The sequence below is a fragment of the Fischerella muscicola PCC 7414 genome (assembly GCF_000317205.1).
Taxonomy (GTDB): Bacteria; Cyanobacteriota; Cyanobacteriia; order Cyanobacteriales; family Nostocaceae; genus Fischerella; species Fischerella muscicola.
The window spans coordinates 1-57,671 of record NZ_AJLK01000156.1 but is presented as its reverse complement, the minus strand read 5'-3'; the positions used below and the strand labels follow the sequence as shown (position 1 = coordinate 57,671).

Genomic DNA, 57,671 nt, shown 5'->3' with positions numbered 1-57,671 from the left:
ATCGACCCGATATCAGCCATGAATGGCGATATTGTCATTCATGATGAACCAGAATCCTCACAAATTCCTGATCGCGATCGCAATATTGCTGGACAAATATTTCTGGAATCTGGTGATGTTGAACAAGGTTTTGCCGAAGCAGATTTAATCTTAGAAAATACCTATAATTTGCCAGCAGTACAACATGTACATTTAGAACCCCATACCACAATTACTTGGTTAGAAACAGATGGAACATTAGTTGTTCGTTCTAGTACTCAAGTACCGTTTCATTGCCAACGTTTGCTTTCCCAAATCTTCAATTTACCGCTAGATAAAATCCGCGTTTATAAAGCCCAAATCGGTGGTGGATTTGGTAACAAACAAGAGATTTTATCAGAAGATATTTGCGCTTTTGCCACTCTCCTCACAGGCAAACCTGTACAATGGGAATTTACCAGAAAAGAAGAATTTACTGCTACGAATAGTCGCCACGCGATGACAATTCGCATTAAAAGTGGAGTCAAAAAAGATGGCACGTTTGTAGCAAAGGTAGTGGTTTATCCAAAATCCACGTTGCGAGTGTGAAGTTATCGCTGTTAGCTGATGGCAAGTATGAGTTAAGAACAGGTGCAGTGGATGTGGGGACTGGTTCGGATACGACGCTGCGACAAATTGCGGCACAGGTGTTGGGTGTGGGTGTGAGTGAGATTAATATTATTTCTGGGGATACAAAACAGACGCCTTTTGATGCTGGTTCTTATGCGTCGGCGACGGTGTATATTTCTGGGCAAGCTGTGAAGTTGGCTGCCCAGAGGTTAAAGAATGAACCGCAGAGGCACGGAGGGCGCAGAGAGGAAAGGAGTGTAGAGGTGAGTTATGCGGCGGATGAATCGACTTTAACTTTTGCTGTGCAGGGTGTGGAGGTGGAGGTGGATGTGGAGACGGGGAAGATTGAGGTTTTGAGGTGTGTGCAGGCGATTGATTTGGGTAGGGCAATTAATCCTAGAATTTGTGAGGGACAGGCGACGGGTGGGATTGCGATGGGAATTGGTTATGCGTTGATGGAAGAGTTGCTGTTTGATCAAGAAGGTAGGATTGTGAATCCAACGCTACGGGATTATCGCATTCCCACTGCTGCTGATGTGCCACCTATGGAAATATTTTTAATTGAAAAAGCCGACCCCTACGGGCCTTTTGGTGCGAAGGGGGTGGGAGAAATTACTACTAACTGTACAGCAGCTGCGATCGCTAATGCTGTTGCTCATGCTACGGGTGTAAGGTTGCGCCAATTACCAATGCTACCCGAACGAGTTTGGCAAGCGATCGCTTCTCATTAGTTAATCTGGACTAACTGGATATCAAATATCAGTTCTTGTCCTGCTAGGGGGTGGTTAGCATCGAGAGTGATTTGAGAGTCTGAAACCTCTGTAACAACTACGGGTATGGCTTGACCATTACTCTGAGAAATTTGTAACATTTGACCCACCTCTACAGATACGTCTGTGGGGATGCGTTCTTTGTCAACTACCATGACTAATTCTGGGCGATAAGGACCGTAGGCTTCATCTGCTGGAATATTTGTCCTTTTGGATTCTCCTGGAGTCATACCAACTACAGCTTGTTCAAAGCCGGGAATAACTAATCCTTCACCAATCGAAAACTGCAAAGGTTCTCGCTCAACAGAAGTGTCAAATACTGTGCCATCATCTAGCTTACCTGTATAGTGAACTTTCACAGTATCACCTAGTTTGGCTTGTCCCATTTTCGTCTCCTTCAAAATTTTAGTTCACTACACCTACCCACCCTAGTACTTCTACGAGCAAATGTATCCCGATTTTGTTATTTATTAAGATTTCAATTTTGTGAGAGACAAGATCCCCGATTTCTCAAAGAAGTCGGGGATCTGAGCTTTGCGATTCTCACAAATCACTCAAAGCCCCTAGTCTAAGTTTTACTATTAGTATCAAGTTCGGATGATTACTTTGTATTCCCGCTGCGATCGTAACTAGTTAGGTAATATTCCAATTACCTATTACCAACACATGCGGTTAATAGAAGTCTTCAATCGAACAAGACATACAGTATTTACACTGCCATTTTCTCTACATAGTCAAAGATTGCGGATCAGTCTCAATCAACTTCGCTAAATCTTGCAAGAACGCCGCAGCATGAGCGCCATAGATAATCCGGTGGTCGCTGGTCATGTTTACCTGCATTTGTTGCTTGATGCCAAACATACCATCGGTGGTAGCAACGACTTGGGGGCGGGATGCACCGATCGCTAATATTGAACCTTGTCCGGGTGGTAAAATTGCATCAAATCTATCGACGCCAAACATCCCTAAGTTAGACAATGTAAATGTGCCGGTGCTGTATTCTTCTGGTTGCAGCTTTTTAACTCTTGCCCTTTCTACTAAAGACTTCCAAGTACGAGATAAAGAATAGATATCCATCTGATCAGCATTCTGCAACACTGGTGTAATCAATCCACCATCATCCATCGCTACGGCTACAGCTACATTGATGCTAGCAGGATAAACAATACCTTGATCTGAGTAATTGGCATTAATCAGTGGGTGTTTTTGCAGTGTCACCGCTACGGCTTTCGCTAGTAGGGCGGTCATGGTCACACCCTTAGATTTAATTTGTTTATATAATTTGTCCAAAGCATCAGTGGTGATTGTATAACCTACATGGATCACAGGCACTGATAAGCTAGCGACCATATTCCGCGCCACGGCACTTTGTAAGGTATTCAAAGGCACTACTTGACCGGGCACTGCGGTAACTGCTGGTGTGGGAGTTGGTGCTGGTTTTGTCGGTGCGGTTGCAACTGGAGTCACAACAGGTGGTGGAGTGATGGGGGCAGCACTAACGGGTGGCTGGCTAGTTTTGCCGATTGCTGCTTCCACATCTTCGGCAACAATACGACCGTAAGGGCCACTACCAGAGATGTTACTCAAATCAACTTTGAGTTCTTTAGCTAATTTGCGGGCACGGGGTGAAGCTACAACCCTTCCAGACCGGTGGTTCGAGCCATTTTGAGTCGCCAAGGCAGGTCTTGTAGATGTGGCTGTGTCTGCGGTTTTTGTGGGAGCAGCAGTAGCAGTAGTTTCCTGTTTTGCAGCACCAGCGCCTTGGGCTTGAGACTTGGCTGTTTCAATTTCGGCTTCAGTTTCTGCCAATAGGGCGATCGCAGCTCCCACTGGTGCAGTTTCACCAGCTTGCACAATGATGTGAGCAAGGTATCCTTCATAAAAGGATTCCACATCCATATCTGCCTTATCTGACTCGACAACCACCACAGTTTCGCCTTTTTCCACTTTATCCCCGGGCGATTTTACCCAGGAGACAATTTTTCCTTCAGTCATAGTGGAACTAAGTGCAGGCATGAATACTTCGTAAATGCTCATAAGGGGGTTTGGCGAATCGATAAATTTATAGACTTTAACAAAATTAATGCCAGATCGAATTGTATCTTGACGACCGACGCGAGGAACTATTCTATTACCCAGTGGTCTATTAATTTGTATTTCTTATCATGGTTGCTTACATCAGAATAATTACTCAAAAGTAAGAGGAACTTGAGTAATCTCTCAATCTACAATGCAAAAGTGATAAATAAACAGTTTGAAAGTGCTTTTTGAGTTTTTATGTCGGCAAAGTTGAAAATTTTGGTAATTCTGGTACTAAGTATCTTTGCCACTGCTCTTGCTGGAGTATATTTAACTAATCGCCAGCAATATGCTCTGACTGCCAATAGCACTAGATCACAGCAGCACTCTTCCGCGGTAGCCTCGGCTCAAGAGATTGTCACCAATCCGGAACGGGCTAACTATAAAACAGTACCTTTAGACAGTATTAAGTCTGTTCTCCAAGGTACCGATCCAGCTGCTTTGGCTCTTGATGCTTTTGACTCTCATCTAATAGAGCAAGGAACGCGTAAGGTAGAGGTATATTACCCACACCCCAATCAGGCGTTAGTCACAATCATCCAAACTAACCAAGGAAAGAATGTACCTAACGCCGTCAAATACCGAGTTGAATTGACAAGCTTTGGGCGATCGCTACTGGCGAGTTCACCCCCTCTGTGGCAAATTGTTTGGGCTGGTTCCCAAGAAAAATGTTTTTCCAACCAAGATCAGCAAAATTTGATCAAGGTCATTTGCCAGTAGATGCTTACAATTAAGACAGCAGGAACTCTCAACGAACAACAAACAGGAGCAAGCAGTAAGGAGAGACTAAGTGTGGTGTGAGGAGTTTACAGTTATCAGTTATCAATTACCAGTTGTCAGGTTTGTTTGTTTACTGTTGGCTGATCACTGTTAACTGAATTTAGATTGAGTTTATACATCGCCACGAATTTCTTCTACAACACCATCACGCAGCACAACTTCGACCTGCATTTTGCTAATTAAGTTATCCCCTGGTTCGACGCGGAAAAAACCTTCCATCTGAAATTGATTGACTTCTTGGTCTAACTCTAAAAGCTGCACTTGCTGGAGGTTTTGCAGACTTTGATTTTTTTGCTCTAGCAGTTCGCTTTTCTTTTGATTGACCTGGTATTGAATACTCTCAATTTGTTGGAGGGTTTGGGGACCAGGCGGTTGCAGATTTTGTTTTTGTACTTCTGCGATCGCCCGTTGTCCTTGGATGTCCAACTGTTGCAATTGCTGGTCAATTTGATTGATTTGCGCTTGCAGTTGCTGCTGCACTTCCTCTTTCCACAAGGGAGTGACAATGGCTTTAATGTTGACGACACGCTTTAAAAGCAGTTGAGGTTTGGAGACATCCATAAAAGAATTCACGTTTGTTGATAGTTTGCAGTGGACTTATGAGGCAAACATTCCGTTAATAATATCGTGATAGTGTTGCATCACGACATGCCGCTTGATTTTCAGTGTTTGAGTCATCATGCCATTTTCAATCGAAAATGGCTCGAGAATCAGCTTGAACGGGCCAATGCGGTCATCTGGTCGATAGCCAGGACGATTTTGCACTTCCCGATTCAGTTCTTGCCGAAATAAATCCTGGATTATTTTACTCTCCAGGTTAATTTTTTGACTGGTAGCCGCAGTAACATTTTCATCCTCTATACATAGTTGGAGATTCCCAGAAGTTGCCCATTTTTCTAAGGCTTCTAAATTCGGAACAATTAAAGCACCCAGAGATTTACGATCTTGCCCAACCAACATAATCTGATCTATGTAGGGCGATCGCAAACAAGCATCCTCTATCGGTTGTGGTTCGATATTTTCCCCATTCGTTAATACAATCGTATCTTTTGCTCGTCCGGTCAGAATTAAGTCATTTTGTGGTGTTACCCAACCCAAATCACCGCTATCAAACCAACCTTCTGAATCAATTGCTTTGGCTGTGGCTTCGGGATTTTGGTAATAACCTTGCATAATTTGCGGTCCCCGCAGCAAGACTAACCCCCGTTCTCCTGTTGGTAGCTCTTTTTTAGTCTCTGGATCAACTATTTTAGTTTCTGTACCCGGGATTGGTTGCCCAGCTGCACCGCGTAAATTCCGCCAGTAACGCCGTGCATGGGTGACAGGGGAAGTTTCTGTCAAGCCATAACCCACCAAAATCTCGACACCAAGAATTTCAAAAAAGTCATCTACATGCTTAGGCAGCGCACCACCGCCGCTAATCATCTGCTTGACTCTACCGCCAGTTGCTTCCCTGACTTTGCTGTAAACTAGTTTTTCTCCCAAGGCATACAGAGGTGATAAAGCGGCAACTTGTAAACTGGCTGTTAAGCGATCGCCCATACTCGGATTGAGATTTTGTAAATTCAAACCCGTCAAAGTCCGGCGCGCTTGAATATATTTCTCACCTATCTCGAAAAAGAAGTTAATCAAGCGTTGTCGAGAAGCTGGCTGTTCACGAAACTGTTTTTGCGCTCCTTCATAAATAGATTCTAAAAGGCGTGGTACGGCTACCATGTAATGAGGTTGATATTCTTTCAAATCTCGTTTGATAGAGCGGAGGTTGGTATAAACCTGAGTACAACCTTGAGAAAGTAGAAAATATTCACAACTACGTTCATAGCTGTGCCAGGTAGGGAGAATACTCAAAACTGTATCTCCAGGACGGGGTTGCACGACAACCGGGATAGCTACGATTTGGTGCATCAAATTGCGATGAGTCAGCATCACACCCTTCGGTTTACCCGTAGTCCCTGAGGTATAAATTAAAGTAGCCAAATCATTACGGTTGCGTTTGACTGGTTGTAAGGAATGCTTAGCACCCATTTCCATCAACTGGCTGAATGTATACAGCTTGAGGGTTTTCGCTTCCGGTAATGCTTCGTTGCTGAGTACAATCACAAATTGAATCGGCAAATCATTCAAGCTACCGCGTAGTTTATTGAGTGTTTTTAAATCTTCCACTACTAGCGCTGTGCTGCCACTGTTAGCCACAATGAAAAGTAATTCTTCTTTTTCAGCTTGGGAACTACGCACCGCATCCACCGCCCCCGCAGTCATAATTCCCTGATCAGCAATCAACCAACGCGGACTGTTGTCAGCAATTAGGGAAATGCGATCGCCTGCTTGTACACCCAAAGCCTGTAAGCCAGCGGCAAATCGTTGAATTTGTTGGCATAGCTCAGTATAAGTTAATACTACCTCGGGTTTAGCATGAGGATCGCGGAGGGCAACAATATCACCAAATCTTTGTGCCGCTAAAGGCCAAATTTCTGGTAGCGACTCCACGCCAGAATAATCTGCCGAATCCTTGATTGCTTCGCGTTCTTGGGCAGTGATATTAGCAAGAAAAGCATTTTCTACAAAAGTTTTTGACATAACACTATAGCCTAAGTAATCAACAGTTTATTTTTCCAGCTTATGCTGCAATCAGGATAAAATACCCAATCTGAATAGACACTATTTATTTTGTCTAAAAAATTTTTGAGGATTTGATTTACATATATATAAAAATCTATAGTATGATTAAAGAGTATAAACAAAAAGCAATACCAACTTTGGTTTTTAGTTGGTTGAAATGATTTGTTTGACTAACTAAAAACAGTAGACACCTATTATCAAGGTTGGGTGACGTGAAAACCTGATTTTTTAAAAGTGATGGATGAAATGGCACGCCACCCGGTGATGGGTAATGGGTAATCGGTAATTGGTAAGAACTTGTTCTAATTTTTCCAATTACCAATTGACTATTACCAATTACCAGAACAACCCCGCAATTAAATATTGGGCGAATACCCCTAATTTTATTCGGCGGTGTCCCCTCAACCAAAGCTAATGAAAAGAGAAAAGGTGATTACCTATGGATCGCATAGATGTTACATTGCTGACTTTAATTAGTACAATTGCTTGCCTGACATTTCCCAGGCTTTTAAGTATCATTACCGATCCAAAAATTAAACCTACCAGACTCTTGCATAAAGTTTCTACTCCAAGAAAAACTAACCAGGGAATTACTAGCTTTCCTTTTTGTACGTCTTATGCATTAACAGGTAGCCCATCATGTAAATTTAGTCCTCGTTTTTGTGGTAGATGTTCCCCAAATTAATGTTGCACTTGAGTATCAAAATAGATAATTTTTAGTAAATATTTCAGGGGCATATAATTCTTACTAAACTCACTAAAATAATAAAACTTGTTGGTTGTTATTTTAAAAACGAATTATTTAAAATCTATAGTAATCATCGAGATGAATCTATACCTGAACAGGTAGTTATATTATGTTTACTTAGATACTTATCATTAACGAATTACGCACCTTTAAACTATTAAACCAGACCTTTCAAGGTGACTCGAAAAATCTCTTTTTTCTCTGGTGCGACCTCTGCGTCTGGAGTGGTTTAAAAGTAATTAAATTAACCGCAGAGGAACAGAGAAAACAGAGGTAAGAAGTTAAAGAGAGATTTTTGACTATTTTTTTGACTAAAATTTTTATCCACCTTGAAAGGGTTTGCCTATTAAACTTTAAATGTTGCTTTTTTTTGAAGTTCGTGAAATACTAAAAACAACGGCCGCTTCAAATTTACACTATTTTATTGGCTTTTACAATCCCCCTAGATAGAGACAGTATCTAAACAAAACTTAAAATTAAAAAGAGCTTATACAAACTAGAAGAAATTCTAAACTATCTGCTCTATCAATTTTAGAAATTTAGTTTCAAAATAGAGTACATAGATACAGATAAAAAAAGGGGGGATTCTCTATGGGTTTGATAGATGGTTTATTCCTGACTTTGATTAGTACTGTGATTTGTCTTGTCTTCCCCAAAGTTTTATCTATGGTTTTAGCAGTAAAGAACAAACCTACTGCATCATCGCCAACGGTTACAAGGACACAGGAGATTCACACAGAAGTGGCGAGTTCTTTGTAATTAACTTCAGATAAACGCAGAGTGTGCAGAGTCTTGGTATAGATATTGAACTACCAAATTATCCCAAGTCCGGCTAATTGCTTACGAGATGACGCTAAGTCATTGGGGAACTCGGATTCCCCTGGTGGGGATTAGGGGCAGAGGTTTTTCCTATTACCAATTACCGACCCCAATTTGTATCTTTGTGGTTAATTATCTCTATTGGGCTAGTTTTTATGACTCTTTTTGCGCCACTGACTTCTAACTAAACGAATCTCTTCAAAGCTATAAGTATCGCCAAGATATTCTTTAATGGGGGTAAGGGCAATATCTCCAAGAATTTCTAATACTTGTAAAATTTTTTGCTGCTTTTCTGGTGGTACTAAGTGATTTATGTCTATAGGTTGATTTTTCTCAATTAAATCGCAGAGGTGACTAAAAATTGTTGTTGGACGTAGGTTGCGTTTTTCAGCTATTTCTGAAACGCTTAGACCTTGTTGATATAACAGCAAAGTTTGCAATGCTGTTGCAGAAACTGAAGTGAGAGAAGATGTAGGATTGAGTTTTTGTTCTTGAGAATTATGTTCTTGGCAATAGGCGCGGATTTCGGCGATAAATTTATCGCCGTATTGACTGAGTTTATGGCTACCTACCCCGGAAAGTTGGCTAAATGCGTCCTTGGTTTGGGGTTTAACTTGAGCCATTAATTTAAGAGTAGAATCGGCGAAGATGACATAAGGTGGAACAGATTGTTCATCTGCAAGTTGTTTGCGTAGCGATCGCAACCTCTGCAATAGCATTTCTGCTTCTACAGTTTTAGCGTTATCCTCATTCCAAGTCAGCTTTTGGGTGACGGTGACAGGAATAGAAACGGTACGCTGTCGCCGCATAACTTCCCAACTCAGGGCGTTAAGTTTTAAAACGGCGTAACCATCAGTGCTTTGTTCTAGTAAACCTTGATGTAACAAGGAACGTCCCAGCATCCGCCATTCTTCCACACTTTTATCTTTACCGATACCGTAGGTGGATAGTTTTTCGTGTTCGTATTGGGCAATTTTTTGAGTTTTTGCTCCCCGTAGAACATCTATAATATGGCCCATGCCAAATTTTTCTTTGCAACGGGCGACACAAGATAAAAATTTCATTGCTTCCAGTGTCCAATCTTGCACTGGTTTAGGATAGCGACAGTTATCACAATTATCACAATTCCCCAGAAAACGTTCGCCAAAATAACTGAGTTGAATTGTGCGGCGACAGTCTGTACCTTCGGCGTAATCTATCATCTGTCGCAATTGTTGTTTGGCTATTAACTGTTCTTGTGCTTCGCTTTTTTGATTGATGAGAAATTCGATGATTTTGACATCAGCGTAGCTGAAAAAAAGTGTACAACGTGAAGCTTCTCCATCTCTACCTGCCCTACCTGATTCTTGATAGTAACTTTCTAAGTTACGAGGTATATCAAAGTGAATCACAAATCGCACATCTGGTTTATTGATACCCATACCAAAGGCGATTGTGGCTACCATAACTCGCACATCATCACGAATAAAGCGAGTTTGATTTTGAGTCCGTTCTTCGTCTGTTAAACCAGCATGATAGGGTAGGGCAGATATTTTATCATGTTGGAGTTTAAAGGTGATTTCGTCAACTTTTTTGCGAGTTAAACAGTAAACAATTCCTGAACCTTCAGAATCGCGGATTAGTTCTAAAAGTTCAGCGTAAGCATTCTTTTTTTTTGGACGAACTTCGTAGTAAAGATTTTGGCGGTTGAAGCTGGCGATGTGGATGCTGGGGTCTTTTAATCCCAATTGTTGAATAATATCATTACGGACACGATCAGTAGCGGTAGCTGTAAATGCCCAAGTTGGAACGTCGGTGTAACGTTTTCGCAGTAAGATTAGCTGGCGATATTCTGGGCGAAAGTCGTGTCCCCACTCAGACACGCAGTGCGCTTCATCAATAGCAAACGCAGAAATACCAACTTGATGATGAATTAAATCTAGAAATGGTAGAAATCTATCACTGATTAGGCGTTCTGGTGCAACGTAGAGTAATTTAACTTTACCTTGGAGAATGTATTGTTCACGCGATCGCGTTTGGTAAGAGTTCAGACTGCTATTAAGGAATGTGGCTGCTACACCGTTTTTTCGTAGTGCTTCCACTTGATCTTGCATCAAGGCAATTAATGGTGATACTACTACTGTCACACCTTTTTTAATCAGTGCCGGTAGTTGAAAGCACAGCGACTTACCGCCTCCAGTGGGCATAATAATCAATAAATCCCGATTAGAAAGCGCGTTTTCGATAATTTCTCGTTGTCCAGGGCGAAAATTCTCGTAACCGAAGTGATATTTCAGCGCTTTTTCTAATTGAGAGTACTGAGACATGGCGATTGCTTTTTTAGGCTTTCTGCGTAGGTAGTGATTGAAGTTATCAGAATTTTAACAATCCCCTGGCTGAAAGTCGCGATGATCATGGCAAACAGTAGCCATACAAAAGTTTCTAGTTCATCTACTTGGGTTATTGCCGGAATCGGGGATCTCCCAGTCCATCAAAATTAATTTGGTAAAACACTAGTACTCGACCACATAAGTTTTGAGGAGTTGCGAGGGGTTAGATCCCCGACTTTTTTAAAAAGTCGGGGATCTGGCCAACCTATCAAAATCAATGTGGTGAAATACTAGTAGTCCCTCATCCTGAAAAAGTATTGCTATAGACAACTTTTATGCTATGATAAGAAGCTGATGCGGATGTGGCGGAATTGGCAGACGCGCTAGATTTAGGTTCTAGTGCCGTAAGGCGTGAAGGTTCAAGTCCTTTCATCCGCACTTTATAAATAATCAATAAGAGTGCAACATTATTCTGTAGCCTCATCTGTGGGAAAACAACAAAGCTAAACAAAGCTGTCAGTGAAGTTAGTAAAGAATTCTAGAGCTAGGGTATCCCAATCCTAGCTCATCTTTAAATAACTGCTCACCAGAATCTTGTTCAGATGTAGCTTATAATTAGACATTGCATTTATTTTTATTGCATAACCTATAGTTACGGATATGTCCAAATGCTAGTGCTGTTGCTCCTAACACCGTAGCAACACGTTCACCCTCTTCGCTGAGAAGGCTGTGACCAGCAATCGCAGTTGTGGTCAGAAGCACCAATCCTAAGACACCAGCTGTAAGTACTATTCGATCCTTGTGGCGACGACATCCTTGTGTTAAAGCCAACACGCTGACGGGAAAGGCAAACCACAGCAGAAGTCGGTGAAAACTTTCGCTACCAACAGAAGTAGTTGCCAGTGCAGGAAGCGCAACCAGCAAAATCGGCAAAAATAGACAATGGATTGCACAAGTGGTGGAAAGTGCGATCGCAGCCTTATCCATCAACATCTGCATTCTTCTGCTACGCACAAGTGCTACTCCTTTATTTTTGTTTATTAAATGATTTACAAAATTGGCTAAAATTTTGTATTTCACTCAATATGAATATTCTCATAAAACCGACTCAATTTAAAATAATTTTTGACAAAACAAAAAATTTAACCTCGCAGATTTTTTGGTTAAATAGTGTTATTTTTAATACTTTGTTTTCAAGCAGTCTATAAAATTTTGGATAACTTAACTCAGAGACAATATCCCCGACTTCGCAGGAATTATCGGCAATCTTGGCTTTGCAAAAACAGTTCAGCAATAGAGTCTGCTAATTATTACTATTACTATAAGACAACTGATTGATACGAACAATAAATTTTAAAGAACTTAGACAGCATTCATTTTATCCAAATAAGTATTATTTACATACTTATTTGTAAAATTTATATCCATATAAAAAATATTGTTTGGAATATCATAGAAGTGTAGGAAAGGTCTATTTTCATCATTGTTGATAGTAATTCAATCACATGGGTATTCTTACATGCATATTCAGAAACCCCGCACTAATCCTTGCCTTTAGTAAGTGAGGAAGTCAAATTTATTTAGTCTTCCTCTATCAAATATCTTGCTAAAGTTACTTTTGTAATAGGCGGGGAAGGAACAAACAATCCCTTTGACTTTTCCCCCTGCACCTTTACCCGACTTCTACATAAAAGTCTATTGTAGACACGCTTTAGCTTACTTCCTGAGACTAAGAGGGGTTTTTCAACTATGCGTGCAGGAGGTCTACTTTATGATGCACAGCCACAAACAGATTGACACTGAGTACAGACTTCACCGCTTTGATGGCTATTTGCACAAGCTTCACAGCAGTAAGGTTTGCCATCTTTCATAATGGCATCCTCAATGGAAACGACACATAGGCAAGAACCACAGGCACATTTTACTTGGCTTACAGTTGCCATAGCTTTAGCTTCTCCTTTTTTTCATGAGATCATTAAATAATTGGCAAATAGCGCGATCGCACTATACTTTGCTCAATCACAATTAAATATCAGTTATCACTGATATGTACTAATAATAAAGCTTTTTGGGACATTTTAATGATTGCTAAAACTAAAATGACTAGAACTCAAGTAAGTGATCTAAAAGTCAAACTGTTTCGGGGATTTTCTGACCACTCGCGTATGTCTATCCTGAATGCATTGCGTTCTGGACCACTGACTGTTAACGAAATTGTTGAGGCTACGGGACTCAGCCAGTCTAATGTATCGAATCACCTTGGATGCTTGCGCTGTTGTGATTTGGTTATTCGTCAACAGCAAGGGCGCTTTGTATATTACCAACTCAGTGATGAACGCATAGCCAAGCTTCTTGATCTCGCAGATGAATTACTGGCTGATGTGGCTTTAGGTGTAAATAGATGCAACACTTACGATTAAAGGCATACCGATTTTGAGGAAAACTTATTCTTTAAGTACCTGAATTTAGTTATTACTGTAGCTATGGTGAAACTAAACTCCTAATTTGCATTAGTAGCTATATAACCATATTATGAAATTGATAAATTACTTGTGAAAATAAATGATTTTATAGTTGTATGGTGAGTAATGCCGCCCTACAAATTTTCATAAGTTAAATATAATTGCTATTAATATAGTAAAAAATATTACTGATCAATTCGAGTTAAGTTGTTTTACTAAAAGTAAAGTATTCAGTTTTTATACCATTTAAGACTTTTAGATATTCAATTGTGAAAAAACTTGATATACAAGCTTTATAAGCTATCTATTTCATAAAATTATTTTTGAATTGGTATTAATAGTATACTCAAATACACAATAAAATTTACATTAACTTTAAGTAAAATCACCCTTTTGATAATATATAGAACTACTTTAATATTTTTGCAGCAGGAAAATCAGGGTTAATTTGTGATGTGTGTATTCCGTTTAAACAGAAATTTTGCAAATATTCATGCTCTACATTTAAATATTTACCTACCTATCTCCGCTACGAAAATAGGTACTTAGCAACACTTGAGTTACTGGAGCAGTTGATTTTGTCTTGACTAGTAGTTCTCAATACTTTTTGATTGATATTATTAATTTTCTTTTAAATAAGTTTTTCTGAGTCTTCAATAAGCTTGTACTTGCAAACTTGTTGCTAGTTAAGTTGCATATCTAGTTAATTATTTATACAACCATTTAGTTCTATCAAAATTTTAAGAAGATGAAAACTGAAAAATTTGCTATGTCAATTTTACAGTCATGAAACCTTGAGAAACTAGCCAAACTATTCGTAATCAATGTTGTTATTCAGTTTATGTTCCCAAGAACAAGCCTTGAGTCAGAAAAACTTCGATGCTAATTTCGTACAACTTGAATACTCCTGAATTTACGAAATTAGCCTCTATTAAACTTTTTCTCTTTGCTGGCTAGAGCAAAAAACTTTGATTGCAAAAAGTAAATATATTAGGTGATTTCCAATGCCAACACAATTACAACAGTTGCGTGGAAAGTACGATCGCGCTCAAGCAGACAACCTGAACAGTCAATGCGTTCATCAGTTAATCGAGTTGCAAGCAAAAAGCTCACCAGGTCGCATTGCTGTTATTTTTGCAGACGCGCAGAGCCAAACTTGTCATAGAGTGGAACAACAAATCACATATGACGAACTCAACTGCAAAGCCAATCAATTAGCTCATTATTTGCAAAGCTTGCAAGTGAAACCTGAGATGTTGGTTGGAATTTGCATGAAGCGATCGCCCTTATTACTGATTGGACTGCTAGCCATCCTCAAAGCTGGTGCAGCGTATGTACCTCTCGATCCCGCCTATCCCCAAGAGCGCTTGGCGTTTATGCTAGCAGATTCTCAATTGTCGGTGCTGCTTACAGAACAAAGTCAGCTAGAACATTTGCCAGCGCATCAAGCTCAGGTAGTTTGCTTGGATACTGATTGGGAGAGAATTGCTCAGTACAGTCAAGATAACCCAACTAGCCAAGTTACTCCCAACAACTTGGCCTACACCATTTATACATCTGGTTCAACAGGTAAACCAAAAGGAGTGCAAATTCTTCATCGAGGAGTCGTGAATTTCCTCAAATCTATGAGGCAAATTCCTGGACTCAGCCATGAAGATACCTTAGTTGCTGTTACCACCATCTGTTTTGATATTGCTGTATTGGAACTCTACTTACCACTAATAGTTGGTGCTTGCATCGTACTGGTAAGTAAAGAAGTCGCCTCAAATGCCGAAAGATTATTGCAGGTTTTGCAGCAATCTGATGCAACAGTTATGCAAGCCACACCGGCAACTTGGCGAATGCTCTTAGCCGCAGGCTGGGAAGGTAATCCCAAATTAAAAATTCTCTGCGGTGGCGAGGCTATGTCCCGTGATTTAGCTAATCAGCTCCTCAAAAGAAGTGCCTCTGTGTGGAATATGTACGGTCCCACAGAGACTACTGTTTGGTCAGCAGTACATCAGGTAGAGGCTGGGGAAAATCCTGTTCCTATTGGTAAGGCGATCGCAAATACGCAAATATATCTCGCAGAACCCCATCAGAATTTTCAAAGCGGTTCAATCAAGTTAGTCCCAGCAGGTGAACCAGGAGAGTTACTTATAGGTGGAGCGGGTTTAGCACGAGGTTATTTGAATCGGGCGGAACTCACACAAACAAAATTTATTCCTGATCCCTTTAGCGATGAGCCAGAAGCTCGTTTATATCGCACCGGAGATCTAGCACGTTACCTAAATGATGGCAGTATCGAGTACATTGGCAGGATTGACCATCAAGTCAAAATTCGTGGTTTTCGCATTGAATTAGGAGAAATTGAGGCTAATTTATGCCAACATCCTCTTGTGAGAGAAGCTGTGGTAGTTGTTCGAGAAGATGTTCCTGGGCATAAACGTTTAGTTGCCTACATAGTCCCAGAATACGGGATAGAACAATTACAGTGTGAAAGCATAGACATTTTGCAACTACGCACTTTTTTAAACAAGCAGCTACCAGAATACATGGTTCCTACTGCTTTTGTGGCAATTGCAGCTCTACCTTTAACACCGAATGGCAAGGTAGATCGTCGGGCGCTACCAGCTATTTCTCAACAAAAAAGACCCGATATAAGCACAGAGTTTGTTACTCCTCGCACTCCACTGGAAGAAAAATTAGCTCAGATATGGATACGTATTTTGGACATTGAGCAAGTGGGTGTGTATGATGACTTTTTTGAACTGGGAGGAAATTCTCTGCTTTACACCCAACTGCTGTCCCAAATTGGCACAGAATTCCAGTTAAAATTGCCTTTACTATCTTTGTTTCAGGTTCCAACAATAGCTGGACTTGCTGGGGCGATCGCAGACACTGGGAATCTCGACTCTAGCAATTTGACAGATGATCTTGCTGATGCAAAAGGGCTTTCTGATGGTTATGCCCAAAGTAAATGGGTTGCGGAAAAATTGGTGAAAACAGCTATTGCCAGAGGTATTCCAGCTTTGTAGGTGCTGTCATCTCAGGTGACTTCTATGGTTGGAACTATGGACTAATAGCGGGTGGTTTTTGGGGTTTAACTATTGCCACTTTTCTAATGGCGATCATGTATATATGCATGGTTTATAGTCTGGCAGAATTGTCAGTAGCGCTACCCCACGCAGGTGGTTTGTACTCTTTCACTCGTAATGCCTTTGGCCCTTTTTGGGGTTATATTTGCGGTGTAGCCGTTGCTATTGAATATGTATTTGCTACTGCTGCGCTTGTCTATAGCATGAGTAATTACCTCAAGCCTTTGATTACCAATTTGTTCCCCCTACCAAGTTACTTTATTTGGCTAATTCTCTACGCTATTTTTGTGGCAATTTGCATTCAGAGTATGGAACTGAGCCTGTACGTGAGTTTTTGGCTGACTCTGATAGCAATTATGGTTCTGGGCATATTTTATGTAAGTATGCTGGCAGCGGATTTTTTTAAGCTGGAACTGCTCTTCAATGTTTCTGCCGATTATGGACAATCTGCAACTTGGCTACCTAAAGGTTGGCAAGGTGTTTTTGCAGCGATCCCGTATGCCATCTGGTTCTACTTAGCCATAGAAATACTACCATTAGCAAGCGAAGAAACTCTGGACGTATCTAAGAATATGCCCAGAGGACTAATGTCAGCAATGTTTACCTTGATTGTTCTTTCAGTTTTAACCTTGGTACTAAACTCTGGTGTAGGGGGTGGTGCTTTTGCAATTGGCCAATCAAGTGTGCCGTTGTCAGCAGGGTTAGACGCTTACTTTGGTAAGGGTGCTACTAGTAATTTCATCACAGCGATCGCACTCACTCTTGGTTTGGGAGCTAGCTTACCAACTCAAATTTACGGCTATGGGCGTATAATCTTTTCCCTTTCTCGTGCCGGATATTTACCACGTCAGTTTTCTGTGACTGGCAAGAACAAGACACCTTACAGAGCATTAATTCTAGGAACCGCAGTGGGACTTATCTGTGTAATGCTTGTTGACATAGGCAGTGAGCAAGTGGATGCATTGATTTTGAATATGGCTGTTTTTGCAGCATTGATATCTTATATTCTGGTCATGCTCAGTTACATCAAGCTCAAGTTTAGTCGTGCTGAACTCAAAAGAGCCTACGCAAGTCCATTAGGTATTCCAGGAGCGGCTATTGGGACTACTCTGGCTCTTTTTGCTTTAATAGCCTGTTTATCTGTACCTACTTACCAAGTTGGTATTTGGGGCGTTGTAACTGTTATGGTTTTAGCAACTCTCTACTTTTTCTTTAGTAGAAATCGATTAGTTGCTCAGGCCCCAGAAGAAGCAGCAGCCTTAAAAAAGTAAAAATTCGCGCCCATCACTTCAGGGCTTAAACAAGCTGAAAATTTCCTAGCTCGGCTTTCTCCATTTGGCGAAAATACGATACAAAAGTTAAAACCTTTATTCCTTTTAGATGTCATCATCAGTCACTGGTTAAAACTTTTGCCAAATAAAACACCTTGCATTTTTTGATTGACATAAAGTCGAGCTAGTACTCCACCACACAAGTTTTGACAGCTTGCGAGGCGTCAGATCCCCGACTTTTTTAAAAAAGTCGGGGATCTGGCCGACCTATCAAAATCAATTTGGTGAACTACTAGGAACCCAGTGGATTACTTTAAGATATAGTTACATTGAATACACACAACTATCTCTCTTATTTCTACCAAGAGAGTGATAGATGTCTTTAGTGGCGCAAAAATAATTTAGGCGATCGCATTTTACTAGAAACTTAAGCTTTTTAACAAATTGTATTAAATAATACTTTAATCCCTGTAAATGATAATACTAATATATAACCTAAACTAACTAATTCATTGTAAAAATCACTAAAAATAGGATCTACTGTAGGCTAAAAAATATTGTTAAAATTTGACCAGCTAAGTATATTCACTTAAATTAAATCAAATTTACTGAGGGAATGATGCTTGAGTCACAGCACTGAAAAGAGCAAGTCTGAGTTTGTAATTTCGGTCACTAATGTGACAGTATCAATTACATAATATTTACTTAAGGGTAAATCGTTTAATCTAGTCTTCACATTTTTTTTGCTTTTTGCCGGAGAATGTTTGTTAATCTCAGTATAAGTAAGTAAAATAACTCTTACTTATAACTTGATGGTGATTTTATTACCAAAATATCAAGTTACTTACTTTAAATTTAGTTACAAACACAACCGACTATATCTGTGTTTTTTAATACAGGAAATTAAGTTTTATGCAATTCTATTGTCCAAACCCTCTGATAAATATAGCTTAGACCCATCTAATTGAGCAACAAGTAGAATCAAAATGAGCACAAGTCCTATAAGTAGCTACAGATTTTTTCAGAAACTACATCCCCTGTCTCTATTAGCACAGTTAACTAGTAGACGTGCTACGGGTTGCTTGCGAGTATATACTGATACAAACTCTTGGACCATTTATTTAGAAGAAGGAAAACTGACCTACGCCTCCTCTGCCGACAAATTGTTTGAGCGGTTGGATCATCAATTGCGACGTTTAAGCCAACAAATTCCGAATTTATTAGGTGCAAATCGTGTGCAAATGCGGTTAATGTTTGACACCAAGAACGACAATCAATCGATGCCACACGCAGATTATCAAGCTATTTGCTGGCTGGTAAATCAAGACTACATTACTCCTCCGCAAGCAGCTATTTTGATAGATGAATTAGCCAAAGAAGTGCTGGAGTCATTCTTGATATTAAAACAAGGTAGCTATGAGTTTTATCGTGAAACTCCTTTAGATGAACTACCAAAGTTTTGCCGATTAGATTTACGATTATTAGTAGAACACTGTCAAAAGCAGTTACGAAATAAGCAAGAGCAATATTCAACAGTTAATACCGAAGAAAGTTCCCAAAGTTTGCTGAAAACACCATCTCAAAGGAGGGTGCAACCTCAAGCTCAGCCTGAGCAACAACCAACAAAAGACAATCATAATTTGGAAACTTCAGATAGTATCCTGCATAGCCAGATTCCCTTACAGCCTGCTAACAGGAGTTTATACACAGTAGCTTGTATTGATGATAGTCAAACAGTTTTAAATTCCATCAGGAATTTTTTGGATGAAAATACCTTTTCAGTTGTAATGATTAACGATCCGGTGAAAGCTTTAATGCAAATTCTTCGTAGCAAACCTGATCTAATTTTACTAGATGTGGAAATGCCAAATTTAGATGGCTACGAACTATGTTCTTTGTTGCGTAGGCATTCAGCTTTTAAAAATACACCTATAATCATGGTGACTGGCAGAACAGGATTTATAGACAGAGCCAAGGCAAAAATGGTAAGGTCATCGGGCTATTTAACTAAGCCATTTACACAATCAGACCTATTAAAAATGGTGTTTAAACACCTTGATTAATTTTGTGACATCACAAAGAATCTAGTAAAAATTTGACTGATAATTCTTTATTTGTAAAATCAATCCAAAATCCGAAATCTAAAATCTAAAATCGAAAGACAGTTTAGGAGATATAGGAGTGAGTCTAACTTTGCTTGGGACTATTTTGATTGTGGAGGATTCTCCCAGTGAATTGGAACTAATGAGCCATTACCTCAGAGAAAGTGGCTACAACGTTATTAAGACAAGTGGTGCAAAAGAAGCATTAGAACAAGCTATTTCACAACAACCAGATGTAATTGTCACAGATGTCGTGATGCCAGGAATGAGTGGATTTGAGTTATGCCGTTCTCTCAAAAAAAATCCTGTTACTCAAAAAGTGCCAATTGTTATTTGCAGTTCCAAAAATCAAGAAATAGATAGATTGTGGGCAATGAGGCAAGGCGCAGATGCTTATTTAACCAAACCTTACACCCGCGAACAGCTTTTGCGTGCAATTAAATCAGTGGCGATTTGAATCAAATGAATAATTCAAAAATTACACTGGCTGCAAAACCAACTGATCAGAATCTGGGAGACGGCTATCTCAGGTTTCAACTCAATAAACTAGCCCCAGCAGTTTTACCAATGAGGTATACACAAGAGGCAATTGTTGTACCTGTGGAAAGTATCACCTCTATGCCAAACATGCCCTCCTGCATACTTGGGTTGATGAATTGGCGGAGTCACATAGTTTGGGTAGTTGATCTGCCAAGGATGTTCAATTTAGAATCTTTAGACCATAGATTCCACCAGTTCAACATTATTATTATTCGAGTAGAATCACTGCTTCTTGGCTTAGTTGTACAAGAGATCAAAGGTACAACTAAATTTATGCCTGATGAAATTCGCTCTCCTGTTGGACAAGTCGCCTCTAGTTTAGTTCCGTATCTGCGTGGGTGCGTTGTGCAACAGAAGGAAGTATTGCTGGTATTAGATGCACAGGCTATAGTCCAATCTTCTATTTTGCATGGTAACTAGGGTGTACTACTATAACGACCCTGTTTTTAGGGTTATTCTCCACCTATTCTGGGAAACTATTTTATGTTTAATAAAACGGACGCGACTAAGACTAGTGATCTTGAAAATCGAAAATCAATGCTTCCTTCTCAAAAACTTACGGATAGTGTAGTACAACTTCCGAATTTGCCCAATAACGAGCAAACAGAAAAAATTTCTCCCTTGAATCGTGTTTTTGCTAGTTTTAAGCGGTTGAGTTTGGCTACAAAAGCAACAGTACTGGCGATCGCTATTGGTACACTACCAGTATTGGGGATCGGAGTATTAGCCTATCAAATTACCAAGAACTCTGTTCAAAATAAAGCTTCCCAGTTGCAGCAATCTCAAGCTGAAGACTTGGCAGACAAAGTCAACCGTTTTATGGTTGAGCGGTATGGAGATATTCAGTTTATATCCAATCTGCCAATGCTCGTAGATCCCCAAATTCGAGCGAACACTTCCCCTCAAGATAAACAAGCAATCCTGGACAGAATCATAGAGACCAAAACTGTAGATGGAAGCAGAATTTATGAAAGCATTGCTGTCTATGATTTAAAGGGTGAATTGATTTTGAAATCGCAGGCAGACTCAATTGCGAATGTCAAAAATCGTGACTTTTTTAAGGCAGTACAGCAAAGCGATCGCCCCTATATCAGTCAACCAGAAGTATCACCAACTACAAAGAAAAATAGTATTTTTATTGCCGCACCTGTGAAAGAGAATGGCACAGGCAATACAATTGCTATAGCCAGAGTACGTATGCCTGTAGAACCATTAGAAGATTTGGCAAGAAGTTATACAAGAACAGTAGAAGAGTATCTCTTTCTTGATAACTCTGGAAACATTTTCATAGCCTCAGAACCAGACCACGTAAATAGCAACATCAAAAAAGATTACCCAGATGTATACAAATCGCTACAAAAATTTAGAGAGCAGACTGTCGTCGGATTAGATCCAGTTCACGGTGATCGCTGGCAATTGTTGAGCTACGTACCTGTGAAACCACTTAAAGGTTTGCCAGATTTGCAATGGGAAATACTGCTCGCAACTAATACATCCACAGCATTTGCAGCTCAACAAGAATTATTACTGACTTTTGCCATCGGTACAGGGTTAACAGCAATCATCGTCGCAGCGATCGCTGCTTGGATAGCCAAACGAGCCACAGAACCAATTTTGGAAGCAACAGCAACAGTAGAAAAACTGGGACGGGGCGAACTCAACACCCGTCTGTATTTCCAAGGAGAAGACGAACTCGGAGTTTTAGTTGCCAACATTAACCAAATGGCAGCACAACTAGAAGCTTCACTCAAAGAACAAGAGCAAGATGCAGAGCGAGCCAAATTGCTTACAGATATTACTTTACGGTTACGCAGAAGCCTTCAAGAAAACGACATTTACAAAACAACAGTTAGAGAAGTCCGGCAAGCACTGAAAACAGATAGGGTAATAGTTTATAAATTTCATACCGATACGTGGGATGGGAATGTCGTTGCTGAGGCAGTGAGTAGTAGTTTCCCGAAAATGTTAGGAGTACAAATAGATGATCCTTGTTTTCGAGAACGTCATGTCAATGCTTACAAAGATGGTCGAGTGCGGGCAATTACAAATATTTATCAAGACCCCAATTTGAGTAACCCTGACTGCTATATCAAAATGCTGGAAAGATTTGCAGTCAAAGCGAATTTGATCGCACCAATTGTTCATCAAGAAGAACTAGTGGCTTTATTGATTGCTCATCATTGCGACAGTCCGCGAATTTGGCAACAAACAGAAATTGATTTATTTAAACAGATCGCAACCCAAGTCGGTTACGCACTAGAGCAAGCCAAGTTGCTACAAGAACTAGAAAGCGCCAAGGTAATTGCCGAAAAATCTACCATAGATGAACGCCAACAAAAAGAAGCTTTGCAAATGCAGCTGTTGGAACTACTCAGCAATGTTGAAGGTGCAGCTAGTGGTGACTTGACAGTACGTGCTGATGTCACTGCTGGTGAAATAGGCACTGTTGCTGACTTTTTCAACTCCATCGTTGAAAGCTTGCGGGATATCGTCACCCAAGTTAAAGTTGCTGCTAGCCAAGTAAACCAGGCAATTGGCACCAACTCCGGCGCAATTCACCAACTTGCAGAAGAAGCTTTGGCCCAGGCTGCTGAGATTGACCACACCTTGAATGCAGTTGATCAAATGACAGCATCTATTCAAGCAGTAGCAGACAGCGCTCAACAAGCTGCGATCGTTGCTCAAAATGCTTCAACTACTGCCGCTAAAAGTAGTCAAGCAATGGATATGACAGTGCAAAATATTCTCCACCTCCGAGAAACTGTGGGCGAAACCGCCAAAAAAGTCAAGCGTTTAGGAGAATCTACCCAACAGATTTCCCGCGTCGTGGCATTGATTAACCAGATTTCCATGCAAACCAACTTACTGGCAATCAACGCTGGTATTGAAGCAGCAAGAGCAGGTGAAGAAGGACAAGGATTTGCCGTCGTTGCTGAAGAAGTAGGAGAACTCGCAGCGCGATCGGCAGCCGCAACTAAAGAAATTGAACAAATCGTTGAGAACATCCAACGGGAAACTAGCGAAGTAGTGCAAGCGATGGAAGTAGGAACAGCTCAGGTAGTGGAAGGTACGCGCATTGTTGAAGAAGCAAAAGGCAGTCTCAGTCAAATTTTGGAAGTTTCACGCCAAATTGACGCCCTAGTACAATCAATTTCTACCACCACAGCTTCTGGAGTTGAAACATCACAAATAGTTAGCGAATTGATGAAACAAATCGCGATCATTTCCAAACGCACCAGTGACTCTTCCTTACAAGTTTCTGAATCTCTGCAACAGACTGTGAAGATTTCTCAAAAGTTACAAGAAACTGTGGGTACGTTCAAGGTCAATTAATTTTGTCATTAGTTATTTGTCCGTGGTTATTTGCCCATGACAAATGACAAATGACAAATGATCGATGACTATTGACTATTAAGCGATAATTCCAAGCAGATTAGAAAAAAGCGGATTTATCCGTGGGGTCAATCCAAAATCCAAAATCCAAAATCTAAAATCGGATGACCAAGGACAACAACTATGTCACAGGACAAAGAATTAGAAATTCAGATGCAGTTTCTGGAGGAAGCAACAGATTATCTGAATACACTGGAGGGAATATTATTAGAAATTGAGACAAATCACCGCATAGCTCCAGACAAGATCAATGCTGCCCTCCGAGCTGCCCATTCCATCAAAGGTGGTGCAGGGATGATGGGGTTTCGCTCTCTTTCGGATCTCGCGCACCGTTTAGAAGATTCTTTTAAAGTATTAAAAACTCGAAAAAATTCTTTAGAAATTGATACTGAACTGCAAAGTTTATTATTATCTGGAGTTGATTGGCTGCGGCAGATAGTCGAATTGCATTCAGAAGGAAATACCGTAGACGAGCAGTGGTTAAGTACTTTTTGTTACCCTGTTTTTGACGAACTGCATCAGATTTTGGGCGAGCCGACCCCAGAAGACGCTTCAACCATCCTCTCACCGGAAGATGACGGGCAAAATATTATACCCTTACTCTTTGAAACCGAGGTAGAAGGATGCTTGCAACGCTTAGAATCTGTCTTGGCAGATCATCAACAACCTTGCCTGAAAGAAGAAGTTGCCATCATGGCAGCAGAGTTGGGTGGCTTGGGCGAAATGCTCCAGCTAGAAGCTTTTACTCAGTTGTGTGAATCAATAGCCCACCACCTAGATACTGCACAAGCAGACGAAATTGAAGAAATTGCCCGCGCCTCCTTAACAGCATGGCGGCGATCGCAAGCCTTAGTATTGACAAATCAACTAGATAGCTTACCAACAGAGCTTGATCTAGAACAAACTTTCATCCAACTATCAACCCAGCCATCTACAACACAAGAATTAACTCCACAGTTTCAACAAACAGCAAGCACAGCAGAAGAGGATGAGATTCTGCAAGCAGAAATTACCGCAGAAACTTGGCTGGATGAAGAAATCATCGCCGCAGACTTTGAAGCCTTAGAAGCAGCCTTTGCTGACGAAAGCAACTCTGTTGCTGATGAGCTAGGTGAGCCTACTCCGATTAATGCCAGGGAAATTCCCGTAACAGATTACAAATTTGTTGAACCCAAACGGGAAGCGATCGCAGCCAACAAAGAGCGCGAAACTCAAGAAAATACTGTCCGAGTCCCTAGCAAGCAGCTAGAGCAAATAAACGACTTGTTCGGAGAATTAATCATCCAACGCAACGGTCTAAACTTACAGCTAGAAAGACTACGTAAATTAATTCGCAATCTGAGTCAGCGCGTTCAAAGTCTGGAAAGAGAAAATCAAGAACTACGCACAGCCTATGACAGAATTGCTACTCAAGCTGTGATCTCAGCAGAAATATCATCTTTGCCATTACTAGGGGGAAGTGGCGATCAGCTTACATTTGACTATGCTTACCAGACACAAGACATAGAAAGCAAGTTTGATGCTTTAGAAATGGATCGTTACAACGACTTAAACCTGCTGTCGCAAGAAGTAATGGAAACAATCGTGCAGGTGCAAGAAGTCACTGCTGACATCCAACTCAGTGTCGATGATACCGATCAAATCGCTAGGAAGCTCAACAAAACCTCCAAGCAGTTACAGAGAAAGCTCACCCAAGTAAGGATGCGCCCTCTATCCGATATTGTCGATCGCTTTCCCCGAGCATTGCGCGACTTATCCGTGGAGTTTGGCAAAAATGTACAGTTAAAAATAGAAGGTGCTAGCACCCTAATTGAACGCAGTATCCTCGAGGCTTTAAATGAGCCATTAATGCACCTAATGCGAAATGCCTTTGATCACGGCATAGAAGATGCTGCCACACGGCGCGCCTCTGGTAAACCAGAACAAGGAACCATCGAAATTAAAGCCACTCATCAAGGTAATCGCACCATCATTACCATTAAAGATGATGGGCGGGGCATTTCCCTAGACAAAATTCGCGCCCGTGCCTTAACTATGGGTTTAGATGCAACTCTATTAGCCCAAGCCACCGATGAAGAACTACTTTCCCTGATCTTTGAGCCAGGATTTAGTACTAGCGAGCAAGTTACAACTTTATCTGGCCGGGGTGTGGGTATGGATGTAGTTCGCAGTAATCTTAAACATGTACGGGGCGATGTCAAGGTCGATACTGTGCCTGGGGTGGGAACTACTTTTACTTTATTAGTGCCATTTACTCTTTCTGTAGCTCGTGTGTTGCTAGTAGAAAGTAATCGTATGCTATTGGCATTTCCCACAGATGCAGTCTCAGAAATATTCCTTCTGCAAAATGAACATGTTTTCCCAATGGCAGGTAGTGAAGTCATCAACTGGCAAGGAACCATGCTACCGTTGATTCGCCTCAGTCGCTACTTAGAATTTAATTGCTATCGCTATGACAACCCGAACCTAGAAACACCTCCAGCAATTAACGCTGCTAGCGTATTAATTATTGAAGGTAACAATCAACCAATCGCTATCCAAATCGACCGTTGCTGGGGCGAACAAGAAGTTGCTATCCGCCGTGTCGAAGGAAATATTCCTCTACCTGCTGGCTTTAGCAACTGTACAATTCTTGGTGATGGTCGAGTCGTGGCATTAGTCAATGTCAACGAATTGCTGTATTGGATTGCTGCTAATGATCGTACACCCAGAACTAATCAACTACCATCAGCAAGGTTAAAGACTGTGTTCCTCACTCCGTCTGAGGAAAAAACTCTAGAATTATCAAAAGACCAGAAAGGAACAATCTTAATTGTTGATGATTCAATTAATGTCCGGCGCTTTTTGGCTTTAACTTTGGAAAAAGGAGGATATTTAGTAGAACAAGCCAAAGACGGTCAAGATGCTTTAGAAAAATTGCAAAGTGGCTTAAAAGTTCAGGCTGTAATTTGTGATATTGAAATGCCACGTATTGATGGCTATGGGTTTTTAGGTCGGGTCAAATCAAACAATGAATTTAAAAATATACCAGTTGCCATGCTCACTTCTCGTAGTAGCGACAAGCATCGACAGCTAGCAATGCAATTAGGTGCGAGGGCTTACTTCTCAAAACCTTACAATGAGCAAGAGTTATTGAGAACACTGGAAGAAATTATTTTTCCTTTGGCAGGAGCAAATAAAAACTAAGTTCAGTTAGTGCGAGTAAATATAATTTCGCCTTACAACTGGCTGAATAGATAGAAGAAACTTTAAAATCTACATTTTTACACTAGACCTCTTGCATCAATTCTCAAAACCCCCCTTGTATTCCCCCGTTTCGGGTTACAGTGTACACACAAGTCTGAAATAGCTTATAAATCCTGGTTTTACCACCCTCACCCTCCTTCACCAAGGGGAGGGGACTGGAGGAGTTGTTTTCCTCGATATCGCCATTCTATTTGAGTTATAAACAATTACATCGCCGAGATCCCCAACTTTTCTCAAAAGTTGGGGATCTTGTTTTGCACTTCAATCACCCGCTGATTGTGGCTCCTACAACAATAATTCCAATGTTTTCTATTCTTTGGCACACAATTATACCAATTCAATTAATGATTGCAACACATCCTTTGGATAAAGACGCGATGAATCGCGTCTCTACAAGATGGCCTATCTGTCGCATTCTTTTGGCGAATTGGTATTACCCTCAAACTAGAATTTGTATAATATCGCCCTAATTAATATTTACAACATATTGTTATAATATTGTGTCTGCTTTACTACCAGTAATAACCTCAAGAATATTCTGCAAACAGAGTATTTTATGGGGTTTTTGTCTATTGCCTAAAATCTAAAAAATGATATAAATTATACTCAAAGCTAAGCGTTACTAGTATCTAAGTACACAAGGCTTTTATCTGGATTATTCTCTAAAGTTGATCAGTAGAAAGCAAAATAGACAGCCATACTGTAAGCAAACAGGGGAGTCCATCTAAAAGTTTTATATTTAAATGTGTCTACTAATTATTGATTTGAATTAATAATCCAGAAAATTACTTATGAGTTATCCATTTAATACTACTAACAAAAGTAAAAATCCCAATTCATCATTTCCTCTATCTCCATCTCAGCTAATGATTGATAGTTCTAGAGTTTCAAAATCAAGCAAATTAAATATTACTAACTCTCTGCAAAACTATAAATATTTATTTAAATGGTTTTTTAATCTGACTCTTAATCGTAAACATTTAATTGCTTTAATTAGCTGTGAACTTGTTTCGGTTTTAGGTATAGCTTTTGGTACAAAATTATTTATTAATCAAAGTTTGCAGACTCAATTAATTGAACAAACTAAATCAGAGTTAGCAGTTAGTGATTTGAATTATCATGTCAAATTTAATCAAATGAGTTCTGGCTTACGCAGCCAATCAGAAAATGTAGCTATAATTACAGCACTTAATTTATATAATTCTGGTGAAAGCTTAGATCAAAAATTGCAAACAGTAATTAAACAAATTTTGAAAAACAAAACTCAGGTTCTCAATGTAGAGTATGCAACTTTAGTTGGTAAAGATTTGAAGATTATTGCTAATGCTAACGCTAATCGTCGAGGAGAAGATTTTCACCTCAGCAATTTAGTGAAAGAGGTTTTAAAAAATTCTCAATCAATCAAAGCTACTAGAATGATTAGTGGGTCAGAATTAAGTCGAGAATATCCACTTATATCAAATAAATTTGGTAAAAAAGATGCTTTGATTCGCTATTTGATAACGCCTGTAAAAGACCCCAAATCAAAAACAGTAATCGGCGCTTTGGTGATTGGTGATATCATGAATGAACAAGATGCGATCGCTAAAGAAACTCTACAAGCATTTCCAGCAGGTTATCATGGGATTTATCTACATAAATCCCATGGAGAATTTAGCCTTGTAGGTTCCCAACTACAAGAAGAATCAAATAATTTGCATCAAAGTAAAACTCAAATAGAATTACCTCCAGAAAGTATATCTTTATTATCTGAAGCAGTTGCGATTAATACAGGAACAATCGTCACTAAACATATGGTTTTGGGTAATAAAACCTATATTATGGCAGCTAAGGCTTTACCTAATACAATTGTTGGAGAAGGTGATAGGGCTAAAGTTGTTGATAATACACAACCACTAGCTATTTTAGTACGGGGAACTTCTGAGGCATCTCTGAATAACTTATTAACACAAAGTTGGTTACTACAAACGGTATTAGTTTTTGTAACTTTCGTTTTAATTGGTATTTGGGCATTAATCTTGAGACATTCCATCACCAAACCAGTTTACGATTTGCAGCAAACCACTCAAAAATTTACCGCAGGCGATCGCCATATCCGTGCTCAAGTTTTCGCTAATGATGAAATTGGTCAACTAGCTGCTAGTTTCAATCAAATGGTAGATATTATCACAGAAGAATTGCGTAATCAAGAAAACGATACAAAATTCACACAGCAACTCCAGCAAATCACTACCCATATACGAAGGGTACTCAGTAGTGAAAAAATTCTCAATACCGCAGTATCAGAGCTACGAGATTTCCTGCAAAGCGATCGCGTACTTTTTTATAGTTTAAATGGACATTGGCAAGGTAATATCATTGCTGAATCAGTTGCTGATTCTTGGTCGAAAGTTTTAGAAGAAAATATTGCTATTCCCTATTTTGGAGAAGAGTATTCTGATGAGTTAGAAATAGGTTCTGTGAAAATAGTCGATGATATATACGAAAACAATTTCAGTCAATCATACCTCCAACAACTAGAATCCCAAGCAGTCAAAGCATATCTACTCACACCTGTTTTTATTAATAGAAAACTATATGGTCTTTTGGTAGCTCATCAGTGTTCCCATAAACGCCATTGGCAAGATCGAGAAATTAATTTATTTAAACAAGTTGCTATTCAAATTGGTTATGCTCTAGAACAGGCAGAACTAATTCAACAAATCGAACAAAGTCATCAAACCGCACAAATATCTTCTTGGGAAGAACAGCAACATAAACACGCTCTACAAAAGCAAATTTTAGAATTACTTGAAGATGTTGAAGGCGTAGTTCGAGGTGACTTGACGATACGTGTTGATGTGAATGAAGGCGAAATAGGCACAGTTGCCGACTTTTTTAACTCTATTATTGAAAGTTTACGGGATATTATCATCAAAATAAAAGTTTCAATCATGCAATTAGATGAGGTGATTGGTAGCAATCAAACAACAATCCGCCATCTGACACAACAAGCACTGACACAAACTACCGAAATTAGCCGCATTTTAGATGCTGTCGCTCAAATGACTGTGGCGATGCAAGCAGTAGCGTCTAGCGCCCAGCAAGCTGCACAAGTTGTCAATACCGCCGCTAACACCGCTACCACAACAGGAAAAGCGATGGATACAACAGTGGAAAACATCTTGAATTTGCGGGAAATCGTGGGCAAAACAGCTAAGAAAGTTAAGCATTTGGGGCAATCTACCCAAGAAATATCGCGTGTCGTGGCATTAATTAATGAGATTTCCATGCAAACCAACTTATTAGCTATCAATGCAGGTATTGAAGCAGCGCGCATGGGTGAAGAAAGTCAAGGTTTTCTAGTGGTAGCCGAAGAAGTTAGCGAACTAGCAGCGCGTTCAGCACAAGCAACCAAAGAAATAGCAGAAATTGTTGAAAATATCCAACAGGAAACGAACGAAGTAGTAGAAGCCATGCAAGAAGGAGTGACTCACGTTGCTAAGGGAACACAGATAGTTGAAAATGCCAAACATAATTTGAATCAAATCTTAGATGTTTCACGGCAAATAGATGCTTTAGTACAGTCAATTTCCACCGCCACAGTCTACGGAGTCCAGACATCGCAAACAGTCAGCGAATTGATGAAACAAGTTGCTAATACTTCAAAATCAACTAGTGAATCATCTGTACAAGTTTCTGAGTATATACAAAAAACAGCGAGAATTTCCCAAAAATTACAGGAAACAGTAGGTAGTTTGAAGGTGAATTGAATTTTTGAAAATAGGCAATAGGCAACAGGGATGATTTTATAGCGCTTTTCATTTGGATTAAGTGCAGCTTAATCGGTGTGCATCTGTGTTCATCTGCGAAAAGTTTGTAGACACGAAGTGGCTTCCCGTCAGGGTGTGGAGGTTTCCTCCGATCAAAGCTTTTCAAGACAGTGTTCGTTTTTATATGAAATCTGTCATAAAAATGGGTGTAGGGGTGTAGGAGGAGTTAAATTTTCATTTTGCAAAAGTCTAATGAACCCCCCTCAGTCTCCTGGTTCACGGGAAAAGAAATCTTATTCAGATTCCTAATCCAGCTTGAAAAATTTGCTCCGCAGTCAGATTTAACCAAGGAAAGGTTGAGGATTGAATGCGATCGCCATTCCTAAACTGGCTAATTTGATATTCATCATCTACCAAAGAATAAATCGTGTGTGAAATATTATCACCAAGCGCGATTGCACTTCATTTTGGTAGTCAGGGCTTTAGTTCTGAATCTTGATCTTAACTAAGCTTTATTGCCAATTTCCCACCAAAACGTAAGAAGCCCAAAAATAAGGATGAGGTGGTAAAGACTTCAATTGCTTGAATAAAGGTTGACTGCGAATAGACTCAAGTTGTGATAATTGGGCTGTTCTCAAAGCACTTAATTTTTGCACTCCTGGTTTTTTCAACTCTTGATAAAATTCACCCATGAGTTGAGCGGTGGAAGCATCACTCACAGGCCAGAGAGTAGCAAGAGTACTGCGTGCGCCCGAACGAACAGCTGTTCCTGCTAAACCTAACATAGCTCTTTCATCACCAGTGGCAGTTTCACAAGCACTTAACACCAGTAATTCTAAATTGTTCTCTTGTTCTTTTAATAAAGTACTCAACTCATTAATACTGATACTTTTACCATCTCCGGTAATAATAAAATTCCTTTCAGGATTAGAACTAAATAACCCGTGAGTTGCGAGGTGAACAACAGGAAAATTAGATTTGAGTTCATTTTGAATTGTTGTAGCGGTAAATTCTTGATTGAGAAGTTTTTGAGAAGCTGGAAAAGCTTGTTTGATTTCATCTAATTCTTTTGGTACATTTACCAGTGCCGGGAAAATTTCTCCTTGGATTTGAATTTGTTTGCTCACTCCAGCAGCTAAAACTTTAAGATTTTGTCGCTTGAGTAATTTGGTGTCAATTAGTTGTAAACTGGGAACCAGAGCAATCCCATATTTCTCAAGTAGATATTGTTGATTGTTATAGAGGGCTGCCATTGGCACTCTTTGCAATCTGCCATTTAACACAAAGACTAAATTTTTAATTTGATTCGCATTTAACTGTGTTTCAATGGGTTGAATTAACCAGTTATAAAGCTGTCCTAATATTGGTAAAATTGCTTGGATATTTTCTTTTAATTCTTCAGGATCTGGGTTAGCAGTGGCTAGAATGTTGCGAGCAGAGTTATTAATGGTGACATTATCTAAGTAGTCATAAAGTTGATCAAGGGCGTTATTAATTTTTTCTTCACTGATAGGAATGGTAGCTTGCTGTAAAGTTTTTCCTGGTAAAGAAAGAATAATTTCTAAGCGGTCTTTAAAAATAATCGGATAGATAACGGCTGCTTGGGAGTCGATATCATCAATCTGAACTGCCACATCTGTTTCCTGAGAACAGGGGTCTTGAAAGAAGTTATCAAGTTCTGCTAATTGCCAAGACTCTATCACCCGGCGGGCAAATTCTAAGCGATTTTTTGGCTGGTTTTGCTCATATTTTGCTTGGTTAATATTTGGATTTGCAACTACTAGAGAATTAAGTTCACGTTCACTCAGTTTTGATTTTAGTAATAAATCTGCTAGTTCCAAATAAACAGGTTTAACCTCTTGAACAAAATTAAACTGCACATCTCGATTGTTGGCATTTAAATCGCTACGCAGGGATTGGAGAGTATTATAAGCTGCGGTGTAAGCTGCGATCGCTCCTTTGTTTTCTCCCTTTTCTCGCAATAACCTGCCTAATTGAGATTGCCAAAGGTACGTAATTTCGCGACTATCACCTGTAGAATTTTGTGATTGCGATAACAGCAAGGCTTGCTGAGTGAGTGCGATCGCCTCACTTAAGTTGCTTTGTTGGTCATAAAATTTCCCCAGATAGCCTAATACATAAGTTTCTGCACGCTGGTCTTTTAAAGTACGTGCTTGTTGCAGTGCTGTATCCAGAACAGGTTTAGCTTTATTTGCTTGTTCATTTTTGAGCAGAATATCAGCAAAGTGAATCTGAGCGTAAATAGTTGCACGGGATGGAGGAACTTTAACTAAAGATGATTCAATTTGACTTTGCAAAGTTTGCACATCCTGACTCAGCTTTAGTTCCAAGCCAGACAAAAAATCTTTGGCGCGTGCGATTAACTTAGATTCACCAAATCTCGACCAAGAAGCAATACGTCGATTGGTTTGTTCTCGCCACCAACTTTGATTTTCCAGTAGAAGCTTGTAGTGATTGAGTTGGGCTTGAATTTTGACGATTGCTGGTGCTGATGTTGTGGCTGCTTGTTTGTAGTATTGGAAAGCTTGCCGTAATGGTGCTAAAGCAGCGTCCTGAGACTTTTGATCAATAATTGCTGTGATCTGTTCATAATCCCAGCGATCGCGGATTTGATTGCCTAAAGTCCGTTCGGTGTTACCCAAACTTAACAACACAGCACCAGACTGAGGTGATTTCTCCAGTACTGTTAAACTTAATTGCAAAACTTTTTGGGATGCTTCTATTAACCCTTGTTTACGGAGAACTTCACCAAGACTACGTAAACCAGTAGCTTGGGTAAGTGAAAGGGAATTTCGTTGTTGGGAAATAGTTGTGAGGAATTTGTCTATTTGGGCTGGGTTACATGTGGGGTTATTAACAGCAAATACTTGGAGTAGAGTTTTACAAGCTTTGGGATATAATCCTAATTCTTGCAAAGCTTGGGATTGATTGATTAAGCTCTTTGTCATCCCTTCTTTATCACCCATTTGCTGATAAGCTTTAGCAGCTGCTTGCCAAAGCTGGATTGCTTGATCAAAGTTACCGGCGTTGTAACTTTTTTGACCTTGCTGTGCAAGTTGTAGCGCTTGATTTGATTGGGAATTCGACCAAGCTGGCAGGCTTAAGCTGGAAAGTAGTCCAAATAGGGCTGAAATCAGTAAGATTATGAGACGACGGTATTTACTGGTAATCATAAGCTTTTAAATTTCAATCGGGTTATAAAAATCGAACACCGATGCACACAGATGGATTATCTGTATGCATTAATTTCACCCTTCATAATTCATCATTCATAATTCATAATTCAAAATGGTTTGTATTCTAATTGAAAATACACGCCGTTTTCTTGCCAGGTGTCTCCCCGCGAATTTGGAATATCGATTAAGGGAATACCCCAGTCCAAACGAGCGGAAAATTTTTCTCCCATCTGCCAGAGTAAACCAAATCCTAAACCCACCAAGGTATTTGAATCTGGAGTGTCTCTACCTGTGTTCCAACCGATGCCAAAATCAATAAATGGTGCGATTTGTAAAGTTCCCTTGGCTTCTGGTAGCTGGAAGACGGGTATACGTGCTTCTACGGAGGCAAGAATGCCATTATCTGTAACTAAAGCATCTTGACGGTAGCCTCGTACGGTTGTGGGGCCGCCGATACTAAACTGCTCAATGGGAACTAGAGAATCGCTGGCTAATTGCACGCTGGAACGCACCAGCAGGGTAGGACTGATTGGTGATGGGGGTGTTGCTTGTGCCAGGCGGCGCAAGTATAGCATTTGTCCGCGCCAGACTAAAAATTGGCTATCCGGCTCGTCGTCATCAACAGTGGCATTAAAAGCACCGATACCCAAGCTAATTTCTGAATTGGCAGCAAGGACGGCTTGATTGCCACGTTGCAACCATTCTTGAGTGAAGGATAATTCTGAAATGCGGGTTTCTCCTTCGTTGTCTGCGCCTGGGAAGACAGGAAAGTCTACTCCAAGAATCGAGGAGTTGGTTTCCCGTCTGGCAAACCCAAAACCAAGGGCAAGTTCTTGACTGAGTTTGGGGGTTGCTTTTTGAATAACTGGTTGACGAAAGGTGAATTCGTACTCGCGAGAGTTGACTTTAATATCCAATTCATCAAAAGGTGCTTCGATGATTTTGTTGTTGGTGATGCGGTAGTTGAAACCGACAGTGCCATTACGGGGATTGACTGGGAAAGTATAACTACCCTCAAACCTGTTGCTCCCATCGGTGTTGCGATAACCAAAAGTAAATTCATCTCCCAATCCCAAAAGACTAGCTTCTGAGATGTCTATACCACGCTCAAAAGTGCCGATGCTGGGATTGCGATGATTATCTAGAATCAGACGGGTGTTAAAGGTGTCTGCACTGACAACTGTTACTTCTAGTGAATTAGTACCGGGTTTAGTGCCAGCAGTCAGTTCGGCATTTAATCTTTCAATCCGGGGATTGAGTTGTAACAATTGCAGTGCTTCTTGCAGGCGATTAATATTTAGTGGTTTATAACCAGCAACAGCAATGCGATCGCGGACGTAATTGGGATGCAACCGCCCTTTGACAATGTTGACTTTGATGTCTTCTACACTACCTTCCAATACCTGAATTTTGACGATTCCCGATTGGATCTCTTGGCTGGGAATGTAGGCTCCAGAGGTGATGTACCCTTGTTGAAGATAAAGTTGCGTGACTTGGTTCGCAGCTTGCAATAGTTCTGCAAAAGTGATCGGCTTACCGACAAAATCAGCCGTCGCCTGCTCTAACTCTTGTTGACTAAAAACTGTACTACCAATAAACTCAAACTTTTGCACAACAATTGTCCCTGGTACATTCTGAATTTCCTCAGGGGTTGGTGGTGTTGTCGGTGGAACCTGGAGTGGTTTTTCTAAAGGAGGTAGGGGAGTAGGACTAGGTTGTTCTGGTGTTGGTGTCACCGGATTAATTGGTTGTCCCCAGGCGGAAGATGTATTGGAGAGTAGGGGGATTAGAGGTAATAGGGGAAGTAGGGAAAGTAGGGGAAGAGTGGTAGATGAAGAGAGTTTTTGTCCCTGTATTTTTGTGTCTTTGCGTTCCCGTATCCCCAGTGACTTCTTTCTAATTAGCATGACGATGAACTTAATCCAGAACCATAGGGGGTAGGTGTGGGGGTAGCTGCTGTAAGAATGACTGCACCTTTGGAGTTAACATACCAACCTCTAGCAATTGGTGGTAACTGTTGGGTTTGGTTGGGGTTGGTAGTGATTTCTGCACCAGAAAACTTTGCTGCTTGGTTAGGGGAAGACTCAAAACTCAGTACTGCTTCACTGCTGAGTGGTTCGCTTGGCCGGGGTGGTAAACCTCCGCGCCCGGTAATGATAAACTCGCTCTGTCCCTGTTTTCTTTCTGCTGGACAGACTTGTGCTACCACTTCTTCAGGTTTCGCAATTTCTTGCGGTAAGTCAAGAACTTCTTGATTTGTACTAGTATCCGGTGTAAATATTTCTACTTCACCATCTACTCCCAACTGAGAACTAGCAGTAATCTGGCATTCTGGACAAACAAACAGAGCTTGTGTATTAATACTGATATTTCCTCCTCTACCCTGAAATGCGTTAGCAGTAATTTTGCTACCTTCTAGCAGTACAACATAATCAGTAGGACTGAAGCCAGTAATCGTTATGTTACCGCCGTTACCACTGCCGCCTGCTTCCGCAGATATCTGGCTACCATGGAGCATTTCTAAGGACTCTGTTTGCAAGAAAATGTTACCACCCTCACCAGATGTGGTTGCGGCTGTGATGCTACCTCCCTGATCCAAAAAAGTAGAACGAGCATTAATCTTCACACTGCCCGCATTACCTGTTCCCTCATTCTTAGCTGTCACTTCTCCATTGTTTGTGACTTTTAACTGGGGTGTATTAATTATCAAGTCTCCCGAGGAGCCACTAGGTACAGGAGGTAGTCTAAAAATTTGTCGAGCAATTTCACTTTCAATATTTGCACCAGCACTGATCAAACTGGAAACACCATCTACCTCTACAAATTCAGAGGCATTAATTGTCACACTCCCCGCTGAACCACTGGCAACAGTGGAAGAATCAACTCTGCCTCCATCTTGAACGATCAGTTTTGGTGTGTTGATAGTTAAGTTGCCACCGTTACCACTATTCAGAGTCGAAACACCAATTAAGCTACCTACTGATTGGCTTGGTTCTTTGCCGATGACTTCTACTGATTGTGTAGCATTAATGGTCATATCTCCGCTAGAACCAGTTCCAAAAGTACCAGCACCTATCCTAGCCCCATTGAGAACCCTTAACTGCCCAGTGTAAATGTTGACATTTCCTGAGCGTCCAGAACCAAACGCAGAACTACCGAGGAAACTCAGCGCCCTCGGATTGAAAGCTGCAAACCCGTCTACTTGCATTAAGCCTGAGACATCCATATTGACATTACCACCTGCTGCATTCGTAAAGCTAGCAGTGGAAATACCAGCCCCTCCTTGAAGAATTAACTGCTGGGCTGAAATATCAATATCTCCGCCCATATCACCTCCGACAGTGAAAGGAGATAATAAAGTAGGCTGTCCTCCTCTGGTGGTTCCTCCTAATTCTGATGTAATGCCACCGCCACGATCAAGAAAAACAGACTGAGCATTAATTTTGATGCTGCCGGATATTCCTGATCCTTGATTGCTTGCTGTCACAAGAGCGCCATCCGTAACACTTAATTTGCCTGTGTTAATTGTTACGTTACCAGAGGCTCCAGAAGGTATGGGAGGCAGTCGTAATAGAAGCTGCAAGGCAGGATCAACGATGTTTGCCGAGGAGATAATCAGACTGGGATTGACAGAACCTGGTACTGTACCACTAAGTTCTACAGAATCCTTGGCGTTGATTGTAATACTTCCGGCAGGGCCACTAGCCAAGGTAGAAGCATCTACTCTACCTCCATCTTTGACAACCAAGCGCTGAGTATTAATTGTGACGTTACCTGCTGGCCCTGGGCCTCCTGTTCCAGCCGTGATTTGACTGGGTGCAAAGACTAACGGTGCTACTCCGATTAGTTCCACCAATTCAGATGCATTCACAACTACATTTCCACCAGAACCAGTTCCGGCTGTGATGGATGCGATGTTTCCTCCATCTGTTGCTGTGAGGCGTTTGGTTGAGACTGTGAGTGTTCCCGCATTTCCAGTACCGTAGGTTGCAGCAGAAATAGTACTAAAACGATTTGGGTTTACAGGTGAGTACCCAACTACTTCTACAAATTCAGGAGCATTTACAGTGACATTACCACTTGGTGCAGAAGTGTAGGTAGCAGCAGATATAACAGCTCCATCTCGAACAACTAAGCGTGGGGTGGTTATGTTAATATTCCCACTTTTGCCGCCCCCAATTGTTTCGGCGAATATGTTAGTAGAAATCTGCCCATCTGGTGTGGTGCCAATCAGTTGCAAAGACTCGGATGCATTGATGTCGATGTTTCCTGCTGATTCTGTTCCCTGAGTTTGAATTAATACGGCTGATCCATCTTGAAGCGTGATGTTTTTGCCTTGTAATTGGATTGAACCGCTACCAGTACCACTCGTATCTAAGATTGCGCGCGATCGCATTTCAATATCTTTAAAACTAGGCACTCCTTGATAGCCCAAACTCCAAGTCTGACCAGGATTAGCAACAAGACTAACTAAAGAATTCCCGCCCACACTGCCTAACTCTATCCGTCCTCCTTCGGCTGTGAGAACACCGCTATCTAAGGTGATATCCCCCCCTACCAACGCTAAAGTTTGACCAGGCTGTACTTCCAAACCAGCAGTCTCCCCCCTCGTAAAAGGTGAGAAAATTTGACTTTCAACAGATAAATTATGACCCTGACCTTGGACGTTGATTGCTGCTGGATTTTGTCCAAATTGCAAACCGACTGGAACACTAATTGTTAATAAGGGAGAATTTTGAATATCTGTAGCACTAAATTCTGTACCATCTGCAAACTTAAGGCTACTAGCCGTACTTCCTAAAAAAGAGCCGCCTATACTCAATTGAGCATTAGGTCCAAAATTAATCCCACTCGGATTAATCAAAATTAAATTTGCACCGTAATTTTCTTTAATTAATCCATCAATATTAGAAACTGAGCCACCAGTGACGCGATTGATAATATTGACAATATTTATGTTCCCAATATTGTTAAAAAAAGCTTCACTGCCATTAGGAACAGAAAATTGTCTAAAGCTATGGAATAAATTACTACCGGCTTGTGTTCCTCCAGTAATTTCAAAGACATTATTAATTTGATTTACATTTGTTGGCAGCGTTCCATCCGGAGAAATTTGTGCCTGACTAATACTGCTTGCAAAAATACAGCAAATAACAGTACTGCTAATAACAAAAATTTGCTGAGCAATCTGTTTCATCTTGAAAAATAAATAAAATTAACAGATGAACTTTATTGAAACTTACTTAAGTTCTCTTTTTATGTAAAGCTTAAGTAAATTTAACTAAAAAATAGTATATTAAGACTTAAAATTTGGTCAACAAAGGAAGTAACTTTATGAACAAAACCCTACGTTGGGTCACTATGCTAGGGATGGCTTCTGTCTTTGCATCTCCAGTTCTAGAAGCTGTTGCTCAACCTAATCAAGTCACATCTACCACAAATATCACTTGCCAAGCAAATACTGGTGTACCAACAGTCATTGTTAATTTTGCTGATCAAGAAAATGCAAGAGATTTGACAATTCTAAGTTTTCCGTCTCAGTATTTCTCATCCCAAGAAGCTTTAAAAAACTGTGAAAATGCGGCTAAAACTTTGCAAAAACTTTACACAGGTGGACGTGCCAATTACTTAACCAATGACAAATTAAATGCTCAACCTGTAATTTGTGCTGTGGAGCGCAGGGGTATTGGTTGCAGTCATTACAGCGCTCAAGTATTATTTTCTCTCAATCAAAAGGTTAATGCTTCCCAAGCTTTGTACGAAATGCTTGGTAGTGATTTTAAACAACCCAATCCTCCCGATTCTAGAACTGTAAGTCGAATCTATTCTGATATCAAGTTGTCGAAGAAGAAGAAATTGATTCCGTTTTTACCATTTTAAAATTGCCACATATTTAGAACTAGCTCTTTAAAAGTGGATATAAAACGAATTATGATCTCAGTTAAGAAGCTAGGTTTTATCTGAGTGTCTTAGTGTTGACCTTGCTGGTAGTGCTGGCGGGGCACAAAGAGGGCAGAAGGACTGATAAATGACCATAGCCTACAAACATTTTGTTAGTATGAGTCCTCCTTGTCTGCTTTGTCCTCCTTGTCCCCCTTCCCAATTTTGAATTTTGAATTTTGAATTGATATGTCCCCCTTCACTCCCTTTCCTTTGATCATCTACTACATCTAACTTTTGCTTCTTCTGCTGCTTGGTAGTCTGGTTTAAGTTTGAGGGCTGCTTCTAAAGCAACAATTCCGTCTGAAAATTGGGACAAATGACAATGAGTCTGTCCCATGTAATACAAAGTTTCTGCTTTTTGAGTATCTGTCAAAGAAGATTCATTTAGCATCTGCTGAAATTGAGCGATCGCTTGTTCATATTGCTTTAAACCTTGAAGTGCTAAACCTCGACCCCGCAAAGCAGTAAAATATTGTGGATCGTTGATTAAAGCCTGATCAAAAGCTGCAAGAGCTTCTGTATATTGTTTTTTTTGCCATAGCACCTTACCTTTGTGGCTAAAAGCAATTGTTAATTCTCTAGTAATATTTTGTTGCGGATTAGCTTTTTGCATTTTTTGCAAAAGGTTGATCGCTTCATCAATAGTGATCAGTGCTGTATCAATTTGTTTTAATACTAATAATGATTCGGTTTTATTAATCCAAAATATCGGGTCTTTTGTGTCAAGAGCGATCGCTGTATCAAAAGCAGAGATAGCCTCATAGTATTGCTGGAGATTATAAAGCGCTTCTCCTTGACAATTCCAAGCATACACAGCTTTTGGTTCTATAATCGTAGCTGTCGAGCAGGACTCTAACATCTTGTTATATTCTTGCAAACCAGCGAGTGCATAACCTCGGTTAGTCCAAGCTTGATAGTAATTGCTATCGATGTTGAGAAGTTTGTCGAATTTAGCGATCGCCTTTTTATATTCTCCTTGATTGAAGAGTTTATTCCCTTCTTGAAAAAGAATGTTTACTTCTATATTTTTATAAAAACTCCAGCAAAGGGCGCTGAATCCAAGTATTGCTAGTAAAATCCAAATGCCTCTAAATATTAAAACTCTTGGTTGAAAAATTAAATTTTTGGCCTTAAGTATAGATCCTGGAAATAAGTTGTCAGAAGTCATTCTAGATCTGCTTGGGGGTGTAATTTCCAGCATGTTTGCTAATTGTTGGTCAACCCAGCTTAAATTAAAAACAGATTTGTAGATGTGGTTCGATGTCTTTAATTTATTTTCTTGCTCAACAACTAAGCCTAAATTTAATAACTCTGTTTGAATTGGACTGTCCTGTACTGGTAATTCTCCTTGTTGCAAAATTCGTTGATACAACCTCAACAGCCATATTGAGTCACATCTGGGATTCGCAATCAAACCATCGTGAATTATCTGTAAATGTTCAGCAGCTATCTGAGTTTGCCAATTTGCAATCAAGTGATTTTGTACCAACTGTTCAACTACAACTGCTTCTTCACCAGCACCAATAAAACTTTCATACTCACACAGTAATTGACAAACTTTTTGAGTCAGGAAAGGTTGAGCGCCTGTCCACGACAGCACCTGTTGCATTAATATTTCTGGGCAACTAGCTTTTTCATTTAGCTGAAAAACTTTAATTGAATTTTGAATTAAAGGTTGTAACCGTTCTAGTTGTTGATTTACCCAATCCAAATTAAACACATATTGGTAAATGCGGTTGGCTACTTTTAATTTATCTTCTTGTTTAACTACTAATCCTATATTTAATAATTCTGTTTCAACTGGATAGTTTTGAATTGGTAACTCTGGATATTGTAATATTTGCTGATACAATTTAAGCAGTTGAATAGGATCGCAGAATTGATTTTTGACTAAACTTTCCTGAATTACTTGCAAATGTTCAGCAGCTATCTGAGTTTGCCAACTTGCAATCAAGTGATTTTGTACTAACTGCTCAACTACGATTGCTTCTTCACCGGTGGCAATAAAACTTTCATGTTCACAAAGCAATTGACAAACCTTTTGGGTTAGGAAAGGTTGAGCGTTTGTCCACAACAATACTTGTTCCAGTACAATATCTGGATGAGTTGCTTTTTCATCTAGTTCAAATAATTTGGTGGTGTTGTAAATAATAGGTCGCAAACGCCCTAATTCATGTTCAACCCAATTCAAATTAAAAACAGATTCGTAGATGCGGTTCGATATCCTTAATTTATTTTCTTGTTTAGCTACTAATCCTAAATTCAATAACTCTGTTTGAATTGGACTGTCCTGTACTGGTAATTCTCCTTGTTGCAAAATTTGCTGATACAACCTTAACAGCCATATCGAGTCACATCTGGAATTAGCAATCAAACCATCTTGAATTGTCTGTAAATGCTCAGCAGCTACCTGAGTTTGCCAATTTGCAATCAAGTGATTTTGTACTAATTGCTCAACTACGATTGCTTCTTCACCAGCAACAATAAAACTTTCATACTCACAAAGCAATTGACAAACCTTTTGCGTCAGAAATGGTTGAGCGCCTGTCCACGCCAGCACCTCTTGTACTAATATTTCTGGGCAACTAGCTTTGTCTGCTAACTTGAATAATTTGACGGTGCTGCGAATAAAAGGTCGCAAATGCACTAAATCTTGGTGAACCCAACTCAATTTCACAATAGATGGGTGAGGAGAATTAGATTCTTTGATGTTGTCCTGTTGCACTGCTAACCCCAGATTCAGTAACTCTGTTTGTTTTGAGAAGCGATCGCCTGTAACTTGTTTCCGGTGCAAACTTGATTGATTGAACAAGTTTGTCTTTAAAAGATAGTGTAATAGATAACTCGTAAAATCTATGATTAAACTCTTTTATGGTGAAGCCAAACAAGAAAAATCATTCCTGGCAAACTATTCCTTTAATACCAGCTGCACTGGAGGATTTTCCTAAGAGCGTACTGCCTCCTCTTGAGCTTGCTTTGAAAAGATGTATAATTAAAACTATTGTCAAGTTATGTGACTGATTCTAAACGTCTGATTTATAAAATCTGTCAGACAATTTTGATTAATGATTATTAAGCATTTTGAGACACTATGTATTTAGTATTTTCATCATCTCGCTAATTAAAACCATATAGCTATTTGTTATGAATCTTAAATATACTTACGTATACAGGAAAAGCTACAAAAAATTATTGACTAAATATCCATAATAAGCATTGAGATTTGAGACTAAGGAACTAGGCGCTGCTGATTATCTGTATGCAACTAAAGCTTTGAGTGGAGTACTACTTTTTTGTCTACTCAGATGTTATTGAAACATCAGCATAGGGAATCTTATGTGTAAGACTGATTGCAACTAGGAACCTATGCTAAGTACAAATGAGACCCAATCCCCCGTAGAATCGCAGCACCGTCAAGATTTGCTACATCGAATCACATTACGGATTCGCCAGTCACTGGAGTTACAGGAAATTCTAGAAACGACTGCGGCAGAAGTGCGATCGCTATTAGAAACAGATCGCGTCAAAATTTATCGATTTCATGCTGATGGTAGTGGTGAGGTGATCGCCGAATCAATTCATGGCGATCGCCTACCTTCACTTTTGGGTTTGAATTTTCCAGCTGATGATATTCCGCCCTATGCGCGCGAACTCTTCATCAAATCGCGTCAGCGTGTTGTTGTCGATATAGTTACCCAAACGACAACAGGCATGGGCTTAATAGAATATCTAAACCAATCCACCACACCAGAACCAGAACAGCAGTTGCGCTATCGTCCTGTTGATCCTTGTCATGTGGAATATTTAACAGCAATGGGGGTGCGCTCATCAGTCGTAGTCCCTATTGTGCATGATCATCGCCTCTGGGGTCTGTTGGTGTCACATCACTCCCAGCAACGTCATGTCAGCGAAGTTGAACTGCAATTTATTCAAGCTGTTACCGATCAAGTTGAAGTGGCGATCGCTCAATCAACTTTGCTGAGCCAAATGCGCGAACAAGCAGAAAGAGAAGCCAAAATCAATCAACTGACCACTGTGTTACACCGCTTGCCAACTGTGCAACTCCAGGCTGCTTTGGAAACAGTGGTGGAAATTTTTCAAGCATCCGGTGGACGACTATATCTCATGTCTCAAACACCTAATCAAGTTGATCAATTTTACGTGTATGGTGAACAGCCCACCGAACTAGTCAACGGTGGTGGACGACAAATTGAACAACATTTGCTCTGGCAACAATATCTGCGATCGCCTGGTCAGGAGATTTGCAAAGTTGCAGCAACTCAAGATTCGGGGCAAGAACTGTGGTCAGCACAGCAGATGCAGTCAATGTACCTGTCTGGGAGTGAACGCCCCAATCCTAACTGCTGGGCAATTAACGACATTTACCAAGAATCCATCTTTCGCACGATTGTCACTTCCTTTGCGTCCACCCAAGTCCGAGGTTTGTTGATTGTCCCCTTACGCTATGGTAAGCAAGCGATTGGCTGTCTGACTATTTTCCGCAATGAAATTGCAACAGAAAGGTTATGGGCAGGGCGTTGTGACAACGACACCCGGCAAATCATAGCGCAAATCTCATTTGAGACTTGGCGAGAACTCAGGCGTGGACAAGCAAAACCCTGGACTGAAAATGAGAAGAAACTCGCTGAGGTGATTGCGGGCCATTTAGTCATGGCAGTACAGCAATATCGCCTATATAGCCAAGTGCAATCGCTCAATGCTAATCTGGAACGACAGGTAGAAGAACGCACAGCAGAACTACAACATCTGTTAGAACAACAACAAGCTCTTTCCAACGGAATTGCTAAAATTCGCGCTTCGCTCAAACTAGGTGAAATTTTCCAAACTGCGACCGAAGAAGTGTATCGGCTGTTGCAAGTTGATCGTGTAGTGATCTATCAGTTCAATCCAGACTGGAGTGGTGGCTTTGTTGCCGAGGCTGTTGGAGAGAATTGGACTAGCCTCCGGCAAGTCCAAACCACTAATAAACATATCCAAACTTACATATCACGAAGCGATCGCTGTATTGTCAGTAGCTTTATAGATGCGCCTGTCCCCAACATTGACATCTATCTCCAGGAAACCCAAGGAGGAGATTTTAGCCAAAGTCGTGCAGTCAAACGGGTTGATGATGTTGATGCTATGAACTTTCCAGACTGCTATCGAGCAGTGCTGCAACAATTCCAGTGCCGAGCGTACGTAATTGTTCCCATTTTCCAAGCAGAGAATTTATGGGGATTACTGGCAGTTTACCAAAATTCTGGCCCTCGCCAATGGAAAGATATAGACATTGCTTTAGTGATGCAAACCTCAGATCAATTAGGGGTTGCTATTCAACAAGCAGAACTCTTGGAACAAACTCAATCACGAACTCAGCAGTTAACTAAAACCCTAGAAGACCTAAAACAGACCCAAACCCAACTGGTGCAAACTGAAAAAATGTCTAGTCTCGGACAATTGGTGGCTGGTGTTGCCCATGAGATCAATAATCCCATCAGCTTTATTTATGGCAATGTTATCCATGCTACAGAGTATATCCAGCAATTACTAGAGGTGATTCGTCTTTATCAACAACGCTATCCAGAACCAGACGCAGAATTACGCACTTACCTGAAAAAGATTGACCTAGATTTTATTACAGAAGATTTACCTAATTTACTGTCATCTATGCAAATTGGTACTGAACGAATTCAGGAAATTGTCCAATCTTTGCGTACATTCTCGCGGCTTGATGAAGCTGAGTTCAAATCCGTGGACATTCATGCAGGTATTGACAGCACACTAATGATTTTAAGCCACCGCCTCAAAGCACAACCAGATCGACAGGCAATCCAAATCATTAAAGATTACGGTCAATTGCCTTTGGTTGATTGCTATCCAGGTCAGTTGAATCAAGTATTTATGAATCTTCTGTCTAATGCAATTGATGCTTTAGAAGAACAAAGCAACCAAAGATCGTCCGAACACAATTACACCAGTCAAATCAAAATTAGTACCCGTGTGATTGCCGAACAACAGGTTCGGATTTGCATTGCTGACAACGGTATTGGCATGAGTGAAGATGTGCGATCGCGTCTATTTAACCCTTTCTTCACAACAAAACCCATCGGTAAAGGTACGGGTTTGGGCTTATCTATTAGCTACCAAATCATCACCGATGGTCATAAGGGTACACTCTCCTGCCAATCTACTCTAGGGCAAGGTACAGAATTTGCGATCGATATTCCAATTCGCCACTGTTCTAAACAGTGAAAAAGCACTAGGCGACGGTCAGCCGGACGCCTAGTGCAACAACCAACGCAAAGCAGGTGTACGCCGTAACTCTAATCACAGCGCAGAAAAGACAATTAATCAAAATGTAGCCATTGTTGTGACATATTAATGTAGTGATAGTTTACTTGAGAAACACGAGCGATGCTGAAAATTGATCACAGTAATTACCAACATATTTTTAAAACCAGACAAACAAATGCAACAGCTACCCCAAGAGTAAAAAAATCCTTATGGCACCGATTTGTAAGTCTGCCAGTCAGCAGTAAGAATTTGACAGTTTTAATTTTGTCTCAGTTCAGTCTGATTGTGGGGTTGGGTATTAGCTCGACTGTAATAATTAATCGCAGTTTTCAAAGCCAATCACTTAAACAGGCAATGTCAGAACTCAGTATTGCAGATTTAAATTATCATCTCAAATTAAATCAAGTCAACTTTAATTTGCGCAGTCAGGCAAATAATCCTGCTATCATTAATGCGGCTAAACCTAATTTATTAGACAATCAGTTTAATCAGTCTAAACAAAATCACAACGCCAGAGTTAGACAAATTCTCAAAAATGAAGCTGAGAATTTAAATGTTGAATATCTGGCCCTAGTTAGTGTGGATAGACGGATAATTGCTCATAGCAACTCTAATCATCAAGGGAATGTTTTTGATCCCCAAGGCTTAGTCAGTCAGGTATTAAAAAATACTCGACAAATTCAAGCTCACGCTGTAATTAACTCCTCAGAATTAAGTCAACAAGTGCCTTTGAACAGCAGTGATTTATCTAATCAAGATGCTCTGATTAATTACACTTTAACTCCTGTAAAATCCCGAGAAAATAATCAAGTTATTGGAGTTTTAGTGGCTGGGGATATAGTGAACGAAAACGAAGACAACGCACAGCCAACCCAAGAAGCAACAGATAATGGTTATAGTGCAGTTTACATGAATAAAGGAGCAGGGGAATTTGTTCTCGCTACAACCCTGGCTAAAAGTGATGAAACAGACATAACTAAAGCTACACCAAATCTAGATTTACCTGAGAAATCAATACTTGCACAAGCAGCAGTACATTCAGGTGAAATTGTAACTGGTGAAATAACTATTGATCAACAACCTTACGCGATCGCAGCAAAAGCAATTCCCAACATCACTGTTACCACAGCTAAAGGAAATACCCCTGTAGTTACGGGTCAGCCTGTGGCTATTTTAGTGCAGATTACAAAAGAAACTGAACTGCAAACTTTACTTCGACAAAATCGATTGCACTACGCCCTAGCAGCAGTTTTGGCTTTAATTGTGATTGGAATTTGGACGTATATATTTAAGCGGACTACTGTTCAACAAATAGAAAAACTCAAAGACGCAATCCAAAAATTTACTCATGGCGATCACTTGGCTAGAGTCAGGATTTACACAAACGACGAAGTAGGGCAATTAGCTGTAGCTTTTAATCAAATGGCAGAAACAATTACTCAAAAAGCTTACCAGCAAGAAAATGAAGGCAAGATTGCTAAACAAGTCAATAGTATCAATTTGCGGATTCGCGGATTGCTCAACACTGCCCAAATTTTGAACGTAGCAGTCACAACCATGCGAGAAGTCATCAAAGTAGATAGAGTCGTTGTCTACCGCTTTGATGAAAATTGGGTAGGAACAATCGTCGCTGAGTGCGTTGATGATGAATGGCCAAGCGCTTTGGGTGCAGAGATTGCAGATCCTTGTTTTGCAAAAGACTACATTGACAAATATCAAAAAGGTCGTGTCCAAGCAATAGAAAATATTTATGAAGTAGGTTTAACCGAATGTCACATTGCTCAACTAGAAGCCTTTGCAGTCAAAGCAAATTTAGTCGCACCGATTTTGCTCAACAATAAGCTATATGGTTTACTGATAGCTCATCAGTGTTCTAGTCCCCGCCAATGGCAAGAATCAGAAATCGATTTGTTTAAGCAAGTAGCAATTCCCATTGGTTATGCATTAGAACAAGCATACGTGTTGGAACACTCCGAAAAAGCCCGTTCACGTGCAGAATTACTCGCAATCGAACAAAGCCAACAAAAAGAAGCATTGCAACAGCAAATCATTAAACTACTGCGAGAAGTCGAAGGCGCGTCCAAAGGTGATTTAACGGTGTATGCAGAAGTTACCCACGGGGAAATTGGTACAGTTGCAGACTTCTTCAACTGCATAGTTGAGAACCTCAGAGAAATAGTCACCAAAGTAAAAACATCGGCAATTCAGGTGAATACAGCCCTTGGAAAAAACGAAAGTGCAATTCGCCAACTCGCTAAAGAAGCCATCAAACAAGCAGTGGAAATTAACCGTACCCTCGATAGTGTCGAACGCATGACACTTTCCATTGCAGATGTAGCAAATAATGCTCAAAAAGCCGCTCAAATTGCTCATACAGCTTCTCGTACTGCTCAAAAAGGCGAGATAGCAATGGATTTGACAGTAGAAAAAATCTCTAACTTGCACTCCACAATTGACGACACAACCAAAAAAGTCAAACGTCTTGGCGATTCTTCCCAACAAATTTCTCGAATTGTCTCTTTAATTAACGAAATTGCTGTGCAAACCAACTTGCTAGCAGTCAACGCTGGGCTAGAAGCGTCTAGGGCTGGTGAAAGCAGCCGGGGTTTTGCGGTGGTTGCAACAGAAGTGGGTGAATTAGCAGCCCGTTGTTCTGACGCCACTCAAGAAATTAAGCAGATTGTCGAAAATATTCAACGAGAAACTAACGAAGTGATCAAAGCAATGGAACAGGGAACTACCCAGGTAGTCGAAGGTTCTCGCATCGTAGAAGATGCTAAAATCTCCCTCAATCAAATTCTGACAGTCTCTCGTGAAATTGATGAGTTAGTCCAATCAATTTCCCAAGCGACAGTTTCTCAAGTAGAAACATCCCAAGCAGTGACTAAATTAATCACAGAAATTTCTCAAGTGTCAGAAATTACTAGCGAATCCTCACGTAGTATTTCTCAATCATTGCAGGAAACCGTAGGAATTTCTCGGGAATTAGAAGCAACTGTGGAGAAATTTAAAGTGAAGTGATGGGATTGGGGATTGGGGTGATGGGGAACTCACCGGTCCCCTCTGGGGATTAGGGGCGGTGGGGTGATGGGGAGGTGGGGAGTGTGGGGAGTATGAGGGGTAGTAACAACCACCGCACTGGTTCACAGCTTGCGCGTCTACGCCCCTACTAACTACTAACCCATTACCCTTTCCCCTTGTCTTACCTTGTGCCAAATTAATCCAGCAACAATCAATCCTAAACCTACTTGCCAGATGGAGGATTCTACCCAAAATGCTAAGAACAGGCAAGATAAAAGACCCAGAACAGCTATCCATCTAGGATATAGTCGTTCTTGGGAACTCAGTTTTAAAGCGGCCAAGTTAGTAATTGCGTAGTAAATCAGGACGCTAAAAGCACTAAAAGACCATGTGGTCTTAACATTCCCAACTAAAACAAGTAGAGCGATCGCTACTCCCACTACTATTACAGCCCAATAGGGAGTAGTTTGTTGTTGGTTCAAACGTGCTAAAAATCTGGGGGCGTCGTGGCGACGTCCCATCGCTAGCAATACACGGGATAACCCCAGAATCAAGTTCAGCAGTACACCCAACATCGCTGTCACTGCCCCAATGGCTAGCACCAACGCACCGCCGACACCAGTTACATCCCGGGCTACCACCTCTAATGGCGCAGCCTTTGTCTGCTGGATAGCACCAGCTAAAACATCTACCCCCACAGCCCCAATCGTAACTGTCGCCACTGCTATGTAAAGCAGCATTGTCACCGCAAGACAAACTATCATCGCTTTAGGAATAGTCTGTCTTGGCGATCGCGCTTCTTCTCCCAGGGTAGCAATGCGACCATAGCCAGTATAGGCAACAAACATCAGGGCGCTAGCATGGAGAACATCAGCTAGCGAACCTGTAAAAAAAGGTGTAAAGTTCTCACTTCCTCCTTGAATAGCACCGGGAAGACAAGCCACAATCAAAAACCCTAAAGATAAAAGGGTGACGCATACAATCGCGATATTGGCAAAATTTGAGCGGCGGATACCATTTAAGACAATCAGTGTCATGACCACCACAGCCAAAAAAGCTGTCGGAACCACCCAGCCAGAATTTACACCCAAAATATTTAATAAGTAGGCAGCAAAACCTAAAGCAGCAGTAGCAGCAGAGGCTGTCTTTGCCACCAAAAACATCCAGCCAGCCGTAAAACCGAAGCTAGGAGTCAGATATTTATAACCATATTCATAACTACCACCACTCAGGGGGTGATTTGCTGCTAGTTGGGCGCTGCTGAGTCCATTAAAAATGGCGACAATCGCCCCAATTGCCACAGCTAAAATCACCGCAGGGCCAGCTATTCCAGCCGCAATTCCAATACTAACAAATACACCAGTACCAATAATGGAACCTAGTCCCATGAGAGTAGCGCCAAACACCCCTAACTCTCGTTTCAATTGTGGCTGTGAATTGCCTACAGACATGCTTTTTCGTATCCCCTTGTCTAGATTAGGCCACTACAGGAACGTTAGCAGATATTTCTATTATTCGATATTTTCGTTTGCTCAAATCTTGCACCTACCCGACCACCAGAGAATGAATTCTCAACCCTAATAGCATACGTCCGTTTCAACAGACTAAAATCTTGTTGCAGTCAGATGAATCTGACTTTAGCTATGAGCCAAGAAATTTATTTCTTGGCGCTCTGAAAAGCTGGTGCAAGATCTAAGTTCGATGTTAGATCATCCTTCTTAGGAGATAAATTTCTATCTCTACTTAACTATCTCTACTTCAGAATAGGAATACTTAAAATTAACTTAACACTTGCTTCAAAAACAGCAGAAAAAGTAACAAGGTTATTCTTGAATGTATAAAATTTTGATGTTGATTATATAAGATTACTTATCTAAATAACTTAATTTACTAGTTCTTGATATTCAATTAGTTTTTTATAGAATTCGTAAAATTTGTCTAATATAACGATCTATTCTGGCTTCCTCAGAAGTAATTACTTATATATATATTTGAAACTGTTGTTATTTCCTGACATTTTGTTTATTAACCATGAAAATAAGCATTATTATACCGTGTTTAAATGCAGCAGAGACTATAGGTGTTCAACTGGAAGCACTTGCAACTCAAGAATGGTTACAGCCGTGGGAAGTGATCATTGCTGAGAATGGTTCCACTGACAATACGGTCTCAATAATCAAAGAATATCAAACACGTTTACGTAATCTCCGCATCATTGATGCATCTGACCGCAAAGGAGCTGCTCATGCTCGCAATTTAGCAGCCAAAGTTGCCAATGGTGAATCATTAGTATTTATTGATGCTGATGATGAAGTTGCACCTGGATGGTTAGCAGCGATGGGTGAAGCACTTGCCAAATGTGATTTCGTCGCTGGGAAACACGAACACAAAAAACTGAATCATCTTCAAGTCGTAAAATGGCATCAGCTGGAAGAAGATAGTGGAGGAATTGTAGAAGGTCAATACTTACCCTTTGCTGGTGGTGGTAATTTAGGAATTAAGCGTTCGCTCCACAATACAATCAATGGCTTTGATGAAACGCTACTGCAATTAGAAGATGTGGACTACTGTTGGAGAGCGCAACAAGCAGGTGCAAAACTTCATTACACACCAGAAGCGATCGCTCATATCCGGCTACGCACTAACTTAAAAGGACTCTATAAAAGAGCTTGGATTATGGGTACTTGTGAGGCATTGCTATATAAAAAGCATAGAAGATCGGGTATGCCACAATTAATGCCTTGGAAAGTTTTTGTGAAAACTCCAGTCATTTTGATTTTGCAACTTTTGTCTCTACAAATCCGTAATAGAGAAAGTTTCGCTAGATGGTTAATGAGTTTTGCTTGGCGGGGAGGACAACTACGTGGTTGTATTAAGTATGGATATCTACCAATATAGGCATTTTTAAAGCCTCCTTATTTTGCTAGGAATGTAGGTAGGCATGAATAAATATCAACTAGCTTTAGGTAGATTTTTATCTATTAAGATGTCAATTGAAGAGACCACTACGTTATGATGAAAGTAAGCGTAATTATACCGTGTTTGAATGCAGCAGAGACTATAGGTGTGCAACTGGAAGCACTAGCAAATCAACAATGGTCACAGCCGTGGGAAGTGATCATTGCTGATAATGGTTCCACTGACAATACAGCATCCATAGTAGAACAATATCAAACACGCATAGCCAATCTCCGTATTGTCGATGCATCTGACCGCAAAGGTGCGTCACATGCTCGTAATATTGGTGCAAAAGCTGCCCAAGGAGAGTCACTATTATTTGTTGATGCTGATGATGAGGTTGCACCTGGATGGTTAGCAGCCATGGGGGAAGCACTTGCAAAAAACGACTTTGTTACTGGTCATAATGATTACAACAAGCTAAGTGATACTTGGGTAGTAAAGTGTTATCAACTGGAAAATGGTACTGGGATCATGGAAAACACCTACTACCTGCCGTTTGCAGGTAGCGGCAATTTGGGTATCAAACGTGCCATTCATGAAAAAATTGGTGGTTTTGATGAAGCCTTATACCAAAGCGAAGATGTAGATTATTGCTGGAGAGCTTACTATGTAGGAACTAAACTTCACTACGTCCCGGATGCGATCGCTTATATCCGCTTACGTGGTAATTTAGCTAGTATATATCGTCGCAGTTGGGCTGTAGGTAAAGGCGTAATTTTAGTGTATAAAAAACACCGACCACTTGGTATGCCTCAAATGGTGTCATGGAAAACTTTTTTAAAAACCTCATTCACCTTGACCATACAAATTCTACTTTTGCAAATCCGTGACAAAGAAAGTTTAGCTAAATGGTTAATGAGTTTGGCTTGGCGGGGAGGGCAATTGTGGGGTTGTATTAAGTATCAATATTTACCAATCTAGATCTCCCTCAAATTTCAATATTATAAACAGAATTTTAATTATCCCTAGCTGTGTTGCGAAAACTTTGAATAGACTTCAAATTCAATGAGTAGAGGTTTAGGTATACTAAATCTCTACTGTATCTTCCTGAAAACTAATCTTTTACTTAATCTGTATTATGTACCTACAAAAAATTTCTTTTCTACAAGGAAAGCTATCAAATATATTGCAATTTATTCAAGCAGAAATATTATTTGATTGGATTTTACCTCAAAAAAGTCAACCGTTAACAGTAACTCAAAAATCAACATTGGTGTTTTCTCCCCACCAAGATGATGAAACTTTAGGCTGTGGTGGCTTAATAGCTCTTAAACGTGAACTTGGAGTTCCGGTTAAAGTTGTTTTTATCACCGATGGGCATAAATCATACTTAGACATTAAACCCGAGGATATAGTTCAAGTCCGCAAGCAAGAAGCCCAAGAAGCATTAAATATATTGGGTGTCGCATCATCAGACATATACTTTATCGACCAACCCGATGGTGAATTACGGCAAATATCTGATGAGCAGCAACTGCATACTATTAATCAGTTAGTGCAAATATTGCAGTCCTTTCAACCAGAGGAAATCTATGTTCCTCATCAAAAAGATAAACACCCAGACCATGAGGCTACTTATGATTTGGTAAAAGATGCACTCAACAAGTCTGGAATCAAAGCTCAACTTTTTCAATATACAGTTTGGTTATTTTGGGGAATGCCACTGCTGCTTTTTCGGCTAAATTTAGAAAAGCTCGGTCAGTCTTATGTGGTATCTATCAAATCTGTACTAGAAAAAAAACAACGAGCTTTCCAAGTTTATCGTTCTCAACATCACATCTTTGCTCGTAGCTTTATTGGGCGATTTTTTAAACCTACTGAAATATTTTTTAAAAGTTAATTTTACAAATCAAGAATAAATTCGATGACACCAACTTAAGTAGCTGGTGTCATTATTATACTAAGATTCGACTTTCACACCCCGCCAGAAAGCAACATAACCCTCAATCTGTTTTGCTTTCTCTTTAGTAGTGGGATAGTACCAAGCTGCATCTTTATTAACTTGTCCATCAACTTCAACGCTGTAGTAACTAGCAACACCTTTCCAAGGACAAGTGGTATGAGTGTCACTCTCTTTGAAGTACTCTTTATTAATCGAGTCAGGGGGAAAGTAATGGTTGCCTTCCACAACAACAGTATCATTACTTTCAGCTAGAACAGCACCATTCCAAATTGCTTTTGGCATAACTAAAGAACGCAAATAAACTTTACATATATAATTATGCTTTTTGTTGTCGGTGCCTGGGAAACTTGTTTCGTCGGGACTGCCTTCTGCCTGATTTTCAGATTAGAATAAATCAGTCATTTCTAGCAAAATTGGTATTTAAATCAGCTTTGTCTACTGAATTGGAACATCTCGACTCCCAAAAATATGGGTTAGCACTGCACTCCACAACTCCTGAATTGGGTTTGGCAATCAGTAACTTTGCTGGAGATGCACGTTCTGGTATCTGGAATTTAGAGCGTGAATTATCCAGTCTCATGCATCAACACTTAATACAATTTATCCAACCCCAAACTTGGGGAGACTTGGCTTTTATTGCTGTAGCTAGAGGGCCGGGTGGTTTTACTGGAACTCGTATTGGAGTAGTTGCTGCTAGGACTTTAGGACAACAGTTAAATATTCCTGTATTTGCTATCTCCACATTGGCGGCGGTAGCTTTCTCACAAGCAAGCACAAGTGTGATTGCTGTGCAAATGCCAGCACAAAGGGGTCAAATTTTTGCTGCTATCTATCAACCTGCACTTGATGGTTTAGGATTAAAAGCCTTGGTACCAGATACTGTATTGACACCAGAGGCATGGCAGAAAAAGTTAGAATCCTGGAATAGCGATGTTCAGCTGATTGAAGCAAAATCAGAATTAGCTGCAACAGTGACAAGTATTTTGCAGCTAGCGTATTTAGACTGGCAAACAGGAAAGCGTCTCCATTGGTCAGAAGCACTTCCTTTTTATGGTCAGCATCCTGTTGATGTGTAGGTAAAGGTAAGATGAGTTATTTCGAGCGATCGCTCAAAAACACTCTCAAAACTGAGATTAATGAATAATACCAATTTTTAAAAGAGTACCAGACGTGCCATGGCACGTCTGGTACAACACATGGTTCACAGTAAGCACGCTTTGTGCTTACTACTAGACAAGAACATTTGTAGTCATTTTTTGGAGAAACCGTAGAAATCGTTCGCATCCCCTGTTCTGTTATTGAGACAATGATGTTGGATGGCTGAAATTATCCCCTGTTTTTAATCAACATCACTTGTACTATTTGTGTGGCGATATCACAGGAGATGCCCAAAGCTTGATATAAATCATTCAAAAAGTCTCGTTCTTCCTGAGAAACAACTCCATCGGCTAATACTAAATCTGTTGCTACAGCAAAAGCCGCTTCCCGCAAATCATCTGGTAAAGACTCCTTTGCAGCATTAAACAAAACATCAATACCCTCACGCCTCAGAATTCCCAGAAGTTTGTCAAACATTCTGATAATGACATCGTTGGAATAACTTCTGAAAAGTCTCATTCGAGACAGGGTAGATGAGATAGCACGCGCCTCCTCTTCAGAAAGATAACCGTCTGAGGCTGTTGCTGCCAGAGTAATGGCGGCAAATGCTTCTGCTGGACTGAATGCGTCTTGAATTTGGCTTTGTGTGCCGAACATTTTGTCGAATAAACCCATTGTAGTTTGCTCCTTTGCTCTGGTCTCAAGCTCAGTATATTTACGGCTACTTTGTCAGTTTTTTTGTAGCTAATGAGACTTGCTGAGACTCTTGCCCTTAGTGTTCCCAGGATTTTTGTCTTGCGAACACGACACTCAATGGTTTTCGACAATTAGTTAAATTTTTAGCTTGTGGTTAGCGAAACTGCTTGGGGGAGATTTGGCGATCGCCTGTTTTTTCTATTGTTTCAATTACTGCCAAACCAATACCAGAAGCTGTAATTAGCAGAGCTACTGATATTAAAAAGGCATTTACAAGCATGTGGAGGGCTTCGTCGAAGAAAATGTAGGTGGTCATAGCTTTGCTCTGTTTAACTCTGTTGTGCTAGTACTATTTGTTCTTTCACACCCTGATCGCTGATTTTCGGTCTTTAAAGTACCAGCATATGCATCTTAACAAAACTTTAGGTCTTTAGCGAGATGCCTAACTATTTTTCTTTTGAAAGATTTGAATAAACTTTGCCAATCTTTTATGAAGCCATACAGTTGAGAGTAAGTAAATGTAAAAAATACATTCAACAAATTTACTTAAACTGTTTTTGTAATTATTTGTTGAACCAAGAATTTTCCCTGCCAAATTTAACAACAAAGTTCACAATCAAGGACTAAAATTTCTCTTCCCTTACACCCCTACACCCTTACACCTCCACACCCATTTTCAAACTAGACATTGACTGATAGTTGCTACCACAGATTGAGAAAGTGCTAGCAAATCATAGCCACCTTCTAACCCAAATAAAATCCGCCGAGTTATGCCCAAACAATAGTTGGTAAAAATACCGTAATCTTGAGGTTGCAGATTAATCATTGCTAGTGGATCAGCAGCATTAGCATCATAACCAGCACTAACAATCAATAAATCTGGTTGAAAGTCTGACACAAAGGGTACAACCTTTTTGGTAAAAATAGGTTCATATACTCCAATATCGTTACCTGGTGGTATGGGTACATTGAGAACATTTTTATGAAAACCTCTTTCTGTGGCTTTACCAGTACCTGGGTAGCAGGGATATTGATGCAGCGAACAATAAGCAATTTGGGGGTTCATCTCCACAATTGCTTGTGTCCCATTACCGTGATGCACATCCCAATCTAAGATAGCGACGCGGTTAATATCTGGTTTTTTCAGGGCATAGAAAGCAGCGATCGCCGCATTCGCAAATAAACAAAACCCCATCCCGTAATCTCTTTCAGCATGGTGTCCTGGTGGGCGTGCTAAAACAAAAGCAGGTTCACCAGATTCTATGACAACATCTACGCCATCCAACCAAGCACTCACTGCCAGTAATGCTACATCGTAACTGCGGGGAGAAACAGCTGTGTCTGTATCCAAATAACCACCGCCACCAGAGGCTAATTCTTGGACTGTTTTAATATAACTTGGGCTGTGTGCCTCCTCCATTAGCGATATTAAAGGACGCTTTGCCACTGGTGTAGGCGATCGCCATTCAATCTGGGAAGCAAACGGTGCAGCTTTCAGGGCGCTAGTGATAGCACTCAAGCGTTCTGGTTTCTCAGGATGGAGATACCCAGTTTTGTGATCCAGAAATTCATCAGAGTAGATAACTGTAAACATAGCCCAAGCAAGATTGGCAACGGGATACTGATTGAAATTGTATCTTCCCTAATCTTCTGTGAAACTGATGATTTCGTGACTTGGGTTATCAGGCATTTCTAGCACAACTGAATAAAGTGACATCCTCCCACCACTGACTCGGGGTACCGAGTACAGTGGGGGCTTCCAAGAATCACTTCCTGGGTTTTCCTGCTTCATTGGTCGCGAGACTTGCGTCCCCGGACAGCGATACCTCCACAGGCAGCTTGACCGTGAGTTCCACGGCTGCAATACCTCTAAGGGGAATTGAATGAAAACACAATTTGAGCACGCAGTAAGAAAACTAGCAAGGACTGTTGCCGTCCCCGATAAGGGGAATTGAATGAAAACTACTTGCTTTGCTTGGAAAGGCCGCTCTCTCCGATATTTT

At 40.4% G+C, this 57,671-nt stretch carries 35 protein-coding genes, 1 tRNA gene and 1 pseudogene (1 of these 37 running past the window's edge); 20 read left to right on the top strand and 17 right to left on the bottom strand.

Translation table 11 applies throughout. The features are described from left to right. A protein-coding gene (locus tag UYI_RS33345; RefSeq protein ID WP_016869327.1) for a molybdopterin-dependent oxidoreductase crosses the window boundary here: on the top strand, positions 1-567 show its end. The gene continues 882 nt to the left of window position 1, outside the view; 567 of the gene's 1,449 nt are visible here — the last part of the coding sequence; its start codon lies off the left edge, out of view; the stop codon is at positions 565-567. Next, complete coding sequence (locus tag UYI_RS39275; RefSeq protein WP_016869326.1) at positions 564-1,319, top strand: xanthine dehydrogenase family protein molybdopterin-binding subunit; 756 nt, start codon at positions 564-566, stop codon at positions 1,317-1,319. The genes UYI_RS33345 and UYI_RS39275 overlap by 4 nt, the downstream gene beginning before the upstream one ends. Here the strand turns inward: UYI_RS39275 and UYI_RS0124540 are convergent. Then, positions 1,316-1,744 carry an FKBP-type peptidyl-prolyl cis-trans isomerase gene (locus tag UYI_RS0124540; protein ID WP_016869325.1) on the bottom strand — a complete coding sequence of 143 codons (429 nt, stop codon included), beginning with the start codon at positions 1,742-1,744 and terminating at the stop codon, positions 1,316-1,318. The two genes, UYI_RS39275 and UYI_RS0124540, sit on opposite strands and share 4 nt — an antisense overlap. Positions 1,745-2,084: 340 nt before the next feature. Beyond that, positions 2,085-3,395 (bottom strand): dihydrolipoamide acetyltransferase family protein, encoded by a 1,311-nt coding sequence (locus UYI_RS0124535; protein ID WP_071588876.1) that lies wholly within the window; start codon positions 3,393-3,395, stop codon positions 2,085-2,087. Positions 3,396-3,635: 240 nt separating this feature from the next. On the opposite strand from UYI_RS0124535, the gene UYI_RS0124530 reads away from it, so the two are divergent. Beyond that, positions 3,636-4,157 carry a hypothetical protein gene (locus tag UYI_RS0124530; protein WP_016869322.1) on the top strand — a complete coding sequence of 174 codons (522 nt, stop codon included), beginning with the start codon at positions 3,636-3,638 and terminating at the stop codon, positions 4,155-4,157. Between the two features lie 171 nt (positions 4,158-4,328). Here the strand turns inward: UYI_RS0124530 and UYI_RS0124525 are convergent, their stop codons facing one another. From UYI_RS0124525 to recQ, 3 genes are all read right to left on the bottom strand, one after another. After that, positions 4,329-4,778, bottom strand: a complete 450-nt coding sequence (locus UYI_RS0124525; protein ID WP_016869321.1) for a YlqD family protein — start codon at positions 4,776-4,778, stop codon at positions 4,329-4,331. A 36-nt stretch (positions 4,779-4,814) separates the two neighbouring features. Next, on the bottom strand, positions 4,815-6,794 hold the full coding sequence (locus UYI_RS0124520; protein ID WP_016869319.1) for an AMP-dependent synthetase/ligase: 1,980 nt from the start codon (positions 6,792-6,794) through the stop codon (positions 4,815-4,817). A 1,755-nt stretch (positions 6,795-8,549) separates the two neighbouring features. Beyond that, the gene (gene recQ / locus UYI_RS0124515) at positions 8,550-10,709 is read right to left on the bottom strand and encodes a DNA helicase RecQ (protein WP_016869318.1); all 2,160 of its coding nucleotides are present in this window, start codon (positions 10,707-10,709) and stop codon (positions 8,550-8,552) included. Between the two features lie 359 nt (positions 10,710-11,068). Here recQ and UYI_RS0124510 point away from each other — a divergent pair. Next, positions 11,069-11,150, top strand: a tRNA-Leu gene (locus UYI_RS0124510). 177 nt (positions 11,151-11,327) lie between these two features. On the opposite strand, the gene UYI_RS0124505 is transcribed toward UYI_RS0124510, so the two are convergent. Together UYI_RS0124505 and UYI_RS35240 are read right to left on the bottom strand one after the other, a co-directional pair. Continuing rightward, the gene (locus tag UYI_RS0124505; RefSeq protein WP_258003550.1) at positions 11,328-11,726 is read right to left on the bottom strand and encodes a MerC domain-containing protein; all 399 of its coding nucleotides are present in this window, start codon (positions 11,724-11,726) and stop codon (positions 11,328-11,330) included. Between the two features lie 755 nt (positions 11,727-12,481). Next, complete coding sequence (locus tag UYI_RS35240) at positions 12,482-12,655, bottom strand: metallothionein (protein WP_071524799.1); 174 nt, start codon at positions 12,653-12,655, stop codon at positions 12,482-12,484. Between the two features lie 138 nt (positions 12,656-12,793). Between UYI_RS35240 and UYI_RS0124495 the strand changes: the two genes are divergently transcribed. The 9 genes from UYI_RS0124495 (at position 12,794) to UYI_RS0124455 (ending at position 30,555) form a co-directional block, all read left to right on the top strand. Next, positions 12,794-13,132: an ArsR/SmtB family transcription factor gene (locus tag UYI_RS0124495; protein ID WP_016869316.1), complete on the top strand. Its 339-nt coding sequence runs from the start codon at positions 12,794-12,796 to the stop codon at positions 13,130-13,132. Between the two features lie 1,046 nt (positions 13,133-14,178). Further along, entirely contained in the window at positions 14,179-16,191 is a 2,013-nt protein-coding gene (locus UYI_RS33340) for a non-ribosomal peptide synthetase (RefSeq protein ID WP_016869315.1), read from the top strand. After that, complete coding sequence (locus tag UYI_RS33335; RefSeq protein ID WP_016869314.1) at positions 16,134-17,522, top strand: amino acid permease; 1,389 nt, start codon at positions 16,134-16,136, stop codon at positions 17,520-17,522. The genes UYI_RS33340 and UYI_RS33335 overlap by 58 nt, the downstream gene beginning before the upstream one ends. Before the next feature lie 986 nt (positions 17,523-18,508). After that, a complete protein-coding gene (locus UYI_RS0124480) occupies positions 18,509-19,585 on the top strand; it encodes a response regulator (protein WP_016869313.1) in 1,077 nt (358 codons plus the stop codon). Positions 19,586-19,703: 118 nt separating this feature from the next. After that, entirely contained in the window at positions 19,704-20,081 is a 378-nt protein-coding gene (locus UYI_RS0124475; RefSeq protein WP_016869312.1) for a response regulator, read from the top strand. A gap of 5 nt (positions 20,082-20,086) precedes the next feature. Continuing rightward, the gene (locus UYI_RS0124470) at positions 20,087-20,584 is read left to right on the top strand and encodes a chemotaxis protein CheW (RefSeq protein ID WP_016869311.1); all 498 of its coding nucleotides are present in this window, start codon (positions 20,087-20,089) and stop codon (positions 20,582-20,584) included. A 63-nt stretch (positions 20,585-20,647) separates the two neighbouring features. Continuing rightward, positions 20,648-23,497, top strand: coding sequence for a methyl-accepting chemotaxis protein (locus UYI_RS0124465; RefSeq protein ID WP_016869310.1), 2,850 nt, complete (start codon positions 20,648-20,650; stop codon positions 23,495-23,497). A 183-nt stretch (positions 23,498-23,680) separates the two neighbouring features. After that, positions 23,681-26,743 carry a response regulator gene (locus UYI_RS0124460; RefSeq protein WP_016869309.1) on the top strand — a complete coding sequence of 1,021 codons (3,063 nt, stop codon included), beginning with the start codon at positions 23,681-23,683 and terminating at the stop codon, positions 26,741-26,743. An 851-nt stretch (positions 26,744-27,594) separates the two neighbouring features. Continuing rightward, a complete protein-coding gene (locus UYI_RS0124455; protein WP_016869308.1) occupies positions 27,595-30,555 on the top strand; it encodes a methyl-accepting chemotaxis protein in 2,961 nt (986 codons plus the stop codon). A gap of 297 nt (positions 30,556-30,852) precedes the next feature. Here the strand turns inward: UYI_RS0124455 and UYI_RS37165 are convergent. From UYI_RS37165 to UYI_RS35235, 4 genes and pseudogenes are all read right to left on the bottom strand, one after another. Continuing rightward, positions 30,853-30,984, bottom strand: a pseudogene (locus UYI_RS37165) (Uma2 family endonuclease); the annotation flags it as partial. Between the two features lie 83 nt (positions 30,985-31,067). Next, positions 31,068-33,749 carry a CHAT domain-containing protein gene (locus UYI_RS39270; protein ID WP_016869306.1) on the bottom strand — a complete coding sequence of 894 codons (2,682 nt, stop codon included), beginning with the start codon at positions 33,747-33,749 and terminating at the stop codon, positions 31,068-31,070. Positions 33,750-33,859: 110 nt separating this feature from the next. Further along, positions 33,860-35,659 carry a ShlB/FhaC/HecB family hemolysin secretion/activation protein gene (locus UYI_RS0124440; protein WP_016869305.1) on the bottom strand — a complete coding sequence of 600 codons (1,800 nt, stop codon included), beginning with the start codon at positions 35,657-35,659 and terminating at the stop codon, positions 33,860-33,862. Further along, a complete protein-coding gene (locus UYI_RS35235; protein WP_016869304.1) occupies positions 35,653-38,949 on the bottom strand; it encodes a two-partner secretion domain-containing protein in 3,297 nt (1,098 codons plus the stop codon). The genes UYI_RS0124440 and UYI_RS35235 overlap by 7 nt, the downstream gene beginning before the upstream one ends. 137 nt (positions 38,950-39,086) lie before the next feature. Between UYI_RS35235 and UYI_RS0124430 the strand changes: the two genes are divergently transcribed. Then, on the top strand, positions 39,087-39,632 hold the full coding sequence (locus UYI_RS0124430) for a COP23 domain-containing protein (protein WP_016869303.1): 546 nt from the start codon (positions 39,087-39,089) through the stop codon (positions 39,630-39,632). A 277-nt stretch (positions 39,633-39,909) separates the two neighbouring features. Here the strand turns inward: UYI_RS0124430 and UYI_RS0124420 are convergent, their stop codons facing one another. Beyond that, complete coding sequence (locus UYI_RS0124420; RefSeq protein WP_102205792.1) at positions 39,910-42,489, bottom strand: tetratricopeptide repeat protein; 2,580 nt, start codon at positions 42,487-42,489, stop codon at positions 39,910-39,912. Between the two features lie 572 nt (positions 42,490-43,061). Between UYI_RS0124420 and UYI_RS0124415 the strand changes: the two genes are divergently transcribed. After that, positions 43,062-45,947, top strand: coding sequence for a GAF domain-containing sensor histidine kinase (locus tag UYI_RS0124415; protein ID WP_016869300.1), 2,886 nt, complete (start codon positions 43,062-43,064; stop codon positions 45,945-45,947). Between the two features lie 162 nt (positions 45,948-46,109). Continuing rightward, entirely contained in the window at positions 46,110-49,010 is a 2,901-nt protein-coding gene (locus UYI_RS0124410) for a methyl-accepting chemotaxis protein (RefSeq protein WP_016869299.1), read from the top strand. 155 nt (positions 49,011-49,165) lie between these two features. On the opposite strand, the gene UYI_RS0124405 is transcribed toward UYI_RS0124410, so the two are convergent. Beyond that, positions 49,166-50,461 carry an APC family permease gene (locus UYI_RS0124405; RefSeq protein WP_016869298.1) on the bottom strand — a complete coding sequence of 432 codons (1,296 nt, stop codon included), beginning with the start codon at positions 50,459-50,461 and terminating at the stop codon, positions 49,166-49,168. Between the two features lie 580 nt (positions 50,462-51,041). Here UYI_RS0124405 and UYI_RS0124400 point away from each other — a divergent pair. The 3 genes from UYI_RS0124400 to UYI_RS0124390 all read left to right on the top strand — a co-directional run bounded on the left by UYI_RS0124400 (position 51,042) and on the right by UYI_RS0124390 (position 53,811). After that, positions 51,042-51,908: a glycosyltransferase gene (locus UYI_RS0124400; protein WP_016869297.1), complete on the top strand. Its 867-nt coding sequence runs from the start codon at positions 51,042-51,044 to the stop codon at positions 51,906-51,908. Positions 51,909-52,025: 117 nt separating this feature from the next. Next, positions 52,026-52,892: a glycosyltransferase gene (locus tag UYI_RS0124395; RefSeq protein WP_016869296.1), complete on the top strand. Its 867-nt coding sequence runs from the start codon at positions 52,026-52,028 to the stop codon at positions 52,890-52,892. A gap of 157 nt (positions 52,893-53,049) precedes the next feature. Continuing rightward, positions 53,050-53,811, top strand: a complete 762-nt coding sequence (locus UYI_RS0124390; protein ID WP_016869295.1) for a PIG-L deacetylase family protein — start codon at positions 53,050-53,052, stop codon at positions 53,809-53,811. A 60-nt stretch (positions 53,812-53,871) separates the two neighbouring features. On the opposite strand, the gene UYI_RS0124385 is transcribed toward UYI_RS0124390, so the two are convergent. Next, positions 53,872-54,156: a DUF427 domain-containing protein gene (locus UYI_RS0124385; protein ID WP_009456962.1), complete on the bottom strand. Its 285-nt coding sequence runs from the start codon at positions 54,154-54,156 to the stop codon at positions 53,872-53,874. A gap of 149 nt (positions 54,157-54,305) precedes the next feature. Between UYI_RS0124385 and tsaB the strand changes: the two genes are divergently transcribed. After that, positions 54,306-54,950 carry a tRNA (adenosine(37)-N6)-threonylcarbamoyltransferase complex dimerization subunit type 1 TsaB gene (gene tsaB, locus UYI_RS0124380; RefSeq protein WP_026086149.1) on the top strand — a complete coding sequence of 215 codons (645 nt, stop codon included), beginning with the start codon at positions 54,306-54,308 and terminating at the stop codon, positions 54,948-54,950. 250 nt (positions 54,951-55,200) lie between these two features. On the opposite strand, the gene UYI_RS0124375 is transcribed toward tsaB, so the two are convergent. The 3 genes from UYI_RS0124375 to UYI_RS0124365 all read right to left on the bottom strand — a co-directional run bounded on the left by UYI_RS0124375 (position 55,201) and on the right by UYI_RS0124365 (position 57,262). Further along, positions 55,201-55,647 (bottom strand): tellurite resistance TerB family protein, encoded by a 447-nt coding sequence (locus tag UYI_RS0124375; protein ID WP_016869293.1) that lies wholly within the window; start codon positions 55,645-55,647, stop codon positions 55,201-55,203. A 175-nt stretch (positions 55,648-55,822) separates the two neighbouring features. Next, positions 55,823-55,984 carry a hypothetical protein gene (locus UYI_RS38150; RefSeq protein WP_016869292.1) on the bottom strand — a complete coding sequence of 54 codons (162 nt, stop codon included), beginning with the start codon at positions 55,982-55,984 and terminating at the stop codon, positions 55,823-55,825. A gap of 360 nt (positions 55,985-56,344) precedes the next feature. After that, positions 56,345-57,262, bottom strand: a complete 918-nt coding sequence (locus tag UYI_RS0124365) for a histone deacetylase family protein (RefSeq protein ID WP_016869291.1) — start codon at positions 57,260-57,262, stop codon at positions 56,345-56,347. Positions 57,263-57,671: the final 409 nt, after the last annotated feature.

Coding starts and splice junctions, on each gene's coding strand:
- UYI_RS0124540 (WP_016869325.1), bottom strand. CDS start 1,744: ATGGGACAAGCCAAACTAGGTGATACTGTGAAAGTTCACTATACAGGT.
- UYI_RS0124535 (WP_071588876.1), bottom strand. CDS start 3,395: ATGAGCATTTACGAAGTATTCATGCCTGCACTTAGTTCCACTATGACT.
- UYI_RS0124530 (WP_016869322.1), top strand. CDS start 3,636: ATGTCGGCAAAGTTGAAAATTTTGGTAATTCTGGTACTAAGTATCTTT.
- UYI_RS0124525 (WP_016869321.1), bottom strand. CDS start 4,778: ATGGATGTCTCCAAACCTCAACTGCTTTTAAAGCGTGTCGTCAACATT.
- UYI_RS0124520 (WP_016869319.1), bottom strand. CDS start 6,794: ATGTCAAAAACTTTTGTAGAAAATGCTTTTCTTGCTAATATCACTGCC.
- recQ (WP_016869318.1), bottom strand. CDS start 10,709: ATGTCTCAGTACTCTCAATTAGAAAAAGCGCTGAAATATCACTTCGGT.
- UYI_RS35240 (WP_071524799.1), bottom strand. CDS start 12,655: ATGGCAACTGTAAGCCAAGTAAAATGTGCCTGTGGTTCTTGCCTATGT.
- UYI_RS0124495 (WP_016869316.1), top strand. CDS start 12,794: ATGATTGCTAAAACTAAAATGACTAGAACTCAAGTAAGTGATCTAAAA.
- UYI_RS33340 (WP_016869315.1), top strand. CDS start 14,179: ATGCCAACACAATTACAACAGTTGCGTGGAAAGTACGATCGCGCTCAA.
- UYI_RS33335 (WP_016869314.1), top strand. CDS start 16,134: ATGGGTTGCGGAAAAATTGGTGAAAACAGCTATTGCCAGAGGTATTCC.
- UYI_RS0124480 (WP_016869313.1), top strand. CDS start 18,509: ATGAGCACAAGTCCTATAAGTAGCTACAGATTTTTTCAGAAACTACAT.
- UYI_RS0124470 (WP_016869311.1), top strand. CDS start 20,087: ATGAATAATTCAAAAATTACACTGGCTGCAAAACCAACTGATCAGAAT.
- UYI_RS0124465 (WP_016869310.1), top strand. CDS start 20,648: ATGTTTAATAAAACGGACGCGACTAAGACTAGTGATCTTGAAAATCGA.
- UYI_RS0124460 (WP_016869309.1), top strand. CDS start 23,681: ATGTCACAGGACAAAGAATTAGAAATTCAGATGCAGTTTCTGGAGGAA.
- UYI_RS0124455 (WP_016869308.1), top strand. CDS start 27,595: ATGAGTTATCCATTTAATACTACTAACAAAAGTAAAAATCCCAATTCA.
- UYI_RS39270 (WP_016869306.1), bottom strand. CDS start 33,749: ATGATTACCAGTAAATACCGTCGTCTCATAATCTTACTGATTTCAGCC.
- UYI_RS0124440 (WP_016869305.1), bottom strand. CDS start 35,659: ATGCTAATTAGAAAGAAGTCACTGGGGATACGGGAACGCAAAGACACA.
- UYI_RS35235 (WP_016869304.1), bottom strand. CDS start 38,949: ATGAAACAGATTGCTCAGCAAATTTTTGTTATTAGCAGTACTGTTATT.
- UYI_RS0124430 (WP_016869303.1), top strand. CDS start 39,087: ATGAACAAAACCCTACGTTGGGTCACTATGCTAGGGATGGCTTCTGTC.
- UYI_RS0124415 (WP_016869300.1), top strand. CDS start 43,062: ATGCTAAGTACAAATGAGACCCAATCCCCCGTAGAATCGCAGCACCGT.
- UYI_RS0124410 (WP_016869299.1), top strand. CDS start 46,110: ATGCTGAAAATTGATCACAGTAATTACCAACATATTTTTAAAACCAGA.
- UYI_RS0124405 (WP_016869298.1), bottom strand. CDS start 50,461: ATGTCTGTAGGCAATTCACAGCCACAATTGAAACGAGAGTTAGGGGTG.
- UYI_RS0124400 (WP_016869297.1), top strand. CDS start 51,042: ATGAAAATAAGCATTATTATACCGTGTTTAAATGCAGCAGAGACTATA.
- UYI_RS0124395 (WP_016869296.1), top strand. CDS start 52,026: ATGAAAGTAAGCGTAATTATACCGTGTTTGAATGCAGCAGAGACTATA.
- UYI_RS0124390 (WP_016869295.1), top strand. CDS start 53,050: ATGTACCTACAAAAAATTTCTTTTCTACAAGGAAAGCTATCAAATATA.
- UYI_RS0124385 (WP_009456962.1), bottom strand. CDS start 54,156: ATGCCAAAAGCAATTTGGAATGGTGCTGTTCTAGCTGAAAGTAATGAT.
- UYI_RS0124375 (WP_016869293.1), bottom strand. CDS start 55,647: ATGGGTTTATTCGACAAAATGTTCGGCACACAAAGCCAAATTCAAGAC.
- UYI_RS38150 (WP_016869292.1), bottom strand. CDS start 55,984: ATGACCACCTACATTTTCTTCGACGAAGCCCTCCACATGCTTGTAAAT.
- UYI_RS0124365 (WP_016869291.1), bottom strand. CDS start 57,262: ATGTTTACAGTTATCTACTCTGATGAATTTCTGGATCACAAAACTGGG.